This window comes from Candidatus Binatia bacterium, from assembly GCA_029248525.1.
Taxonomy (GTDB): domain Bacteria; phylum Desulfobacterota; class Binatia; order UBA12015; family UBA12015; genus UBA12015.
Window position 1 is genome coordinate 690862 of the sequence record JAQWJE010000049.1, and the last position, 57671, is coordinate 748532.

A 57671-nucleotide genomic window follows, 5' to 3' on the forward strand; every position below is an offset into this window, starting at 1 on the left:
GTCGTAAACGGCGCGCGGAGCATCCCGATCGGGTGGCCGGTGCGGATCGGCCCATTGCCGGCCAAATCGTGGGTCACGATGCTGGAGAGATGGCCGCGGCCGCCGGGATTATCGTCGAGATGGGATTCGACGTCGTGGATGTCAATCTGGCGTGTCCCTCGAAGCTGGCCAAACGACGGCCGCGCGGCGGAAATCTGCTGGCCGATCCGGAGACGGCGATCGAGATCCTGAGTGCGGTCCGGCGCGCGGTGCCGACGAAAACGCCTTGCACCGTGAAGCTGCGGCGCGCATGGGACGATACTCCGGAAATGGCGCTGGCCTTCGATCGGATTTTTGGTGCTGCTTACGAACTTGGTTTTGCCTGGGCGACCGTACATTCCCGGACGGTGGAGCAACGCTATATTGGTCGTGGGCGTTGGAATGCTCTGGCCGATTTGGTGCGGCGCTACCCTGACCGTTTGATCTTCGGCTCAGGGGACGTGGATACCGCCGAAGATATTTTCTCGATGATGGAACTCTGCGGTGTCCAGGCGGTTGCCGTGGCGCGCGGAGCGATTGCCAACCCGTGGATCTTTCGGCAAGCGCGCGAACTGCTCGCGGGATGCGAGAAGACGGGCCCTTCGCTCGCGGAGCAGGGGGGGGTGCTGCAAGAGCAATTCGACCAACGCGCCATTCTGCTCGGAGAACGCAAGGCCTCCATCCTGATGCGCAAGCAGTCGATTCATATCGCGGAGAGTCATCCCGCAGGGGAAGATGTTCGTGCGGCCTTTGTGGACGCAAAGACCGCCACGGAATGGCGAGCCGTCATTGACCGCTGGTACCCACGGGGCTGAAATCGCTTACATATGAAGGGCGCGACCGTCGACTGCCAGAGCAGCTTCCTTGACGGCTTCGGGCAGGGTCGGGTGGGCGTGGACGCTACGGGCGAGGTCCTCGGAACTCGCTCCCATTTCCATCGCAACTGCAGCTTCTGCGATCAAGGCGGAAGCCTCCGGCCCGACGATATGAACGCCGAGAATACGATCGGTGCTCGCGTCGGCTATGATTTTTACGGCGCCCTCGGTTTCGCCCATGGTTTTCGCGCGACCGTTGGCCGCAAAGGGAGACAGGCCGATGTTGGTGGCAATCCCCTGTGCGGCTGCGGCTTCACTGGTCAATCCGACAGAGGCAAATTCGGGATGGGTATAGACGACCGCGGGGATGGTCTCGTAGCTCACGTGGCCGGCTTTTCCCGCGAGAAGTTCGACGCAGGCGACACCCTCTTCCTCGGCCTTGTGGGCGAGCATGGGGCCGGCAATCACATCACCGATCGCAAAGACCCCGGGGACGTTGGTCTGGAAGTTGGCGTCCACCGGTATGCGTCCTCGATCGTCGATCTCGACGCCTGCATTGGCAAGGCCGAGGCTGTCGGCATAAGCGCGACGCCCCACGGCGACAAGCACGACGTCGGCTTCGAGCGATTCCGTAGAGCCGTCTTTTTTTCCGAGAGTTGCGGTGATGCCGCTCTCAGTTGGCTCAGCCGATTGGACGGAGGTCTCTAGAAGGAACTTCAGGCCCTGCTTTTTCAAGGATTTCTGGAGAACTTTGCTCATCTCTGCGTCCATGCCGCTGGCAATGCCGTCGGTCATCTCGACTACCGTGACAGCAGATCCGAGTCGGGCCCAAACCGATCCCATCTCGAGTCCGATCGCGCCGGCACCGACGACCAGAAGCCTTTCGGGCACGGACTCGAGTTCCAACGCTGCAGTGGAATCGACAATACGCACGCCGTCAAAGGGCAAACTCGGGAGCTCGATCGGAACACTCCCGGAGGCAATCAGAATCGTCTTCGCTGACAAGGTGCGAGAACCATCGGCGCCGGAGACCAGACATTTTCCTGAACCGAGAAGCGACGCACTCCCTTGAACAGCTTCGACTCCTGCTTTTTTCAGCAGGCCGGCGACCCCTCGGGTCAGAGTGGTGACTACCCGATCCTTGCGCTTCATCATCGCGCCGAGGTCGAGACTGAGTTCGCCGACACCGATCCCGTGCGTTTTGAAGTCCTTGCCTGCCTGCGCGAAAAGAGCACTCGACTGCAGCAATGCCTTGCTGGGGATACAGCCCACGTTGAGACAAGTTCCGCCCAGCGTCAGATCTTTTTCCACACATGCGGTCCGGAGGCCGAGTTGGGCTGCGCGAAGCGCGGCGACATAGCCTCCCGGGCCGGCCCCAATCACCACAAGGTCAAAATTATCGGTCTCGGACATGACTCAGATCTCCAGAAGCAGTTTGGCGGGTGCTTCCAATGCCTCTTTGACTCGCACCAGGAAGGTAACCGCACCTTCTCCGTCGACGATCCGGTGGTCGTAGGAAAGCGCAAGATACATCATCGGGCGAATCACGATGGCATCGTCTACGACCATCGGCCTTTTCTCGATCTTATGCATTCCGAGAATACCGCTCTGCGGCGGGTTGAGAATCGGAGTCGAAAGTAGCGAGCCGTAAACCCCGCCATTGGAGATGGTAAAGGTAGCTCCGGAGAGATCGCTGACGCCGAGTTTTCCTTCACGTCCCTTGGCAGCCAGTCGTGCGATTTCTCGCTCGATCCCGGCAAAGGAAAGAAGATCGCAATCCCGAACGACCGGCACGACAAGCCCCTTGGGAGTGCCGACAGCGATCCCCATATTCACAGCTTCGCGATAGACGATTTCGTCTTCCTGGATTTCTGCATTCAACTCGGGGACGGTTCGGGCGGCCGCACAGCATGCCTTGGCAAAAAACGACATGAAGCCCAAGCCGACATCGTGCTTCTCTCGGAAGGCTTCCTTATGCTCGGAACGCAGTGTCATCACGGCGCTGAGGTCAACTTCGTTAAAGGTGGTGAGGATCGCTGCGGTTCGTTGCGATTCGACCATCCGTCTGGCGATCACCTGACGCATACGGCTCATGCGCACCCGTGTCTCGCCACGCGGTTCTCCCGGAACGCTCGAAGCAGGACTTGCGACCGGGGGTTTGCCGGTCGGTTCCGGGCTTGTCGGCACGGCTTCGGCGGCTTGCAGCGCGTCTGCCTTGGTGATGCGGTTGCCGGGACCGGTTGCGGGGATGGTTGCCGGATCGAGGTTTTCTTCCTTTACGATCCGACGGACGGCCGGGCTGAGGAAGGGTTCGGCTTCCGACGAATCGTTCGAACTCGCCTGCGGTTGACTCGCGGCCGGGGCCGCAGGTTGAGCTGGCGCCTCGCTCGCCGCCTTGTCCCCGCTTGCCTGCGATGGCGGAGGGGTATCCGGCTTGGCGGATGCCGCAGCGGGATCGATCTCGGCGACCACGTCGCCCTCGGAAACGGTATCGCCTTCCTGCTTCAGGATATGCAGCTGCCCTGCGACTTCGGCGGCGATTTCCATATTGGCCTTGTCGCTCTCCAATTCGAAGATGACTTCATCGACGGCGACGGTCTGGCCTTCCTGCGCCAGCCAGGAGCCGAGAACCGCTTCGGTTACGGATTCGCCCAGGGAAGGGATTTTCACTTGCACGGCCATCGAAACCTCTCGTTCTGCAGCAACTCAGGTGCGCTTGCTGTTTGCGGTGCTTGCGGGGATTTCCCCCGACGTCGCCACTGTGGGCGCTCGATCGAATACCTCTGTCATGATTTCCTTCTGCTCGCGACCATGCAGGGTATAGGATCCCACCGCAGGGGTGGCGGCGGCGGCACGACTGGCGCTGCGCAGGCTTTGCTTCTCGCCCAGCACGGAGGGAAGGTGTTGCGCCATATACCACCAGGCGCCCATATTGGCGGGCTCTTCCTGGGCCCATACGATGTCATGGGCGTTCGGGTAGCGAGACAGGACCTCCTGAATTTCGGACCCCGGGAATGGCGCGATTTCCTCGATTCGGATCAGCGCAACTTCGTCGGCAGAGCGTTCTTCGCGGGCTTTGGCGAGATCGAAGAATAATTTGCCCGTGCAGAGTACAGCCGTCGTGATCTTCTCGGCCGCAGCGGGGACGGGATCGTCCATCACGGGACGGAAGGTGCCTTGCGTCAAGTCTTCAATATGGGAAGCCGCCGGCTTGTAGCGCAGCAAGCTCTTTGGCGTCATCACGACCAGTGGCTTTCGGAAGGGCCGGTGAATCTGGCGACGCAGCAGGTGGAACATCTGTGCTGGTGTCGTGGGCTGGACCACCTGCAGGTTGTCGTCGCCGCAGAGTTGCAGCCATCGTTCGAGGCGTGCGCTCGAATGCTCGGCACCTTGGCCTTCGTAACCATGCGGCAGGAAGAGCACCAAGCCGTTCGATCGCTGCCAACGGGATTCCCCTGCTGCGATGAAGCAATCGATGATGATCTGGGCACCGTTGGAGAAGTCGCCGAACTGCGCCTCCCAGATGCAGAGTGTTTGCGGCGCAGCAGACGAGAACCCGTACTCGAAACCGAGGACCGCTGCTTCGGAAAGCGGGCTGTCGAGGACCTCGAAATGTGCCTGCGAATCCCCGTCCCGTGCCAGGTGGTTCAGGGGAATATACTGATCTGCCTTCTGCTGATCGTGGAGGACGGAGTGTCGGTGGCTGAAAGTACCGCGACCAGAGTCCTGACCGGAGAGTCGCACGGGTGTGCCCTCGAGGAGCAGGGAGCCCATGGCCAACATTTCGGCACAGCCGAAGTCGATGCCTTTTCCGGCGGTCACCATCTCGACTCGTTGCTCGTAGACCTTGCGAACTTTCGCATGGGGTTCGAAGGTCTCGGGAATCTGTCCTGCGACCGTGGCGATTTCTTCGAGAACCTCTGCGGGCAGAGCTGTATCGGCGAGCCGATTTTCGGTGGCCGGCCCCAATCCGTTCCACGCATCACCAAAGCTGAAGACCTCCTGCCTCGGTCGGAAGTCGCGGGCGAAGGTCAGTGCTGCATTCAGCTCATCCTGAACTTCCGCCTTCTCCTTTTCGAGTTCTTCCTCGGTAAACACGCCGTCCTGCAGAAGCTTCTGCTCGTAGACGGTTCGCGTGCCCGGATGTTTGGCGATCTCCTCGTACATTCGCGGCTGGGTGAAGCTCGGTTCGTCCAGCTCGTTATGGCCATGCTTTCGGAAACAGACCAGTTCGATGAGGACGTCCTGGCCAAATCTTTGACGAAACCCTGCGGCCAGCTTGGCTGCGTGGACGGCCATCTCGGGGTCGTCGCCGTTGACGTGGAACACGGGAGATTCGATGATCTTGGCGATATCCGTGGCGTAGCGGGTGGGGCGGGAGGATTCGGGAGGCGTGGTGAAGCCCACCTGATTGTTGATCACGACATGAATGGTGCCGCCGGTATCGTACCCTTTGAGGTGGGTCATCAGGAGAGTTTCGGAAACGACGCCCTGGCCCATGAAAGCCGCGTCGCCGTGCATCAGAAGGGGGACGACCCGGGTGCGATCGGTATCCCCCAATTCGTTCTGCTTGGCTCGAACTTTGCCCTCCACCACCGGATTTACCGCTTCCAGGTGGCTGGGGTTGGGGGTCAAGGAAATATGGACATTCCGGCCGTTGGTCCCCTCGTGATCCCGTGAGTAGCCGGCATGATATTTCACATCGCCGTCGCCTTCGACCCAATCGGGGAGGGTGGAGCCTTCGAATTCGGCAAGAACCATCTCGAGTGGCTTGTGGACGATATTGGCGAGCACATTGAGGCGCCCTCGGTGGGCCATGCCCACAACCAACTCATCGACATCCTGCTCGGTGCAACACTCGACCAAGCTTTCGAGCATGGGGATCAGCGTTTCGCCGCCCTCGAGCGAAAAGCGTTTCTGACCGCGGAACTTCACGTGCAGGAAGCGCTCGAGGGATTCGGCCTCCACGAGTTTCCGATAAATCCGTCCCCGCTCCCGGGTGCTCAAGTCAGGCTGGTTGCGGGCGGGCTCCATGCGCTCCTGAAGCCACCTGCGTTGCTCGGGGTCCCGGATTCCGGTGAATTCAACACCGAGCTTTCCGCAATAGGTTTGTTGCAGGGCATCGACGAGCTCGCGGAGGGAGCCCGGTAGGGGCCCGAGAAATCCGCCCGGTGCGCACGGCGAGTCCAGATCCCCCGGCGTGAAGGCGAAATGGCCGATGTCGAGCAGGGGGTGCCAAGCCGGGGGTTTGCTGAGGGGGTCGAGGTCGGCCAGCAGGTGCCCCAGTTCCCGGTAGTTGCTGACGAGGCCGAAGGTGCGTGGTCGCGCACCCGGTACGGGGGCGGTGTCGCTGGTCGGTGCCTCGAGGCGGCCCACTTCCATGCCGGCAAAAAAGGCCTGCCAATCCAGACTGACGGATTGAGGATCACGGGCGTAGCGAGCGGCCATATCCTCCAGCCAGGCAGGGTCCACGCCGCCGAGGAAAGCGGGGGCCAGCGGCGCCTCTTCAGGTTCTTCAAGCTCTTGGGTTGGACTTTTACCGTGAATCGCCACTGTAGGTCTCAATGTAACCTAGCGGGTGGTGGAAACAATGCATAAGGGGTCTGCGGCGATGCGAAAATCGTGGAAATTTCCATTTGTTTCCAAACGTATTTATCAAAAAAATGAGCGTGCCAGAGATTCGATGCCAAGTAGCCGCAGCCAAATGCGATCCCCGGTCCTTGTTGACGCGGGGGCGTGTTCATGGCTTGTTCGGATCAGCGATGCACCAAGTCCTTTGCAAAGCCCTGATTGGCGCCCTTTGGATACTCGTCCTGGTGCCTTTGGCCGCAGTGGCCGAGGGCCCCATGCCTCATCAATACTCGAATATTTTTGACCCTGTCTCGGTAACGGGTCATCAGATCAAGGATATTTCGTGGTTCGTGATCGGGATCTGCGCGCTGATCTTCCTGATCACCCAGGGGATCCTGCTGTGGTGCATCCTCAAATTCCGCGCCCGGCCGGGTGATGACGGCCGCGATCCTCCTCAGATTTACGGCTCGACACCCGTCGAAGTGGCCTGGACGATCGTGCCGATGATCATCGTCGTTGTGCTCTTTCTCGCTACGGCCCGAACGATTGCCGAGATTCAGATCGAAGAGCCCCCCGAGGAGGCTCTGGTTGTCGATGTGGTCGGCCACCGATGGTGGTGGGAGTTCAAGTATCCGGAATACGGCATCACGACGGCCAACGAATTGCACATCCCCACCAGTACCCCGGAAAATTGGCGTCCGACTTTTTTACGCCTTCTCTCGCAGGACGTGATCCATAGTTTCTGGGTTCCTCGCCTCGGCGGCAAATCCGACGTGGTGCCGAACAAGGAGAATTGGCTTTGGTACGACACACCGACCGCCGGGATGTACCTCGGGCAATGTGCCGAATACTGCGGAACGCAGCATGCTCATATGCTCCTGCGGGTCTACGTTCACACGCCCGACGAGTTTGCGGTCTGGGTTGCCGATCAGCAGAAAGCCGACGTTGAGGACCCCAAAGTCGCTGCAGGGCGGGAGCTTTTCCAGAAAACGGCCTGCATCAATTGCCATACGCTGGGCGGAACCGTCGCCAACGGAACCTACGGCCCGGATCTTTCCCATTTCATGAGCCGCAAGACGCTCGGCGCAGGCGTGGCCCTGAATACTCCGGAAAATCTCCGCGCCTGGATCGAGGACCCGCAAGCGCTCAAGCCGGGTTGTCGGATGCCGAATATGAAACTTACGGAGCTGGAGGTGGATCATATCGTCGATTACCTCCTGACATTGCAATGATCGGGGAGGCCGCATGACGGTGATGGACGGACCGATCGGCACCGCATCGGAGACGGCTCCCGTTTCGCGCTGGGTGACCGTTCACGATTGGGCAACAACCACCGATCATAAAAAATTAGGCGTCATGTACATCGGAGCGGCGCTGTTTTTCTTCGGTTTCGGGGGGCTCGAGGCTTCGTTGATGCGGATCCAGTTGGCGTTTCCGGACCTGCAATTTCTTGCCCCGGAGACCTTCAACCGCATGATGACCATGCACGGCACAACGATGGTTTTTCTCGTTGGAATGCCGATGCTCTTTGGATCCGCCAACTACCTGATTCCACTACAGATTGGTTGCCGAGATCTGGCCTTTCCACGGCTGAATTCTATGGGTTTCTGGCTATTTTTCCTGGGTGGCTGCCTGCTCTATTTCAGCTTTTTGGGGGGCGATGGCCTCTACGGTGCGGGAACGGCACCCGATGTGGGCTGGTTTGCCTACGCTCCGTTGACGGGCAAGGCTTTTTCGCGCGGCAACAGCACGGATTACTGGATTCTCGGAATTATGGTGTCGGGGCTTGGTTCGACCATGACCGCCCTCAATCTGGTCACGACCATCCTGTGTTCGCGCTGCCGTGGCATGACCTTTTCCAAGCTGCCGGTCTTCACCTGGATCATGCTGGTGGATTTTGTGCTCGTGCTGGTCGCGCTTACCCCGCTGACCGCCGCGCAGTTCATGCTGCTCTTCGATCGCTTCCTCGGATCGCATTTTTTTGACACGCAGGCCGGAGGGTCGGCCGTATTGTGGCAGCATTTCTTCTGGATTTTCGGCCACCCGGAAGTCTATATCCTGATTCTACCGGCCTTCGCTTGGGCCTCTGAAATCATTCCGGTGTTCTCCCGCAAGGTGATTTTCGGCTACTCGATGATGGTCTACGCAACTCTTTCGATCGGCTTCATCAGCCTCGGGGTCTGGGCGCACCATATGTTCACGGTGGGCCTCTCTCCTTCCGCCAACACATTTTTTGCCGCCTCGACGATGCTGATTGCCGTCCCGACCGGCCTGAAAATCTTCAACTGGCTGGCGACCATGTGGGGCGGGAAGATTCGCTTTGAATTGCCGATGCTCTTTTCCACGGCGTTCTTGTGCCAGTTCGTGATCGCCGGTTTGACGGGCATCATGTTGTCGGTGGTGCCTTTCGACTGGCAATTGAGCGATTCATACTTCGTCGTGGCGCATTTTCACTATGTGCTCATCGGCGGCCTGCTCTTCATGTTCTTTGCCGCCGTCTACTATTGGTATCCGAAGGTGACCGGCCGGATGCTCAGCCGGAAGATCGGCCACCTGCATTTCTGGATTTTCCTCGTCGGGTTCAATCTCACCTTCGGGCCGATGCACGGCTCGGGGATTCTCGGGATGCCACGGCGAATCTACACGTACGATGCTGGCCGGGGTTGGGATATCTTCAACCTGATGGCGTCCATTGGCGTCGCTGTTCAGGCAATCGGGATTCTCTTTTTCGTCTGGAACCTCTACTGGTCAGCCCGCAACGGCGAAGAAGCCGGGGATGATCCCTGGGATGCATGGACTTTGGAATGGACAACAACTTCGCCACCGCCGGCCTATAATTTCGAAGAATTGCCCGTGGTGCACAGTCGTCGGCCGCTTTGGGATCGCAAGCATCCCGAGGATCCTGATTGGAAGTACGAATGAGTACTTCCACCCAGCCAACGGCCGCAATGGATGTGCCGCCCGAGCACGAGGAATGGATCCTGCCCTCCAAGGGCAAGGTGGGCATGGCTTGTCTGATCCTGACCGAATCGACCTTCTTTGCGATCTTTGTCGTCGCGCACCTTTTCTACCTCGGAAAGAGTCTGACCGGACCCTTTGCCGATGTCCTGAATACGCCCATCATCGCCTCGATTTGTCTGCTCTCGTCCAGCCTCACGGTGGTGATGGCCACGCGCGCGCTGGCGCGAGGGAAATTGATCCCCTTCGAACTCTGGATGTTGGCTACGATCGCTCTCGGGGGCGTTTTTCTCGGGGCCACCGGTATCGAATGGTGGGGATTGATCTATCATGAAGGCCTGACGATCTACTCGAACCTGCTCGGGACAACTTTCTACTCGCTGGTCGGTTTCCATGCGCTGCATGTGACGATCGGTCTCTCGATGCTCGCCTTCGTGCTGATTCTTTGTCTGCTTGGCCACGTCCGGGAAGAACATGCCGAGCGCGTCGAAATTCTCTCCTGGTACTGGCATTTCGTAGACGCCGTATGGATCGTGGTTTTCACGGTCGTTTATGTGATCCGATGAGGGAAAGTTTGCCACAAGAGGAAGGTATCGAATTGCCGGCCAACACCGGCTGGCCGCTGCTGGCGGCCGTCGGGTTGACCCTCGGCTTTGCCGGTCTGGTCACGCATGCCGCCGTCACGGTGACCGGCGTGGTCCTGTTTGCGATCTCGGCGACCGGATGGTTTCGCCTCGTTTTGCCGCACGCGGACGAAAGTCTGGTGCCCCGGGTTCCGGTGTCGGAACGCCCCTCGGTGGTTGCGACCGCGGGTGAGGCCGAGCGATTGTCGGTCGGCGAGGATATGCACCGGATGCGCCTGCCTCTGGCCCGACATCCCTACAGTGCGGGGATCAAGGGCGGGTTGGTCGGAGGCATCGCCATGGCCCTCACGGCCGAGATTTACGGTATCTTTGTGCTCGGAAGTCCCTGGTATGTGGTGAACCTGCTGGCGGCCTCGGCGGTTTCGTCATTGGCGGCGCTGACGCCTGATGAGCTGATGCAATTCAGCGCGATCGGCTTGGGTGTGGGTTTGATCATCCACGTGCTCTTGTCGCTTTTCATGGGGCTTCTCTACGGGACGCTCTTGCCGATGTTCCCGCGCCAACCGATTTTATGGGGCGGTTTCGTAGCCCCTCTCTTATGGACGAGCTTGGTCTATACGGGCGTCGGGGTGGTCGATCCCAAGCTGGAAGCCTTGATACAGTGGCCCTTTTTCGTGGCATCGCAGATTGCCTTTGGTGTGGTCGCCGGTGTGGTTGTGGATCGCACCGAGAAGATCGAGACGCTGCAGAGCCTTTCGATCTATGAACGTGCCGGTGTCGAGGCGCCTGGCATCATCGGCGAAAAGGAGCGACCCGAATGAGTTGGTTGCTTCGCTCCGCCTGTGCGGCAGGATTGCTGGTCTTCGCCCTGGGCTGTGACAGTTTGCCGGGAAAGCCGCTCGAGTCTGCACGTCCGATCAACCCGATTGATGTTACCGACTTCAACACACTCTGGTCGACTCATTGCGCCGGTTGCCATGGTGCAGAGGGCAAGCTGGCTGCGGCCCGTCCAATGAATGACCCGGTTTATCTCGGCGTCGTCACGGATGATGAGATGCGGGGCGTAATTGCCCACGGCGTCAAGGGAAGTGCGATGCCCGGATTTTTGGCCACCGACGGTCTGGGGCTGAGCGCCAAACAAATTAATCTGGTTCTGGCCGGCATGCGCGAGCGCTGGGCGGATCCCAAAGTGCTGGCAGGGCGGCGACCCCCGTCCTACCGCGTCGTCGGTTCCGGAAGCGTGGCTGCCGGACAGAGAACGTTCCAGCGTGCCTGCGCCTCCTGTCATGGCCCGACTGGCGACGGTCAGGGCGGCTCGGTTCACGGTTCGGTCGTGGACCCGGCATTCCTTGCCCTGGTCAGTGACCAGTCCCTGCGATCTACGGTCATCTTTGGTCGTGTCGATCTGGGTATGCCGGATTGGTTCGGCTACCGATCGGGAGCGCTGAGCGAACAGGACGTAACCGATCTGGTGGCCTGGCTTGCCTCGCACCGTGTCGAATTCCCCGGGCGACCTTACCCCGGGAAGGACAAACAAGCGGCCATGGTCGCTCGGGAGAAATCTGATGGCTGAGGAGCAAAAGGCGCCCACGATGAATCCTCCGTCGCCCCCTTCGGTGTCGCGACGATTTTTTCTCCTCAAACTCGGAGTTTTTCTGAACGTGATCGCTGCTGGTCTGATCGGGATTCCTCTGATTGGCTACATCGCAGGTGCCATGCGACGGAAGGCCTATAACGCCTGGATTCCTCTGGGCGATATCAAAAGCTTTCCCAGTGGGGAGACGCGGCTGGCCAGCTATACGAATCCTTTTCGGGTTCCCTGGGATGGCATGACGGCCGAGATCCCCTGCTGGGTGCGCCACGTCGACGGTGAGAAATTTCAAATATTCGCCATCAACTGTGCTCATCTCGGTTGTCCGGTGCGTTGGTTCCGCGAGTCCCAGCTATTCATGTGCCCCTGTCATGGTGGCGTTTATTACGCCGACGGCGCCCGTGCGTCGGGTCCACCGCCGCGCGGTCTCTACGAATACGAATATGAACTCCGAGGCGATGACCTCTGGGTCCGTGGCGGGCAAATTCCGTCGCTTTCGGCGGGGGTCTGATGGCGGCAACGGGTTCCGGGCCAAAAAACCGTCTCGCGCGTATCGGTACGTGGTTTGACGACAGGCTCCATTTTACCGAATCGATCCTGCCACCGATCGTGCACGCCGTGCCGTCCAACGCGGCGAGCTGGGCGTATGTTTTTGGATCGGCCACGCTTCTTTGTCTGGTGATGCAGATCATCACAGGTATCTGCCTTGCCCTGGTGTACGCGCCGGCGGCCGATGAAGCCTGGAAGAGTCTGCTCTATCTGAACTACGTCCAGCCCCTGGGTTGGTTCCTGCGCGCGATGCACGCCTGGGGCTCTCATTTCATGATTGCCCTGATGACGATCCACCTGGTGCAGGTGTTCATGTTCGGGGCTTATAAATACCCGCGAGAGCTGACCTGGGTGGTGGGCTGCCTGCTCTTTATTCTGACGCTAGCCATGGGTTTTTCCGGACAAATCATGCGCTTTGATCAAGATGCCTACTGGGGGCTCGGCATTGTTGTCTCGATTATCGGCCGCGTGCCTCTGATCGGCGGCGAATTGATCCATCTGGTTCTCGGTGGTCCGATCATCGGCGCCGAGACGCTGTCCCGCTGGTTTGCCCTGCATGTTTTTGTCCTGCCCGGATTGCTTCTTGGCCTGATCGCTCTGCACCTGTGGCTGGTGGTCAAGATCGGGATCAATGAATGGCCGATGCCCGGGCGTCTGGTGACGCGGGAGCGATATCTCGAGGAGTACCATCAGTTGGTGGCAGACGAAGGCGAGCCCTTCGTGCCTGATGGCGTCCAGAAGGATGTGGTCTTTGCCGGGATTGTGCTTCTGGCACTGGTCACATGTGCGGCCGTTTTTGGTCCCGCGGGCCCGAATGGCGAGCCCAATCCGACCTTGATCAATACCCTTCCCCGGCCAGATTTCTGGTTCCTGCCCCTCTTCGCCATCTTCGCCTTGCTTCCGCCTTATATGGAGTCCTTCCTGATGCTGGCGGGGCCGCCGGTGTTGATCCTGTTGGCCGTCGCCTTGCCCTTCTATTCCAATCTTGGAGAAAAGAGCTTCAAGCGCAGGCCCGGTGCCTGGGTGCTGGTGATCATGGTCTTCCTGATCCTCGGGGTCCTGGCCTGGTTGGGGACCTTCTCCCCCTGGTCGCCTCATATGTCGGCCTGGAGCGGTGTCCCCACGCCGGTCCAATATGTGCAGGGGCGCACGCCTCTGGAATTACAGGGCGCTTTGGTGATTCAGAACAAGCAATGCCGTAACTGTCATTCGCTCGGGGGTGAGGGCGGCCTGCGTGGTCCTCCTCTGGACGATGTGGCGGGTCGTTTGAGCCATGACGAGTTGATTCGTCAGGTGTTGCAAGGGGGCGGTAATATGCCGGCCTACGGCAAGCACCTGAGTCCGGAACAGGTCACGGCGCTGGTAGCCTTCCTGGAAACGATGGTTCGGGGCGGGCAACCTCCCGAGCGTAACTCGACAGAGCCTCGCTGATCGACGGGTTCACATAGATCATGGTGTTGGCCGACGCAGTGCTTGGGTCGTGGCGGCTGGATCCGGTCGAGATCTTGTTGCTGGCGGGCAGCCTTTTGCTCTATTTGCGGGGCTTCGGTCGCGTCCGGGTGCAGATGCCGGATCGCTTTCCTCCATGGCGCGCCTGGTGCTTTGGTCTTGGATTGCTGGTCGTGTGGGTGGCGATCGCCTCACCGCTCGACACTTTTGCGGGGTTTCTTTTCTGGACCCATATGGTGCAGCACCTTCTCCTGATGTTTGTGGCCCCGCCACTTTTATTGCTCGGGTCACCCGCCTTGCCGTTCTTGCGCGGTCTTCCCGAGAGCGTTGCCAAAGAGGGTGCGGGGCGTGTGCTGCGCCAGCGTCGATGGCAGAATTTCTTCCATCGCCTCACGCATCCAGTCGTTTGCTGGAGCGTTTTTGTTCTGGTCACGTGGGTTTGGCACGCCCCGGCTCTCTACGATCTGGCCTTGCGCAACACGTTCTGGCACGGTGCCGAACACCTTTCTTTTCTCGCCGCTTCGCTGCTTTTCTGGTGGCCGGTGGTGCAGCCGTGGCCGAGCAAGCCGCATTGGCCGAGGCTTGCCATGGTGCCGTATCTACTGCTCGCAGATGTACAGGCCTCCGTTCTTTCGGCAATTTTTTCCTTCAGTTCGACTCCGATCTATCCCACCTACGCCGCGGCACCCCGAATCGGCTCATTGTCGCCGCTGGAAGACCAGGCCTTGGCTGGCGCCCTGATGTGGGTGCCGGGAACGGTCGTTCTCCTCACGGCGTTGCTCGCCGTTGTGGTCGACGCGCTCTCGCCGAATCTGGTGCGTCGGCCCGGCTCCCGGCCGGAACCGCGCGAGGGCTTGTTCGAGCGGTTGGGGGGAACACGCGCGGGGGCGCGCCGCTTTGATCTTCTTCGAGTCGCCGGGTTGGGGGGGCTGCTGCGCTCCTTGCGCGTGCGTCGTATGGTGCAGTTCTCGCTATTTTTACTCGCCCTGCTGGTGGTTGCCGATGGTTGGTGGGGTGATCCCGAAAGTGGGCGGAACCTCGCGGGCGTTCTTCCCTGGACGTACTGGCGAGCGTTTGTCGTGGTGGGGTTGCTGGTTGCAGGGAATATTTTCTGTTTCGCATGTCCTTTCCTCCTGCCGAGAGAGTTGGCGCGAAAGTTCTTGCCGGAAGGGCGGCGCTGGCCGCGTGCCCTGCGCTCGAAGTGGCTCGCACTAGCCTTGCTCGCCGCTTATCTGGTGGCGTACGAAGTCCTGGGGATTTGGGATAGTCCCTTCTGGACCGCATGGATCATCGTTGGATATTTCGCGGTCGCACTTCTGGTTGACGGGTTTTTCAGGGGCGCCCCTTTTTGTAAATGGGTCTGTCCGATCGGGCAGTTTCACTTTATCCAATCCATGGTTTCGCCGCTTTCGGTGGAGGTGCGCGACCCCGCAACGTGTGGCGACTGCCGAACTCGGGACTGCTTGGTCGGGAATGAGGTTTCTCGTGGCTGTGAGTTGGACCTCTATCTTCCGCGGAAGGTTGGTAGTCTGGACTGCACCTTCTGCCTCGATTGTGTGCGCGCTTGTCCGGAAGACAATATCGGTATTCTTGCGACAAGCCTGGCTCGGGAAACTATTGAGGAAGGCCCCCGAGCCTCCATCGGGCGGTTGGCCCAGCGCCCGGATCTGGCGGCACTTGCCGCGCTGCTGATCAGTGCGGCCTTTGTTTCTGCAGTTGCGATGACGGCGCCTTTTGTCGCGTGGGAAGAGCAACTGGTTGCGGGGTTCCCGCAGCTGTCGCCGGAGGCCGCGAGTGCTGGCTTGCTTCTTTTGCTGCTGATCGGGTTGCCATTATTGTTGATTGTCGTCGCGACGATTCTCAGTCGCCGTTTGGGCCATATGGATATGGCGAGTCGAGCGGTCGCCTGCAGCTTTGTATTCCCTCTGATTCCTTTGGGGCTTTCCATGTGGTGCGCGCACTTTCTATTTCATTTCGCGAGCGGTTGGAATTCTGTATGGCCCGTCGCCATTCGGGGTATGCGGGATCTTGGTTGGGACTTCGAGCAGCCCTTGTTCATTTTGGGTCATGCGTCTCACGGCATGCAGGCATTGGGGCTCTTGCTTCTCGATATCGGCTTGCTGCTTTCCCTCTGGCGCATTTGGCAGTGTGCTGGCCGGTTGGGAGCCGATCCGAGACGTGCGGAGTGGGCGGCTCTGCCCTGGAGCGTGGTCGCTGTTCTCCTGTTTCTCTGCGGCGTCTGGATCACCTTCCAGCCTATGGAGATGCGCGGACTTCTATTGTTGGCCGGTGGAGGCAACTGATGCGCCTCGGGTGGCGATGGCTCGCTTTGATCCTCTTGGCGATGCCGGTCGCCGTGGACGCCGACCCCGGCGTTGAGGTCGCTCGAGGCAATGCTGAGGGAGTTACCTGGTATCTCTATGCCGAGAGCCCGGGGCTGGTTCTGGGAGAGGGATCTCTCGGTGTGCTGCTCGAAGACCCGGAGGCGGGGGTCCTTCTCGAGCCGAAGTTGCAGATGACAATTGCTGCTCCCGACGGGAGCAAGCAGACCCGAATCGCTCAGCCAGGTTTTGCCGACAACCTCTTGATTCAGGGGGCGCCGGTCTTTTTTCATGAGACCGGAACATGGACGTTGGAGACTCGTTCGCCAGCGTTTGGTGGTGGAGAAATGTTCAGAATTTCTTTTGAGGTCCACGACGGGCCCGGGCTCTGGCGTCGCGCCTGGCCTTGGCTGCTTTTCCCTCTTGTGGTCCTGCTGGTCGCCCGCGCGACACGTTCCCGAGGGGGACGCTCACACGGTTCTAGTCGACGTAGCCCAGCACCTTGAGTTTTCTCTGCATATCGCTGTCGAGCGTTGTTGTTGCCGGGGGAAGGTTGCCCGCGGCGTCGCGACTCAGAGTCTCCTCATTCCAGGTGCGGTAGGGCGCCAGAGCCTGTCGGCCCAGTTCCATCAGTTCCGGATCGCCGACGAGGTTCTCCTGTTCGCCGGGGTCGGCCTCGAGGTCGTAAATCTCGAGGGGCTCGGTCGCGAACTCCCGCGAAATAAATTTATATTTCTCGTTTCGCGCACCAAAGACACGACCTGTCGGTTTCCCGCCCTTCGGAGCTTCGGCATAGATATAGCTTTCTGCTGAAGCACCGATCTCTCCGCGGATCTGCGGAGCCAGACTGTTGCCGGCCATGCTCGCCGGTTGCGCCAGATCGACCAGATCAAAGATGGTCGGGGCCACATCGACCAGGGAAACCTGACCGGGAACGCGCTTGCCGGCCGGCAGGAAGCCTGGCGCCCAGAAGATCAATGGGACGTGGAGGAACTCGTCATAAACCTTCCAGGAATGTCCGACATGGCCATGCTCGCCAAAAGCCTCTCCATGATCGGAGGTGATGATCACGATGGTTTCCTTGCTCAGGTCGAGTTCCTCCAGTGTCTCGAAAAGTTTCTGCATCGTGCGGTCGGTGTGCCGGGTTTCGCCCTGATAGTTCCGCAACTTTTTCTCCGCGACCGAAGCTGTGGCTGGAAGCGGCGGCAGGGCGACGTCCGCGGGGGGCTTGTAGGGAGAGTGGACTTCGTAGGTATGCAGAAAGAGGAAAAATATTTCATCGGAATGATTTTTGAGCCAGGTGATGCCGTCGTTGAATGTTGCCTCGGCTTCGCCAGCTGATTCCCATCGTCCAATACCCTTGTTCTCCTTGTAGCTCTGGAAGCCACGGGCAAATCCCGAATGCGCCGCGAGCATGGCATTCTCGGTTACAGCGCCGGTCGTGTAGCCATTCTGCGCAAAGACCTCGGTGACGGTTGTCAGCCATCGGGGCGCGAGTTGGTTGGCGAAAGTGACTCGGTGTACGACAGGGTAGACACTCGTGAACAAAGACATATGACCGGCGCTGGTCGAGGGGTAAGCGGAAAAGGCCTTCTCGAAAAGAACGCCCCCCTCGGCCACTTTGGCAAGCGATGGCATCAGGGCGATGCCATCTTGCACCTTCTCGACATGATCACCGCGCAACGTATCCAGCGAGATCAGAATCACATTACGCTGTTTGCCGCGAGGTTTTCGAACCTGCACCTGCGGTGAGCCGAACAAAGGAAAGGAAACTCCGTCCTCGACACGCTCGGACTCGAATACGAACCGGACTTTCTCTCCGGAAAACTCGGAGATATCCCATGTCTTCTGCTCCCAGTCTGCCGGGGGTGGAGCAATGGTTCCCTCGCCCAGAGTTTGATCGATTTGATCACCCACCACGCGGATGCGGAAATTCGTCTGGGGATGCTCGATCTCGAGGATGGGCTTTTGTTGGCCGATGCCGGTGGTCAAGTTGGCATTTTCGGGAAGTGTCATCTCCTGCGTGACCCAGGATTGTTTGGCTTCCGCCACGGCGATTCCGTTGACCAGAATACGGAGTTCGCGAGCCTTGTCGGTAATCATTCCCTCCATCGGGATTTCCAGTTCCAGCACCGGAGGTGTTTTCGCCAGGTAAAATTCTTGGCGTGGCTCCCAGCTATGTCCCCGGCGGCCTACCAGCTTGGTTTCGAAGATCATCGGTTTTCCAATGAGTTCCCGGGGGATCGCGACGCGCGCAGCGACCGCGTCTACTTCGTCGGGGAAGGCTCGGACATCATGGAGAAGTTGGTGGATTTGCGGGCAGCCAAGAGCCGGACGAATTTCATCGTTAATGGCACAATCCCAGCCGAACGAGCCTTCCGGGCCGATCGCGATTTGTTGCCGTAGCTCTGCCGTGGAGCGATAGGGGTCGTTCGACGGCGCTTCGCAGGCACCCAACGTGACCGCTATCGCCGCCAGGGCCAGAATGCTCGCACGGCGGAACCCTGAATCGAATGTCGTCATTGTTGAAATCCTCATGGCAAACACACCTCACCCTATGCGCTAGCAGGGAAGCGGATCTGAAGTCGAATTCAGATAGGTGATGATCGCAGAATCAAGGTTGGGGTGTGACGCGAATGGTTACTGGCGGGGAAGTGAGCCCGGTTCCGATATCCGTTGCCCACAGAAGGACTTCGCCAGGCCTCTGCGCCTGCATTTGTCCGTAGCTCCCGCGCTGCTCCTTGACCTCGATAATCGAGGGGTCGGTGCTGATCACGTGAGCATAGCGAGTCAGGTAGCGGCGCTTCCCGTTCTCGTAGGTCCCAATGACGCGGAACCGGCCCCTCTCTCCGCTCTGAAGCTCGCTGTGGCGCGCGGTCAGCTCGAGCGATTGGAGGGCTTCACGCACTCGAATCGTGGCGGTTGCTTCAACTCCGGTGGGTGTCGTGGCGGTAATGGTTGCGGTGCCTGTCGTACCGCCGGTCAGAATGCGCCCGGGTTCCGCGTCGGTCGGAGCAAGGCGGACGATGCTTTCATCGCTGGATTTCAGCTCCGCGTATCGGGTCATCGTGATTTCGCGCCCATCGCTCAGCGTGCCGGTGAGCCGCAATCGCCTTCCCGTGCCCCCGCGGATGGTGACTTTCCTGGGCGTGAATTTCATCGTTTCAACGCCTCCGGAAACGATGAGTTCCACAATGGCGAAGAAGCCGTTCTCGTATGACGCGACCAGATACGTCGTGCCGGATCCGAGAAAGTTGACCTTCCCGGGTTCCTGCGGGTCGAACTCGGCAACCTCCTCGTTGGTCAGCACCCAGACAGCTTCACGTGTGACATCGACAAGTTGGTCGTTCGCGTATTCCGCGTAGGCGCGGAAGCGGTAGCTCCGGTAGGCGGAGAACCGTGTGCGATTGTTGCCAAAGCGAAGTCCGGTGCTCCCGCCCAGAACGACGACCTCGAGCGAGGCGGTAAGACCGCTGCAATTGGCGCGAATAGTTGTTGTCCGTCCCGCTTGGTGGCCGCTGACGATTCCTTTCTCCGGGGGCTCGTTGGTTACACTCGCAATGGCTGCAGCGTCGGTAGACCACTCGCATTTATCACTGATGTTCTGGGTCTCGGCATCTTCGAAGGTCGCACGGACCTTGAACGTCGATTGGGTTCCGAACCCGACGAGTCCTCGATCCGGGGCTTCCATCGCGATACTGACGATGCTCCCCTGAATTTTCAGATTCCGACGGCCTGAGGTGACCCATCCGTTCACCGGATCACGCGCCTCCAGGGTCGTCCAGCCAGCGCTGAGCCCCTCGACTTCACCCGGATCAAGATCAGGGTTTTCCGCGGATCCCACTCGTGCGATCGTCGGGTCCTCAACCCGCCACTCCAAAGCTGGCCGCAGATCGTCAGTTTCGCTTCCATCCGAGAGTCTCGCGCGAACCTTTGCCTTGCGCTGATTGCCGATATCGACGCGCATGGGAGTGATTTCAAGGCCTTCGACCGTCCCGCCGACCGTGATGCGCGCGGGACTGCCCGACGCAGTCAGTCCTGTCGCCGGGTGGAAGGCTTGCACGGTACTTTCGCCGACAGCCTGTGCCTGCACCCATCCATCTCCATCGATCGAGATTGCTGATTCGTTGGTCGAGGACCAGACCACCGTGCTGGTGATATTGCTGCGACTTCCGTCCGCGCGCTTGCCGTAGGCGCGCAATGGATAGCGAAGGCCGACGCCGAGGTGCAGGGAGTCTGGTTCGATTTCGATCGATTCAATCGCGCCGCGAACTTCGAGATTGTTGCTCTGCAGCGAGGCTATTCCGGTGCTGTTCTCTGTCGCGACCAGGGTTGTCGTTCCCGCGCTTACGCCTGTGACTGCGCCCGGGCTCCCGACTGCGTTGCTGACGGTAGCAATCGAAGAGTTGTCGGTGGCCCAGCTGACAACGCGGCGCAGATCGCTGGTAACGCCGCCGGTGCTCAAAAGGCCGTGGACGCGCGCATTGCGAGATTCGCCCGTGGTTATCGCGAGGGGCTGCACCAGAACTTCCCGCAGCACTCCTTCCACGCGGATTGTCGTCGATCCGAGACTGTCGCTGGCACGCAGCCCGCGTTCGGGATCAAACGCGTCAACGGTCACGGTTCCCGCTCGAAGACCGGTGATCTGACCAGCATCATTGCCACCTTCGACGATACTCACGACACCTGCGCCTTGAATCCCGAATACCACATCGTCGGTGATCTGAGAGCGGGTTCCGTCGGTACGATAAGCATAGACACGGAGGGGAAGATTCATATCTCTGCCGAGAACGTACTGCAGTGCCTCAAAATCGATATGTGTGACGCCCGCGCGAACCACGGTGTCCCCATCGGTGCTCGAAAGCGCTGTCTCGGGATCGTAGGCGGTGATCACACAGGTCCCGATTTGATGGGCGGACACCCATCCCGCGTTTGGCCCCGAACTGATGACGGATGCGATCTGGGGATCCGAACTGCTCCAGCGGACGCGATCGCTGATGTCCGTATCACTGCCGGACGCATAGACGCCGCGAGCGGTGAAGAGTTCTTCCTGACCGATCTCCAGAGATTTGGTGGTCGGTTTTGTGCGGAGCCGGATGATGGGTTGGGGGGGCTCCGTGGGGGGACGAACCTCGAGGTTGTTCAAGCCTGGCGACGATATCCCCGTGACAGGATCGATGGCGACGATGGTGGTTGTTCCCGCGCTGTGTCCGGTAATTTCGCCGGGACTGCCGCCCGAATTCTTGATCGTGGCAATCGATGTATTCATGGACTGCCAGGTCACGACGCGACGCAAATCAGTCGTAAGCTCCCCGGTCGACAGTTGGCCGTAGGCATGCGCGTTACGGGAATCTCCGATGCGCACCGACAGGGGGTCGACCAGAATTCTCTGCAGAGTCCCCGAGACGCGGATCGTGGTCTTCCCCAGACTCGAACTGGCATAGAGGCCGCGCTCCGGGTCGAATGCATCTACCTGCACGCTTCCCTGGCGCAGGGGGCGAATACCGCCGGGGTTTTCATTCCCCGAGGTAACCACCGCGATCCCGGCCCTGCTGAGCAGGTAATCGACATCCTCGGTAATCTGCGTTCGGGTTCCGTCATCACGGTATGCATAGACGCGCAGCGGTAACTCCATATTGAGGCCGAGCAGGTATTCGGACTCCTCGAAGTCGATATGCGTCACGCGCGCACGGACGCGGGTGAATCCGTCGGTGTTGCGGAAGCCACTTTCGGGATCGTAAGCGGAAATATTGGTAGTACCGACCCGGTTTGCGGTGACCCTTGCATCTTGCTCGTCGTTGATGGTCACCGACGCGATCGTCGGGTCCGAGCTGCTCCACTGTACGCGACTGGTGATATCGACGTCGTAGCCGCTCTGGTACATGAGTCGTGCCGTAAAAGTCTCGGCAAGACCGACCTCGAGAGATTTTGTGGTGGGCTTGGTGCGGAGTCCGGTGATGGGACCGGCATCAACCCGAAGGTCGGCACTGCCCCTGTTGCTGTCATCGAAGTAGTAGAACTTCGCCTGAATTTTGACCTCGCCGGGGCCTCGGGCGATGACGGTGCCGGCACTCCCCGGTTCGTTGCTCATGCGTGCAACAGAAGATCTCGAAGTGGTCCACGTGGCGAACGAAGTGATTTCGACAGAGGTATTGTCCGAATATTCTGCGAAGGCCCGATAGGCGTATTCCTGATCCGGTTCGAGGACAATATTATTCGGCTCGACGCGGATGCCGACAAGGTAGGCCGCGGAAGAGGGTGTCGAGATCGAGCCGACCCACAAGCAAACCAATGCGACGAACCAGAGGCACTCAGTCGCGCGGAGATTTCGAATCGAGGACATGGGAGATATGAGAACGCCGACTCGCCGGCTCAAGATTCCCTCGAGCGGAAAATGCGTCGAACAACAAGACTTAAGTGTGTCATTTCAGGGTTTGGGAGGGAAGTTTAAAAATCGCTACATAGCCCCGATTTTGCACGGGCGGACGTGCTTCTGCGGAGCTGCCACAACTTTTCTCAGCGCAAAAGGCCCAGCGAATGCGGGGTATGCAATTTCGCAAGATCCGCGATAGAAGCCGAAGGCGATGGAGATGCGTTTTTCGGAGGCTGCAGAGGCATTTCGGGGTGAATTGCGGTCCTGGCTTCGGGATAATATCCCGGCCGGGTTTGGTACCGACAGTTGGCCTGAACCGGTTTCTCTGGCCGAGGAATTTTCCTTCCTGCGGGAATGGCAGGGGCGTCTGGCGCGCGAGCGATGGGTGGGCGTCCACTGGCCCGAGTCGCATGGCGGTCGCGGGGCGACCGCCGAGGAGAACTATATTTTCCAGGAGGAGATGGCCGCGGCGCGCGCGCCGGAAGTGATCAACCGCATCGGGGTCAATCTGGTCGGCCCTTCCTTGATGGCCCACGGAACCGATCGGCAACGAGAGCAGTACCTCCGCCGAATCCTTACCGCTGAAGATATCTGGTGCCAATTATTCTCGGAGCCGGGCGCGGGGTCGGATCTGACGGGACTGACGACTCGCATCGAAGAAGACGGGGATGCATTCGTGGTGAGCGGTCAGAAAGTCTGGACCAGTTGGGCCCAATACGCGGATTACGGCATCTTGCTCGGGCGCTCGGACCCTGCCGCATCGAAGTCTCGCGGAATCTCGTACCTGATCGTACCGATGCGGAGTCCGGGGATCGAAGTGCGACCGCTGCGCCAAATGACCGGATCGACCGAGTTCAACGAAGTCTTCCTCGATCAAGTGCGTGTGCCCCGCGAGAACCTTGTGGGGATGCCGGGTGAAGGCTGGCGCATTGCACAGACCACGCTGGCTCATGAGCGGGGAACGTCCCCGCGACAGTTGGTGATTCATCGCATGTTGCTGGATGATTTATTGCGTCTTGCCGCGGAGCGGGGCGTGGACGCGCAGATGCGACAGAAGTTGGCGCAGGCGAAAATCGAGGTCGAGATCGCTAAATTCAACAACTGGCGGACCCTCACGCGGCTGACGCGAGGCGAGGAGTTGGGGCCCGAGTCTTCCTTTATCAAGTTGTATTGGAGCGAGATGAGTCAACGCATGCACGAGACCATGATGGAATTATTGGGTCCCGCAGGCCTGCTGGACGGGGGGCCGCACGCGGTGGCGCAGGGCCGTTTATTGAGGTCCTGGATGTACTATCGCGCGGCCTCGATCTTTGCTGGTACCAGCGAGATCCAGCGGAATATCATCGCCCAGCGGGCGTTGGGCATGCCCCGATGAGCAAGGGCACAGGCCCACTGGCCGGGCTCCGTGTCCTCGATATCGGAACCCGTATCGCAGCCCCGTTTGCGGCCGGCCTTCTGGCAGATTTCGGGGCCGAGGTCGTCAAGATTGAAAATCCTCGTGGTGGAGATTTCATGCGCGCGATCGGCCCGTTTTCCGAGGATTACTCGCTCTGGTGGGCAGTCGAGGGCCGTGGGCGCAAGTCGATCACGCTGGACCTGCGTCAGGCGGAAGGCCAGGAACTTTTTCGTCGCCTGGTCCCTCATTTTGATGTGGTTGTCGAGAATTTCCGCCCCGGCACCTTGGAGAAGTGGAATATCGGTCCGGACGTGCTGGATAAAATTCATCCAGGTCTGATTCTTTCGCGGGTCAGCGTATACGGGCAAACCGGTCCCTATCGCGATCGGCCAGGCCTGGATCGGAACGGGATTGCGATGGGTGGTCTTTTGCATTTGACGGGTGAGGCCGACCGGCCGCCAGTTCGTCCCGGGATCGTACTTTCGGATTATCTCACCGGCGTTTTCAACGCCTTCTCGATTCTGGTTGCCCTGTTCGAGCGAGACCGGGCCAGCGGCAAGGGACAGACAATTGATCTATCGCTCTACGGATCGGTGTTGCGGATTCTCGAGCATACAATTGCCGCGCATGATCGATTGGGTGTGGTTCGTGGACGCCACGGGAATCGGGTGCCCAATTCGGCCCCGCTGGATAATTGGCAGACGCTCGACGGGGTCTACATCAGTCTGGTTGCGGCAGGCGATGGTCTTTTCCCCCGACTCGCGAAGTTGATCGACCGCGAGGACCTTCTGACCGACTCGCGTTTTGCCACCGCTCGCGCACGAGTAGAGAACACGGATGCGATCAACAGGGTTGTCGCGGAATGGTGTCGTACCCATACCGCGGCCGAGATCGAATCGTTGGCAGTTGCTGGCGACGTTCCTTTTGCGCGGGCCTTTACAGCAGAGGATATTGCGCAGGATCCGCATATCGCCGCGCGCGGTGATCTGGCGGAAGTCGAAGACCCGGTAGCCGGCCGCATTCGGATGCAGGGTGTTTATCCACGGATGAGCCGTACGCCCGGCAAGGTTGCCGGCCCGGCGCCGGAGTTGGGTCAACACAATGCCGAGGTCTATGGCGACCTTCTCGGTTTGGGCGAGGAAGAAATTTCTGCCCTGAAAGATTCAGGCATTCTCTAGCGGTCGTTGCCCGCCTGGCAGGAGCTAACGGTAGTCCTGCAGGATCTCCGCGCCGCGCATTTCATGTGCTTCAATGAAAGGCCGCAAAGCCTTGAGTGCCTGCGGCTGGCTCCAATGTGGAATGCGCGGGTAGAGGTGGTGAATTGCATGGTGCGTCATGGACTGCACGGCGAAGCGCGGGACCATCGGGAGCCGCCAGAAGCGAGCCAGCTGATAGCGCTCCTGTTGGTCTGCCGGGTGATGCGGCATCCAGGCGAAAAAGACCGTCGTGTAGCTCAGTGCAATTCTGGACGGCAGCCACCACAGAAAAAATGTTGGCAGTGGCCAGGCCACCGCGCAGATCAGCATGAGCAGTGAGAATAATTTCTTGACCGGAAGGGAGGCGGCGAGGTCCTGAGCAAACACAGGATCCTCGTTCATATGGAGCTCGAGGATCTCTTGCGGCGGGTCGCGATGGACCCCGCGTGCGGCATGCCACCAATGCGGACCGGAGTAGTGATAGTCCGTGTCGCGATCGGGATCATTGGTGAAGGCATGATGCCGCATATGAGTGGCCTGCGCGAAGCGGTAGGGATAGCACAGGTTGCTCAGACTGACGTGTCCCACCAATTCATTCAGCCATTTCAGCCTTTCGTTCTTGCCCGCGATGTTTCCATGCTGGGCCTCGTGCGAAGGCAGGTAGGCAAAGCAGCAGCAGACCAGAGCGATCGGGAATCCGGCCCAGAGAGGTAGTGCACCTTGAATTCCGGCGACGAAGACCGCCAGCCATAAGGTGAACTGCCCCAGTCCGATCAGAACCATCTCCCACTGGAAGCGGCCGATGAATTGTCGCGCGATGCGCCTCTCGGCCGCGATGGTGACGTCGAGATCCGACGAGTTCATAGCCACCCCTTTCGATGCCGCGCGATCAATCCGGCGGCAAGACCAAGCGAGCCTCCGATGGCCTGCGCGGTCATCGGTTTCAGGTCGGGAAAGGCCTCCTGAAGGAAAGCACCGCCGACGCTGCCCCAAAACACGAGACCGAAGACGGGCTTTCCCCAACTGTTTACGAGTGCAAACGCACGCTTTGGCCACTCATCCATGTTGCGAACCCTTCCCACCAGCCTGTGGCCGATTCTTGCGATTAGCGAAGCTGTTTTCAAGCAGAATTCTTCGCGGTCGGCGGATGGAAATCGAGGCGCGGACGGGTACTGTGCTGGCGTGTCCACCACTCGGCAAATTCGGCTGGCGCCATGGGCCGTCTGGGTCCTGCTGGCTCTGGCTTTTGCGCTCGGTTACTGGGTCCACCTGCAAGCCTCGTTCGACCTTTCCCTGGATGGCTTGCGGGTGTGGATTCAGAGCTGGGGCCGCTGGGCTCCCCTGCTATTCGTAACGGTCCTGACCTTCCGACAATTTCTGCTGCTTCCGTCGCTGGTATTGCTCACCGTGGGGGGGCTTGGTTTTGGCGTCTTTTGGGGCACAATCCTCGGTGCCGTGGGATTGTTTTTCTCCGGAATTGTCACCTTCGCGCTGGGTCGTGGTTTGGGCGGAGAGCGTATGCGCCGAAAAATAAAGGAACGCTACCCCGAGATGGAGGCCCGCGTTGAGGCTCTGGGTCCCTTTCTGGTTCTGGTCGTCATGGCTTATCCCGGGGGCCCGATGACGGCGGTTTTTTGGGCTTCGGGACTGACGACGATGGGCTTTTTGCCATTTGCCGCGGCGGTTCTGGCGGGCGGCGTCGTGCGCTCCTTCCTTTATTCCTTGTTCGGATCCACCCTGATCGAGGGTTTCTCCGCACAGTTTTTATGGATTTCTCTGGTGATGGCCGCCGTTTTTCTGCTGCCACTCTGCTTTGCCCGTGTCCGACAACTTCTTGGCTTAAGTCGGTTGCGGGACTAAAAATGAGAAGATTCCTATCGTTTTCGGCAATCTAGCCGATGAAACGAGTGGCGAGTTCGATTTTGGTGATTTCGCATGCTCCGGATCTCCGCTAGATACGCGGTCGGCGACGGCGTACATTTTTCATGAGGAGGTTCAGATGAGGATCCTGGTATTTGGTGCACACCCTGACGACATGGAAGTCGGCATGGGCGGCACGATCGCCAAGCACGCCAACTTTGGCGATTCCGTAGCCATGGTTGTCGGCACGGTGCCCTCGATGAACGACGTCCGGCGTGAGGAAGCGCGGGCCGGGGCCGATGTGCTTGGCGGGGAACTGCGTTTCCTGGATATCGAGTCCGAGGAGTTCGAGTACAATCGGGCTCTTGTCGGTCAGATTGATGCCATTTTGAAAGATGTTCGTCCCGACATGATCTACACCCAATGGGATCAGGACTCCCATCAGGACCACAACAATCTGTCCCGGGGTGTCATATCGGCCTGCCGGAAGAATCAATGCTCGCTCTATATGTACGAGCAGACGATCCCGGGCGGCATCGTGCCGGGAGGCTTCAATCCCCAGTCCTATGTCGATATCTCCGATACGATCGATCAGAAGTCCGACAGCGTATTGGCGCATGCGTCGCAGGTGAAAGTGCATGGGGATCTCTGGGTGGAAGGGGTGAAGGGTCGCTGTGCTTATCGCGGCTATCAGATTCACGTGGCCTACGCCGAGGCCTTCCAGGTGGTCAAGGAAATCAACGGCTGCTTTTCGGATCGTGCGCGCTGAGACCGGCCTGTTTGTCGTAAAAGTCGTTGGCTGCCGTCACTCGAAGAGCGTAGACTTTTCCTGTGGGGCGTTGTCAGGATAAAAACCCGACCGGCAGGATATCTTTCGGGAGCCTTGTTTTCTGGTTGGCCCTCATGGTGCTGGCTTCCGGATGCGGCTTTCCCCTGATCTTCGGCTCGGGTCGATCGGCTGAACCCGTTGGTGTTGCTCGAACTCATGCCTTGCTTCTGAACGGAGGCGGGAGCAAATCCATCAACTACGCCTCTCATCTCCAACATCTCAAAGGGGTGTTGGCGGTGCTGGAGACCTCGGGAGTGCCTCCAGGGGACATCACAATTTTTTCCAGCGATGGCGAAGATCCAAGCCGGGATCTGGCGACGCGAGGTCCGAGTTTGGTGGTCGGCCCAACCCACGGCCTCTTTCGCCGCAATCCGATTCGCTACCGGAATACGAAAATTCCCGGGTATGTCCTTCGCCCGGCAACCAAAGCCGGACTGGCATCCTATTTCAGAGAAGATGCCAGTCGCTTCCCTCCGGGCTCCACGCTTTTCCTCTACGTCACCGACCACGGAACCGACGGGGACGATGGTCCACGTTCCAACCGGATCTCGTTATGGGGCGAGAGCCTTTCCGTCACCGACCTCGAGTCGATGCTGGCGGAGCTTCCGCCAGATATCCGGGTGGTTATGGTGATGTCGCAATGTTTTTCGGGCGGCTTTGCCTTTATCGATATCTCTCGTGGCCCGGGCTCGGAAACTTGCGGCTACTTTTCGACGACGGCCGACCGTCTTGCATACGGATGCTACCCCGAGCATCGCGGCGATGCGGGTGTCGGCCATTCGATGCGCTTTCTCGAAGGTTTGCGCGCGGGATTGCGATTCCCCCAAACTCACGATCTGGTTCTCGAAACCGACCGTACCCCGGATGTTCCCTTGCGGACCTCGGATGTGCGCTACGGAACCCTGCTGCAAGAAGCGGCGATGGCGCGAGGCCAGGACGAAATCGTTTTGGTCGATGAGCTTCTGGCGCAGGCATGGCAAAATCCGGTGGCTTACGAGCCCTTGATTCGTGAGTTGGACCGAGTCGGCGTATCCTTCGGGGTGGCGAGTCCCCGATCGCTGGCGGAGCTTCGCGAGCGTATGGAGGTTCTGCCCGTTGTCAGTGGGCGCTTGAGCAAGCATTCCGAGGCATGGGACGAGGCACGCGAGGACGCGGAACGAGCCCTCCTGCAACGGTTCGGTCTGGAGCACCCGGACATCTACGCCCGTCTGGAATCCGGAAAGTCTCTCAAGCGAGCCGGCCGCCGAGCGCTCCGGGCGGATTTCAATGCCGTATTCCCCGGCTGGTTAAAAACAGCAGGGTCCAATCGACGTATGAGCTCGCTGGCGTCGCGGTCGCGAATTGCGCGAAATATTGCCAGCCGGATGGCCGTCCGGGAGGCCGTGTTACTGCGGTTCGAAGCCCTTCTCGTTCGGGTGGCCGCGCAAGAGTACCTGGCTCGCTACGGCACGAAAGCCGAGAAGGCCGAGTTTGCCTCTTTGCTTGCCTGTGAAGATTTCGCCCTGCCGATTCCTGTTGGAGACCTGCGAGCGATACCCGAGCGCAAGGCTTACCCCTCCTACGAGGGGGATATCGAGAGGGCACGCAGAGTCCTCCCAGCGTGGATGGGGATTCAATTCCGACCGGCCGAGAAAGCCACAAAAGAGCGGTTCGATTTGCCGGCCGGGACCGTGCAGGTTCGGCACGTCTATCCCGAATCGCCCGCGGGTGCGGCGGGCCTGGTGGTCGGAGATCTGATCCTCGGTCCGCCCGGGAAGCCTTTTGAGGAGCCGCGCCAGATTCGCGAGTGGACGATGTTTCAGATGGCTGGCGTGGAGCGGCGATTGTCCGTCCTTCGCGACGGCGAACCAATCGAAATTCTTCTCGTACCGGGCGAGCATCCCGGCGCCTTTCCCTCCCTCCCGCAACCGCCTGTCGTCGGGGGGGCGGCTCCGTCGTTTTCGCTGGAGCCCTACCGGGGCGATTTGCCGGAAGTCTGGTCCGGCGCGGGCAAGCACCTCCTGTTTTTCTGGGCCACCTGGTGTGCCCCCTGCAAGGCGGCGTTGCCGGAGTTGATGGCCTGGTCGGAGCGCACCGGGATCCCCATTGTGGCGATTACGGATGAGTCTGCCGAACGTCTCGATTCCTTTTTTACCGAGGTTGACGGAGGCTACCCCGCGATTATCGCCAGAGACCCCCTGCGCCAGGCAACGCTCGCTTTCGGCATCAGTGGCACGCCGACATTCGTTTTGCTCGATGATGCAGGGCGTGTCGAGGCTTTCGCGACTGGATACGCGGCCAATCGGCCGTGGCCGCTGCCGGAGTAATCGATCTGTCAGCTGGTGCTCCGGCCGCGACGGGCAACCGCCCATAGTCCCTCACCGGAGCGCGAAGCCCTCGCGGTCCAGTCTCCGGGCAGCGCGGCCACGAAATCTTCGGGGCTGAGGTGGATGGGGGTGTTCTCGGCGCGCGAGTTGACCCAGACCACCGTGCCCTCCGGCTTGAGGACGCGCGCGACCTCGGCGGGAAAGAGCAACATATTGAGCAGGACGATCGAGTCGACCGAATCCGGCGGGAAGGGCAGGCAGCAAGCATCAGCGCGTACCCGCGCAGCACTCGGGGTGTTCAGGCGTCGCAGCATCTCGAAGGAGAGGTCGACCGCGACGACCCGCGTGAAGGATTCTTCCAGAATCGGGGTCGCGGGCCCGGTGCCGCAGCCCAGTTCCAGACAGTTTCCGGGATGGATATCGCCGCGCTCCAGCGCGTCGCGGAGCGGCAAGAGGCGATCATCTGCGTGTTTCAGGTGCCACTCGGGGGCCAGTTCATCGAATAGTTTTTCGACTTTCCGACGCCTTTCGGGCGTCCAGGTGGGGGCATCAAAGGCGACGTCACGGGTGATCTGACGCATCGGGTGGTTTTGCGGGCGAGGCGTGGCAGCCGTGACCTCGCTGGAGGGCAGATATTCGACCATATTTGTTTGTCGGTGTTGGAATCTTGACGGTCAAGGGCAAGGGGCTCCCTTTACGCGTGAGCGGCCGTTGGATACGGATGCACTATGCTCTTGGACCTTGGAGGAGAAAAAATGCGTCTTTTACCCGGATTCGTGATGGTTATTGTTCTGATGATGACTTCTGCCGCTGGTGCCGCGACGTTCAACGTCGACTCCCAGGTAGATTCTCCCGATGCGACTCTCGGCGATGGCATTTGCGCCTCCAAGGCCGGCGGTTGCACCTTGCGTGCGGCTGTCGAAGAAGCGAATGCTTCTTCGAGGTCCTCCACCATCAACCTGCCGGAGGGCACCTATACGCTGACGAGTGCCGATGAAGGAGCGAATTTCGGTCAGAGCGGGGTGCTCCTGCTGGGCGGTGTGACTACCGTTGCCGGAGCCGGTTTGCGGACGACTGTGGTGAACGGCGATGGAAAGCATCGACTTTTCGAGGTCGGCAACAAGGCAACGGTGACGATCTCGGGTCTCACTCTGCGGGAAGCTCAAGTGCAGGGAGGCGATGGTGCGGCGCTTCTCAATCGTGGCAACTTGACCGTCTCCAACGTGCTCTTCCTGCAGAATCGAGCGGTGGGTGATCCGCTTGTTCCCAAGAGCGGGCGTGGGGCGGCTCTGTTCAACACCAATGGTGGCACCGCATCGCTCAACTCGGTCGTCGCGCTGAAAAACTCCTCGGACGGCAAGGGCGGAGCCTTCTTCAATGACGAGGCCAGCACTTTGAAGATCATGAATGGCGAAATTTTGGGCAACCAATCCCTCGCGGATTCCGGTGGCGGAATCTCCAACAGCGGCACCCTCGAGGTTACCATCTCGACGATTCGAGGGAACCAGGCAATGCAGGCTGCCGGTGGGCTGGATAATATCGAGAGCAGCGCAAAGTTGCTTGACGTGGAAATTACCGAAAATACGGCGGGGTCGGAAGGCGGCGGGCTGCGCAGCTCCGGAGAGCTGTCCGGGCATAATCTGACAGTGTCGGAGAACAAGGCATCGAGCGCCGGCGGGATTTTGGCCCGCGCTCCGGGCAAGGTCTCCCTGAACAACGTGACGGTCGGCGACAATCAGGGTGGCGGGCTGGCTGCGGAAAAAGGAGCGACGCTGGCGATCGCGAACACCTTGGTCGCGCGCAACGAGACCGAGAGCAAGCCCACGGATTGTTCGGGGCAAATCCAGTCGGGTGGTTTCAATCTGATCGAGAATCCCGCAGGCTGCCAGATCCGCGGCAATACGACAGGAAACCTGAGTGCGGTCTCTGCGGAATTGGGCAAATTGGCTCTGAACGACGGCCAGAATCGCACTCAGGCTTTGGGTGCGGGCAGCGCAGCAATCGATGCCGGTAGCCCCGCGAAGCCGGGTGGCCCCGAGGGTTCTTGCCTGATCGCTGACCAAAGAGGTGTGCGCCGGCCGCAGGCCGTGCGAGGCGATGTGCCCCGCTGTGATATCGGCGCCTTTGAGAATAAGGGCTCCTGAAGTCGATTCGTTTGCATTGGTAGGGGTGTCAGTGGGACGTTTGCGCCATGGCACCCCTCCCGTCGCTGGATGGAATTGTCTCGGTAGCCGATTGTATTCGCCGCAACGCTGTCGACCCGGAGATTGCAGACAAGCCGTTTCTCCGCCTGGATGATTTCGCTCTCTCCCACGCCGAGTTTGCTGAAGCATCGGCGCGGCTGGCTGCTCTGCTGCAGGAGCGTCGTGATCCCACCCGCCCGTTCCATCTGGGTATTCTACTGGAAAATGTCCCGGAATATCTGATTGCTTTTGGGGCCTGCGCTCTGGCTGGCGCGACAGCGGTGGGGATCAACCCGATCCAGCGCGGGGCTTCTCTGCTCCGCGATATTCTGCATACGGATTGCCAATTCCTGCTAACGGCACCGGCGCACCATGATCTTCTGCGGCCGATCTGGAGCGAACTGGATCTGTCTCGGGAGCGCACCTGGATCACCCGTGCGCATGCATTGGGGGATGTCTCGCCGGGGGCGGAGTTCGGAGAGGACTTCAGCGAGGCACTCACGTCGGTGACCGGCGTGGATCTGAGCGGACCTTCGGTCGATCCCGACGCCCCCTATATTCTGGTTTTCACGAGCGGCACGACTGGCGCGCCCAAGGGTGTGCAGATCAGCCAGAGCCGGATGCTTTCCACGGGAGAGAAGATCGGGGCCTTGATGGAGGTCGATCGGGAGGGATGCGGCTATCTGGCGATGCCACTCTTTCACGCCAATTCTCAGCAATGTGGATTCATGCCCGCGTTGTTGCAGGGGGCCTCTCTCGGGTTGATTCGTCGGTTCAGTCGTTCCCGATGGCTGAGCGATATCCGCCGCTACGGAGTCACCTATTTTAACTATACCGGCAAACCACTCAGCTTTATCCTGACGACGCGCAGGTCCTCCGACGATCGGGAGAATCCCTTGCGGATTGCGTATGGAAACGAGGGATCGTCCCGCATTCTTGACGAGTTCAGCGAACGATTCGGCTGTCGGATTATCGATGGCTTCGGGGCGACCGAAGGTGGATTCGGGTTTGCGCGCGCGCCGACAGACCCCGCCAACAGCGTGGGCCGACCGCCACCGGAGGTCCATATTCTCTCGCCCGAGGGTGCCCGCAGGCCCCCGGGAATTCTCGATTCGCATGGCCGGGTGCAGAACCCCGACGAGGCGATTGGCGAAATTGTGAATACCGCCGGGTTCGGGAAATTCGAAGGATATTATCGAAACCCCGAGGCCACCGCGGAGAGGACCCGCGGCGGCATGTATTGGTCCGGGGACTTCGGGTTTCAGGACGCTGACGGATTTCTATATTTTACCGGTCGCGATATCTCCTGGATTCGCGTGGACGGCGAGAATTTTCTCGCTCGCCCGATTGAAGATATCCTGCAGCGGCATCCGGATATCTACCTTTGCGCCGTTTATGCCGTGCCCGATCGGGACGCAGGTGATCGGGTCATGGCAACGGTAGTGCTGGCAGAAGAGGCGACCTTCGACGGTCAGGTATTTGCCGATTTTCTCGAGTCTGAGGAGGATTGTTCGCCCAAATGGTGGCCAACCTTCGTGCGCATTGCGACTCGGATTCCACAAACGGCGACTCATAAAATTCTCAAACGAGAACTGCGGACGCAGGGCTTTTCACCGCAGAGGGTGGCTGATCCGATCTTCCATAAAGTCCGCGGAGAATCTTTCTATCGGGTGTTTGACGACGCAGCCTATCGCGACCTCAGAGATGCGTTTCTGGCAAGGGGGCGCGGCCACCTTCTTTAGCGCAACATCGGGTCCCCGAGCCGCACGACCAGGGAGTCGTGCGCTGTCGGTTCGGGGATTTCATCCACTCGGGCCTGCACTTCGGGGCCGAGGTGGGTGAGCAGGATTTCGCCGCACGAAAAAGATTTACGATTGTTCTCGATATCGGCGTAGCGAATATGTCGTCCGCTGGATTCGTGGAGGTCTGTGCACTCGCACAGGAAAAGGTCTGCGTTTTCGCTTTCCCGCAGCAGACGATCGGTCCAGGGGGTGTCCCCCGAGAAGACCAGCTGCTGGCCGTCGGCACGGAGACGGTAGCCCAGAGAGATCTCCGTTTCCTGGTGCGGGACCTCGAAACCCGAGAGGTGAAACCCGCCAATCTCGGTTTGGCTTCCATCCACCATTTCGATGAATTGCAGCGGGAAGGAGAAAGTGCGGCCCCGACTCTCCCAGTAGAGGGTATCGAGAAGCCGCCGCACGCGACTCTCGGTACCCGGCGGCCCGATGACGACAAAGGGACGATCTCGTTTAGTTTGATGTTCGTACTCAAGCAGCAGAAAGGGGAGGCCTGCGAAATGGTCTCCGTGCAGGTGGCTGAGAGCGACACCGTCGAGGGCGGCCATTTCCTGCTGTCGAGATTTGAGTTGCGTCAGAATGCTGGGGCCAGCTTCGAGCAGGATCTGGGTTTCTTTGGTTCGGACGCGGTAGCCGGCACAATGCCGTCCCCCGGAGCCCAGTGCATCTGCCGTACCGAGGCAGGCCAGTTCGATCGCCATGATGGCGGGATACGCCAGTGTGGTGGCAAATGCCAAACACGGGGTTGGGGGTGGGGCCTTACGCTCGCCGAGACGTATCGGCAATATTTTGACGATGTGCGTTATTGTCCCGTTGTAGAAATAGCGAATTTACCGCCCGATTTTATATAAAACCAAGTTAAATCAATATTTTACGATATGGCATCCGCTTTGCAATGACCTTCTGCCCAGGGAGGGAAAATTGAGGATGTATTTCTTACGGATAGTTCTGGCCTTTGTGGCATTAGTGGTGGGTGGCGTGAGGCCGGCGGAGGCGACGACGTGGATCGTTCCCGAGCCTGAGGAGCTTTTGATCGAGGCCGATGCCATCGTTCTGGCGCGAGTCGACTCGATTCGGAGTGTCGCTTCTTTCGATGGATCTTCGATCGATACGGAAATCGAGTTGCTGGTCATCGAAGGTTACAAGGGTGCGGTTGCGGGCGAGCGAATTCTGGTTCGCGAAGTGGGCGGACAGGTTGGCGAAGACCAGCAGTGGGTCTTCGGTGCTGCCGAATATCGCGTCGACGAGATCGTGCTGACCCATTTGGCGCAGACCGAAGACGGCCAGGTGCGAACCCTTCATATGGGTTTGGGAAAATCGAGTGCCACCATCGCTGATGATGGCGAGATCAGCTTTTCACGTTCACGCTCGGGGGGGCGTCGCGAGAAAGTCCGGATTCGCAAATTCCGAGGTGAAATGGATCGTGCGGGCGTTCAGAAGGGCCATCGACGACTGGGGGGTCGTTCGATCGCTGCGATGAGCACGGATGCACCGGCCGCGTTCGGGCAGGTGCAGGAGAATCGCCAGTTCAACCTTCTTGCCGACCCCGGCTCCCGCTGGTTTGGCGGTCCGGTTCAGGTGTGGGGTGCGCTCACGGGCGATGCCCGGCTGGGCAAGGCAGTCTCCAATAAAATGGTGCAGGCCGCGGCTAGTGCCTGGGATAACCGCGACGGATCTTCTCTGGATCTGGTATACGCCGGCGAGCGCAAGGGAGACGGCTGGAGCTGCAACGACGGTTTCATCAACGTTTCGTTCAATGATCCGAAAAACCAGATCGCCAACCCGCGGAACTGCGGTGGGGGTACGCTGGCGATCGGCGGTTTTTGCATGAAGGCAAAGCCCTATCAGGACTCGCGCTATCATGAGGTAGTTTCGGGTTCGATTGTCCTCGCCGACGGCTGGGGTAATTGCTCCTTTTGGAACGAAAGCAACGTGGCCGAAGTTCTGACCCATGAACTCGGGCATACCATCGGGTTCGGCCACTCCTGGGAGAGCAGCCTTGGTGCAGAAGGCGACTCATTCATTCGTGATGCCACAATGTACTGGGCCGCTCATTTTGATGGCCGCGGGGCGTCTCTCGAGGATTACGACCTCGGGGCGCTGGCCTGGCTCTATGACGATTCGGGATCGCAAGACCCGCAAGATCCCGAAGACCCGGAAGACCCGGAAGACCCGGAAGATCCGGAAGATCCGGAAGATCCCGAAGAAGACCCCGATACCGATGGCGATGGATGGGACGATGCGAACGATAATTGCCCCACGGTTGCGAACCCCGAGCAGGTCGATACCGATGATGACGGCAAGGGTGACCTCTGTGATGTCTGTCCGGAACAAAGCGGCATGAATGAGGATGGCACCTGCGGTGATTTCACCGGATCCGTCCGGATCTCGCGTCGCAAGAATGGCGTCACGACATTGACTCTTCGCGCGCAGCTTCCTCTGCTGGCGGATGCTCGCAAGTTAGGTGCGGTTTCTGTCCAGATCGAGGGAAATTCAGAGGTCTATGAATTGGCTTTGGATCCTGGTGCGATGGCCACGAACAGCCGGGGCACAAGGGCGCATTATCGTCGCTCGAAGACCCGTGTGTCGGTTCGCCAATGGCGCAAGTCCTCAAGTATTTTGAGTGTGCGTCTGAATTCGCGGGATCTGCAGTACCTGATGGATGATGAGTTGACCGTCGGGCTTCAGATTGGCGGCGAAACCTTGGTGGCCAATATGAATTGTCGCACTCGTTATCCGGAAGGCCGCACCGTGACACGTTGCGACGCCGATTGAGGCCGTTGAGAGGTTCGTCCGTGCGAACTTCCGAAACTTCAGGAGAAGCCGGCCGGGGATTCCCCCGGCCGGCTTTTTCGTTCGGGGGAAAAGGCCCTTAATTGAGAGCTGTACCGGCCGCGGGACTTGCTGTCGGAACAGCGCTCGGTGCGGGACCGGGGCTCGCGCTCGGTGGCGTGGGCAAGGTTGGAAGAGTTTTCTCAGGCGGCGGTGGTGTCGTCCCGGTGGGGACGATCTTCGGTGCCGGCACGCCGCTTAAAGCTTCGAAGCGGGCGGAGAGGCTGAGGAAGCGCGACTCCAGCCGGCTACCCATCTGGGTGGCTTCGCCAAGCCGTCCCCTTAGCCATTGACGTTCCTGATCGGCTTCACGCAAGGAGGCTTCGAGCTCTCGTACCCGAGGGCTGGCCCCGACAAAATAGTCTCCGCCGCCGGCGGTGATCAAAAAGGCAGAGGCTCCCCCGATTCCGAGAATCAGGCCCAGAAGCAGTCCGATCAGAAATTTGGTCATTCGGTTTCGTCCTTTCGCAGCGAGGTCACCCAATGGGTTCCCCCCGGTTGGAATCCTGTTGCGGCAATCGCGCTGGAGAGTGCCGGGTCGTCGGTGGCGCAGTCGATGGCAACACAGCCGCGTCGACGGGCGCGGTCGAGCGCCAGAGCGAGGAGCTTCGCACGCACCTCATCGGCCAGACTTCCCGTTTCCGTTGTATTCAAGCTGTCAATCGTGGCTGTGAGCCCACCGTGTTGCAGGCTGCGACGATAGAGAATGGCGACGCATCCATTGATCTCGCCGTCGGCATTATGAATATACACATCAGCGACCAAGGTCTTGAGCAGTCGCCTCAGGGCGCGTACGCGTCCCGCGATCGGCCCGGAAGTGAGCTGAATCAGGGCATGAATGTCCTCCCGGCGAGCCCGGCGCAAACCAGCTTTCTTCCGCGATGCATGCACGACCGGGTCCACCCGGGTAGATGTATCATAAGGATTCCCTGACAGTTAGCGCTGCCGAGGTCGGTTGACTTGGCAATGGGTGCATCACTATCGTGCAATCGAGGCCGGAGACTTGCGCATGGCAAAAAAAGATAAAGATTCGGCCAAGCCGAAAATCACGATTCTCCCGGGGCGGGGCGTTTCCCAGACAATCAATTATCTTCTCGAGGACCGAGATGATCTGGAATGGTTGGTGGCTGTAGGCCGGAACAAAAACGGAGAGATCTTCTTCTACGACACCGGCGGCGATATCGTCGAGGATCTCGGCACACTTGATTACTTAAAGCAGCGAATCCTGCGCGCACATTTCGGGGACGAGCCCGAGTAGTTCAGGCCTCTTCGTCGAGGGAGGGCCATTGGGCAAAAACCTTTCCGGCGTGGTTGATCAGGGGCACTCGAAACAGGGCTTTCCCATAAGCCGGTCCGCCGACACAGGCACCGGTGTCGGGCTGGAAGAGGGCCCCGTGCGTCGGACAGAGAATGAACTCGCCGTCCTCTGTGAGGAATTGGTTCTCCACCCAGTCCATGGTCATGGGGATATGGCGACACCGATTGACGAAGGCTTGCAAATCGCCTCGCCACCGGACGACGAAGCACGGGAGTCGCTCCTCGCCGTCCACCAAGGCGAACGTTTTGGATTCACCATCCGCAAGTTCGTCGCTGTTGAGAATGAAGAGTCCCTTTTTTGGGAAGGTGGCCATCCGAAGAGTCTAGGGATGCTTCGGGGGTTTCGCGAGGGTGAGCAGCCAGGCCGTGATGTTGGCGCGGTCACTGGCGCTGAGGCTGATGCCGCCATTGGGTGGCATCCCGCCGGGGTATTGGTTCGTGCCGCGATGCCCGTTTTCGATAAATTTATCGATCGCCTCGGCCTTGCCGGCCCTGATCAGCGGAGCCGATCGGAGGTCCATTCCCATCCCGGCCATCCCCTGAGCCTCGAGTCCATGGCATTGGACGCAGATTGATTTTTGGAATTTGGTCTTTCCGGCCGCTGCATCCGGGGCTCCGGCAGCCGGGTTGGGTTGCAGCAAGGAAAGCGAAAGGAATCCGAGCCATCCAAGAAATTTGATCAACTGCAAATCACACCTCCCATGTTTCTTGTTCTCTTTTCACGGCGGGCGAGGAAACTCTAGCGACAACCGGGCGCCTCCTATAAACAGACCCCATGGCCCGATATTGGTACGAACGCCTGACCGCGTTGGATTCATCTTTTTTGATGTTGGAAAAGCCGCATGCCCCCTTGCATGTGGCCTCTACCCTTTTGTTCGAGTCGGAAGCTCTGCGTCGGCCTGATGGTGGGATTGATGCGGATCTGATTCGGAACCACGTCGCTGCCGAAATTCATCGGATTCCGCGCTACCGGCAGAAACTCCAATGGGTTCCGATGTCGATGCGCCCGGTCTGGGTCGACGATGATCGATTTCGTCTCGATTATCATGTCCGACATACGGCACTGCCAAAACCGGGGACCGAGGAGCAGCTGCGACTCCTTTCCGCACGGATCATGGAGCAACCACTCGACCTGTCCCGGCCGCTCTGGGAGACCTGGATCGTCGAAGGATTGGAGGGCGATCGGTTTGCGCTGATTTCCAAGGTTCATCACTGCATGATCGATGGCGTGTCGGGCGCCGAGTTGCTCAAAATTCTTCTCAGCATCACGCCGGAAGTCCCCGAGCCCAAACCGGCTCGGTTCTTTCCCCGTCGGGCGCCGTCCCCGTTCCAGCTCTGGCGGGACGAGGGGGCACGCCGGCTTTCCCTCCCGATCGATCTGGTGCGGGATGTGGGAGCTTTTTTTCGCGAAGCCGAAGACCGTCGTCGAGAAGTGCTCTCCCATTTTCGGGCTGCTGCTGATTTCGTCGGTTCAAGCATGCACCGAGCCTCCCCGACGCCGCTGAACGCACCCGTGAGCCCGCACCGGCGATTCGATTGGTTGACGATGGACTTCAAGGAGTTGCGCGATATTCGCCGGACGCTGGGAGGCAGCGCCAATGATCTTGTACTGACGATCGTGACAGGTGCTGTTCAGCGCTTTATGGAGCATCGGCAGGTAAGTCCGAGCGCGATCGATTTTCGCGTGATGGCACCCGTCAGCGTCCGACGCCGGGAAGACCAGGAAGCTCTCGGAAATCAGGTGTCGGCCTGGTTGATCGATCTCCCGATCGCCGAGGAGGACCCTCGCGAGCAGATCCGTCAGATCAAGCGCAAGACCAATGAACTCAAGCGCAGCAAGCAGGCAGTCGGTGCGACGGTCCTTTCGGATGCGGCCGAGTGGGGGTCTTCTACCTTGCTGGCTCTCGGTGCGCGGAATATCTCGCGGGTTTTGCCGTGCAATATTATCGTCACGAATGTTCCGGGCCCGCAGTTCCCTCTTTATATGACCGGCGCGCGGATGCTCGAAGCCTACCCGCTGGTCCCGCTGGTCGACAATCTTGGGCTGGGCATCGCCTTGATGAGCTATAACGGCAATCTCTGCTGGGGATTCAATGCGGACTACGAGCTGGTGCCGGACCTCGAAGTCTTCAAGGAGTTCATCGTGGAAGCCTTCGATGCGCTCAAGGAAGCGGCTGGCGCTGCAGCCAGCGAAGAGAGCTCTGCCGGGGAAGAAGAAGCTCCTCTGCAGATCGTCCCGCAACCCTAGCCTGGCGGGGCGGGTCCGCGAGGGGTCCGCTGGTCAGAGTTGAGGGGCGTGTTCGGAATAGTCCGGGGAGAGTACGAGGCGACGATGCTCGGCGTACCCGAGAGCAATTTCTCCGCCCACCAGCCCGGTTTTCTCGGTCGGTTTCCCCTCGATCTCGCCAATCCAGCTGACGTGGCAGAGAACAAAATACTCTCCGGCAGGAAGCCCTTCGAATTGGAAATTTCCATCGATATCGGTGCGGCCCGTCCAGATCACGACACCCTTTTCATCGAGGTCGGTCAGCGGCATGCGCCCCTCGGCAGTCGCCGCAGCAAATTCCATCCGAGAGAATGTGGTGGCCGGCATCAGCCGCACGCTGAGGTTGCGTGCGACGACCTTCTCCCCCATGTCGTTGACCAGAGATATATTGCCGGAAACGACTGAAGCACCGGGCTGTCGGTAGGGGGCATAAGCTTCGGCGATTCGCTGGGATCGCAAGGCGTCTCGCTGGAAGCCGAAGGTATGCCCGCGCGCCCCGCAGCTCATCACCAACGGCATGACCACGAGAGTGACTCCAAAGAGGAAGCTCGCTCGAAACCCGCGAAGACCTATTCCGATTCTTTGCACCATCTATCTCGCGAGAATGTGTCAGGGAGCGCTTCCCGTCAAGGTATAGCGACAAGCTTGGCAAAGATTACCGGGGTTTTTCCCCGATTCCCTATCGATCGGCCCCCGCGCGCGAGACCGCTTAGAGGGGGTGCGGGGGTCGCGCGCGAGGGATCGATTCTCGCTGTTTTTGGTGGCGCCAGAGAGGGAGGAGGGGTTTAGCCGGGGGGTGATCCGGCCAGAAGTAGCGTCCACGGTAGAACAGCAAGAAAAATATAAGCCAGGGCGATGGAACCAAGACTGGGAATCACCAGCGGGTGATCGCCCCGACGATAGATCAGGTAAAGGAAGCTGATTGCCATCAGCTTCATGAACAAGATGCCGCCCATGGGCCCGATCGAGGTCATGGCGGCGGCCACCAGCGGGTTTCCCTCGGCAAAACCGCGGGAGGTTCCAAGGATCGTGACAAACCCGTCGGCAAACTGGAGGAGAACGTTGGCTCCGACGAGAACTCGGAGCCTTGTGAGATTGCTTTTGTCCATCGCACTCCGCATCCATTGCAAGCAGCGAACCAATGAAACCCAGCAAATCCGGCACTTTTTTTCTGCGCTTATCTTGCCGAGTTGCAAGGAATGAGGAACTGCTGAGGCAGATGCATGGAAACCTGCGGGAAGCGATAGATTTTGAGTTAGAGGAGAGGCTGGCTGAATTTCGCGTCTGCGATTGCTTTGCGTGTTGACAGAAGGGAATTTGGAGACGAATGCGCATCGCGATTCTTGGGACACGCGGGGTCCCCGCCAATTACGGGGGTTTCGAGACCTTTGCCGAGGAATTATCGACTCGTTTGGCGTGTCGGGGGCACGAGGTCACGGTCTTTGGGCGCTCGACGCATATTCCCGAGGAACTGAACGGGACTCTCTGGCGAGGGGTGCGGATCGAAATTTTGCCGGCACCGGCGCGGAAGCATTTCGAGACCGTGGTGCATACCCTCCGGTCGACAGCCCATGTTCGCGGTCGATTTGATGCCGCACTGCTCTGCAATGGGGCCAATTTTCTTTCGCTGCCGCTTCTGCGGGCTGCGGGGCTCCCGACGGCGGTAGCCGTCGATGGCGTGGAGAGCGCACGGCGGAAATGGGGCCTGGCCGGGCGCACCTTTCATGGCATCGCGCAGGCGCTGGTGCCGCGAATGGCAGATGTGATCGTCGCGGATTGCGAGGTGATCGAGTCTTTCTATCGCCGGCAAGGGGCACAGCGAGTGGTGCGGATCGCCTACGGTGCGGAACCACCATCCGATCAGGGCACCGATGTGCTGGACTCGATGGGGCTTCGCTCCAGAGGGTATGTTCTCTACGTCAGCCGTTTCGAGCCGGAGAATAACGCGGACGTAGTGATTCGCGGTTATCAGGCGTCGGGCATCCCCGAGGATCTCGTGGTCGTCGGTGACGCACCCTATGCGGATGCCTACAAGGCAGAACTGCATCGACTGGCTGCGGGCAACCCGCGTATTCATTTTCCCGGATACGTTTTTGGTGCGGGCTATGATCAACTCCGCAGCCATGCAGCTGCATGGGTGCAGGCCACGGAAGTTGGCGGGACGCACCCGGCGCTTTTGGAAGCGATGGCGGCGGGCCTGCCCATTGCTGCGAATGATATCCCCGAGCACCGGGAGGTCCTGGGGGATGCCGGTGTCTATTACGCATGGAATGACGCGGAGTCGCTGGGCCACCGTTTGCAGGATTTGCTCGCCCCGCCTCGCAAGGAGGAGAGTCTGCATGTCTACGGGGGGGCGGCTCGTGCACGCGTGCACGAACTTTACTCCTGGGATGTGATTGTGGAGGCCTACGAGAATCTTTTCGAGCATCTCGCCGAAACACCACGCGATCAATGGCTTGCCGGAGGGGAAGCGCTTGGCTAATCCGCATCGATGGTTGCGCCTGTTCGCCGACGTCAGACTCCGATTGCCGGAGCTCGCAAGGCGGCCGATGTGAACCAGACCTTTCGATCGTCGCCGCCGCTGTCGCGAGGTGCCGCCCGACAATACGCGCCGTCGCGTGCCGGGCCTGCGGCGCAATACCGACATCTGGCACAAATCGCGGATGGCTTGCTGCTTTTGGTGGCCTTCCCGATCGCCTATTTCATCAAGACCAGAATCCTCCCAGCGGATTTGACCAGCCTGTACGACCCTTCTGTCTACATCGGACCGGCGGCAATTTTCGGCCTGGCGGCTTTGGTGTCGATGGAGCGCCGAGGAGCCTATGCGCCACTTGCGTTCCTTCATTTGCGCGAAATGGTGCTGCCGGTCCTGCTGTCGTTCGGTCAGGCCCTTCTGGTCGGCTCCACAGTCCTTTTTGTTTTCAAGCTGGGCTACGTCTCGCGTTTGTTTATCGCCCTCTACGCACTGACTGGACTTGGATTGGTTTTGTTGGTGCGGGCCGGCCTGCGCGTACTGGCGGCTCGTCTCCGCGCCGGCGGAGCGGGGGCTGCGCGTATTTTGCTTGTTGCCGAGGAAGCCGACGGGATTCGGTTGACGGCAGAATTGATTCGAGAAGCCGCCTTTGGTGTGACGATCGTGGGACGCGTCGATCCTGCCGAACTGCGCTCCACCGTTCAGGAAGGCCGCACGCTGGACGAACGTCTATCGAGCGCATTTTCGCAGGACGCCGTCGATGAAGTGTTTTTTGTCGCCCCGAACTATTCGACCGATGAGGTCAGCGTTCTGATCGAGGCCTGTTCTCGCGAGGGGATCGTGTTGCATTTGGTGAGCGGAATCATCGGGCACGGGATGGAGCGAGTGGTCGTCGATCAGGTGGGAGATATTCGGTTACTTTCGCTGCACGCGCAAAAGGATGCACCGATGGCCCGCGCAATGAAGCGTGTTTTTGACCTCGTTGCTGCGATCCTTCTATTGGTTCTGACGGCCCCGGCCTGGCCGTTGATCGCTCTGGCAATTCGTTTGGACTCTCGCGGCCCGGTATTTTTCCGCCAGGAGCGACTTGGTTTGAATAAGCGACGCTTCGGCATGCTCAAATTTCGCAGCATGGTGGTGGGGGCGGATGGCCAGATGCCGGAGATGGAGCCCCTCAACGAAGCGGACGGTCCCATTTTCAAATTGCGTGAAGATCCCCGAGTGACCCGTACGGGCCGGTATTTGCGACGGTTTGATGTGGATGAACTGCCGCAATTACTGAATGTGATTGCGGGTCATATGAGTTTGATCGGCCCGCGGCCCATGCTGGAGCATGAAATCCGCGGCTTTGCCGCATGGCAGCGCAAGCGTTTCTCCGTATTGCCGGGCATCACCGGATTGTGGCAAGTGAGCAACCGTTTGGGAGACCCTTTTATCGCGGGTCTCGAGGCTGACCTTGATTATATTGACGATTGGTCGTGGCGGCTCGATCTCGAGATCCTCTTGCGCACGATCCCCGCGGTTCTTCGGGATCGAATTTCGCCTTGAGCCTTCCTGCACCGAGCCGGATTCGTGCTAAAATAAGAACGCTATGAGTGCTGCGGAACCGATTCGGTTGTTGGATATTGGGGCTTCCTGGGCGGAGGTTGCTGCGGAAGCGGAGCCCGCCGTGTTGGAGGTCCTGCGCAGCGGACAATGGGCGCTTGGCCCCCGCGTGCAGGCCTTCGAGGAAGAGATGGCAGCCTACGTCGGAGCGCGTCATGGTATCGGCGTCGCCTCGGGCACCGACGCTTTGCTTCTGGCACTGATGGCGCTGGATGTTGGCCCCGGCGATGAAGTTGTGACAACGCCATTCACGTTTTTCTCGACGGCGTCGGTGATCGTTCGTGCCGGTGCGACGCCCGTCTTTGCCGATATTGGCGAAGCCGATTGCCTGCTGGACCCGGCGGCTGCAGCCGCTGCGCTGTCGCCTCGAACGCGCGCCCTGATCCCGGTGCACCTCTACGGACAATGTGTGGATGGCGCTGCCTTCGATGCCATGGCCCGTCGGCAACAGATCGCTATCGTGGAAGACGCTTGCCAGGCGATTGGTGCCACCCGGGGAATTGCCCGGGCCGGTTCCTTCGGGGACCTTGCCGCCTTCAGCTTTTATCCGACCAAAAACCTTTCGGCGGCTGGCGATGCGGGCATCGTCACGACGAATGACGATGCCCTCGCTGCGCGTGTGCGACGCTTGCGGGTCCATGGTTCGGAGAAACGTTACGAGCACATCGAACTCGGTCTCAACAGCCGTCTCGATGCCCTCCAAGCGGTGATTTTATCGATTCGCCTGCAACGCCTGGCGGCCTGGAATGAGGCCCGAGGCATATTGGCCGATCGCTATGACGAACTCCTCGCGGCGCACGGAATCTCTGATCGGGTGCGTCCGCTGCAGCGCCACGAAGGGACCCACGTCTTTCATCAATATATTGTTCGGGCCGATCGTCGCGATGAGCTCCGCGAATGGCTGGCGGGTCGCGGGATCGGCAGCGAAGTCTACTACCCTATCCCCTTGCATTTGCAGGAATGTTTTACCGATCTCGGCTATCGTGAGGGCGACTTTCCGGTCGCCGAGCGTGCCGCACGGGAGGTTCTCGCCCTGCCGATCTACCCGGGGCTTACCGAAGCCGAGCAGGTCCGGGTCATCGAAGCCATCCGAGATTTTCTGGATTCTTGAGCGGCTGCTCCGTGCAGCCACGGGAAGGCAAGGCGCTGTCTCCCGGCCGAGTCCCTAGTCGCGGGGGCTGCAGATAAAAATCGGAATGTCTCGTGTGGTCCGGGTCCGGTATTCGGCGAAAGGTGCATAATGCCGGTCGCAGATCGGCCAGAGGGCATCTTTTTCCTCAGGTTTCGCCAGACGCGCCCGGAACGCACCCGTGCGGTTTCCGTGGCGGATGGTGATGTCAGGGTGGGCCACCAGATTCCCGAACCAGACCGGGTTTTTCGGGGCCCCACCCTGAGAGGCGACCAACAGCACCTGGTCTTCGTGGGGGACGTACATGAGGGGAATTGTCCGGGCCCGCCCGGTCTTCCGCCCTACCGTGCCCACGAAACAAACATCATCTCCGCCCAAAGTGTTCCACAGGCGCCCGCCGCTGAGTTCGCTGACCAGAACATGAAGTCGCGTAAACAGCTTCATGATCCACCGAGGAGGTGGGGCCCCGGTCTTTTTTGTTGCTTCTTCCACAAGAACCTCCGGATCGTTCTTCTCGGCGTATCAGGTCCCTCTCTCGCACCACAACTGCGGCGGGTGCCGCTCCGGGGCGATCGAGCGACTTGGGGAGACGTCCGGCGCCGGTGCGCGGGCCGAGACTCCTGATTCTCGAGGCCGATGGTTGCGCATGGCGGTGAAAAAAAATGACCGGGCGACCAAAAAAGAGCAGGTTCGTTGGTTACAGCGTATGTGGGCGGAAGAAGAAGGGTGCTCGGGTGCGTGAGCCAGATTTGAAGTTCCGATAGATCGCCCGGTCGAGTCTAACAATAAGCAACCATGGTGCCAAAAAAAAGCCCATGTTTACTCGTTTATGCTCTGGCAAACCTGCAAGGGATCGAAACAGCTGCAAATGCAGGTGAGTCTCCGGAGCTCCGCAGCCCCTATGGTCCAGGCCTGTTTGTACTCGAAATCCTTTATGAAGTTGGTCAAAGGTGAGGAATCCTACCTAACCCTATGCCCTAAAAACGATATTCCGGAGCTTTTGAGAGGCCCTCTCGATATGAGGGTGCGTTGTCGACAAAATGGCCAAACGTGCCCAGATGCACGATTCGTTCTGTCCGGGCCGGTTCGATGGCGAACCGGGGTGTGGACCTCTCGCGGCTTGCGCGGTAGGACAGCGGCGAGTGGCGGCAAGAATTGATGAGGGGGTCCTGTGGTTGGCTCGTGGGTTGGGGTTGGGTCTGGTGCCTCGGGCGCCAGGCACCGCGGGTTCTCTGCTCGGAATTCCCCTTTTCTTTTTGGTTCATCGTCAGGGCTGGCCTGTCGCCGTTGAGTGCGCGATTGTCGCGGCCTTTGTGCTTCTGGCCTGCGCGATCGCGGGTCGAGCGGAGAAAATTCTTGGAACGCACGACTCCGGACAGATTGTTATCGACGAAATTGCCGGGATGTGGGTGGCTCTGCTCGGGCATCCGGTCGGTTGGGAATCGATTTTGGTCGTATTCGTGATCTTCCGTATTCTGGATATCTGGAAGCCGGGACCGATTCGATGGCTGGACCGGCGCGTCCCCGGCGGAGCCGGGGTGGTCGTCGATGATGTGGCAAGTGGCGCGATTGCGAGTATTCTCGCATGGGGGATTGGATTTTGAAGAATGAAATGAAGCGGGTCGTCTTGTTGTCGACCGGAGATGAACTGACCAGCGGCAAGATCGCCGATACCAACGCCCAATGGCTCTCGGACCGATTTTATACGCTCGGACTGGAAGTGGTGGCTGTGCTGACGGTCGGGGATTTTCGCGAACGTCTGGTTTGGGCCTGGGAGCAGGCATTGGAGCTTGGGGACCTTGTGGTCTCCACCGGAGGAATCGGCCCCACCGCCGATGATCTGACGACCGAGACCGTCTCGGGGCTGCTCGGAGAAGATCTCCGCTTCGATGAACCGACAGCCGACCGGATGCGTCGCATGTTTGAGGGAATGCGCCGGCCGATGCCGGAAAATAACCTGAAACAGGCCTACTTTCCCAAGAGCGCGGTGATCGTCCCCAATCCGCTGGGGACGGCGCCCGGCTACCGGGTGTCAACCGAGAGGACCGTTGGCGAGAAAACCGTGCAGCGTCATCTCGTGGTTTTGCCCGGTGTTCCGCGGGAAATGAAGCCGATGTTTGATGAAACGGTAGTTCCCTGGGTTACGGCGCAGCAGGGAGATGCCGCTCCTCCGATGGCCCGGACCTTTCAGACTTTCGGCATGAGCGAATCGGCTCTGGATGAAGCCGTGGCCGAGGTGATCCCGGAGGATGCGGCTCGGGTGAGCTTTCGGGCCAGCTTCCCGAAGATCGGGATTACCTTGCTGATTCGGGGCGAGGGCGCGGAGGCTCGTCTCGAGGCGCTTTCGGCGAAGTTGCATGAACGCCTCGGCGGCGTGATCTACGCCGAGGGCGAAACTCTGATGGAGGAAGCCGCCGGTCAGGCGCTCCGGGAACGCGGTGCGACCGTGGCGCTCGCCGAGTCCTGTTCCGGTGGTTTGATCGGGAGCCGCTTGACCGATGTGCCCGGGAGTTCGTCCTACTTTCTGGCCGATTTCGTGACCTATTCCAATCAGGCCAAACAGGAGGTTCTGGGCGTTCCGGCGGCAACGCTCGAGCAGTTTGGGGCCGTTAGCGAGGAGACCGTTCGTGCGATGGCCGAGGGGGCTCGTGAGCGCGCGGGATCGGATATCGCCATCGCGACCTCCGGGATCGCCGGTCCCGGGGGTGGGACCGAAGAGCGCCCCGTGGGAACGGTATGTTTCGCCATGGCGAGTGCTGAGGGAGTCGTGTCTCGTCGACACCAGCTCTGGGGTTCCCGCGACTGGATCAAGTTGCTGACATCGCAGATTGCCCTGGACTGGATCCGCCGTTGGGCAAAAAACCTCGATGTGGTGGAATCGGGCTTCCGAAGGTGATACGAAGAAAAGGCGAAGATCGATCGAGTCTTCGCCAAGTTGGTCCGCGGACAATGACAGTCGGACTTTTCCGGCGTAGTCATCATCCGAAAACATAACGCTGCAATTGACAAAACCCGCGATCGGACACCCAGAGGGGACCACCAGTCGCGCGGAGACAGAAGGAGAAAAAGATGGACGAGAACCGAGAACGGGCAATGGAACTGGCGATTGGCCAGATTGAAAAACAATTTGGCAAGGGTTCCATCATGAAGCTCGGTTCGGATGCGGTAGCGCCGGATATTTCCGCCGTTTCCACGGGTTCTCTTTCTCTCGATATCGCTCTGGGTGTCGGTGGCGTCCCGCGGGGGCGAGTCATCGAGATCTACGGGCCTGAGTCTTCGGGCAAGACCACGCTCTCGCTGCAGATTGTCGCCGAGGCGCAAAAGCTGGGCGGGACGTGTGCGTTCGTGGATGCCGAGCACGCGCTGGACACCGTCTATGCGGATAAATTGGGAGTTCAGCTCGAGGAGCTGCTGATCGCTCAGCCCGATAATGGTGAACAGGCGTTGGAGATTGCCGAAACTCTGGTGCGCTCTGGTGCGCTCGACGTGCTGGTCGTGGATTCGGTGGCCGCTCTGGTGCCCCGTGCCGAACTGGAAGGTGATATGGGCGACCCCCAGATGGGCCTGCAGGCGCGTCTGATGTCCCAGGCCTTGCGGAAACTTACCGGCACGATCTCCCGCTCCAATACGATCGTCATCTTCATCAACCAGATCCGAATGAAAATTGGTGTGATGTTCGGAAACCCCGAGACCACAACGGGCGGCAATGCCCTGAAGTTCTATTCATCGGTCCGGATGGATATTCGCCGGATTGGCGCGATCAAGCAGGGCGATGAGGTCGTCGGCAGCCGTACCAAGGTGAAAATCGTCAAAAACAAGGTCGCCCCGCCTTTCCGGGAAGCCGAGTTCGATATCCTCTACGGAAAAGGGATCTCTCGCCAAGGGGAGATCCTGGATCTCGGCGTGGAAGCCGGTGTCGTCGAGAAGTCCGGTTCCTGGTACTCCTACGATGGGGATCGAATCGGCCAAGGTCGCGAGAATGCAAAAGAATTCCTTCGGGAAAATCATGAAATCGCCGCCAAGATCGAGGCCGTGATTCGAGAACAGAAAGGCATTCCAGCCCCCGGAAGTGCCGCGATGTCGGCAGCCGCCGGTGCCGAAGGCTCCGATGTCCAGCCGGATCCCAAACCAGTCAAAGCCTCGGGCGGGCGTCGTAAATAGACTCTCCCTCAGCTTTTCTGAAATCTCCGAGGACGGGAAATCTGGGCGGCGCTCCATGCGCCGCCCTTTTTTTGTCGATTTAAGGGTCCGCCCGGAACTGCCGAAGGCAATGAGTAGGGGGAGCGGAGCCATGCGGCAGGTGGATGAAATTCTACGATGGGCGTTTGTGCGGGATGCGTCGGACGTTCATTTGAAAATCGGTTCATCGCCGATCTTTCGCCGTTACGGTTCGTTGACGGTCGAGGATAAATTCCCACCCTTGCGATCTGAGGATCTGGATCGCTTTGTCGAACATCTGGTTGATGCCACGCAACGGGAGCGGTTGATTGCCGATCGACAGATCGATTTGGGGTACGGGAACGAAGATCTGGGTCGCTTTCGGGTCAATATCTATTATCAGCGCGGTGAGCTGAGGATTGCCCTTCGCGCGATCCCGAATCAGATCCGCACGTTGCAGGATCTCCGAATGCCCGAGGCGGTCCAGAGTCTCGCCACGGAGGCGCGCGGACTGATTCTGGTGACAGGGACGACTGGCTCCGGCAAATCAACTTCGCTGGCGTCGATGATCGACCAGATGAATGGTTCCGAGCAGCGCCATATCATGACTGTCGAGGATCCGATCGAATATTTGCACAAGGATCGCCAGTCGATGGTGAGCCAAAGAGAGGTGGGCGTGGATGTCACGAGTTTCACCTCGGGTCTCAAGGGCGCCTTGCGACAGGATCCCGATGTCATTCTGATTGGAGAGATGCGCGATCTCGATACCATCGAGACGGCGGTGATGGCCGCCGAAACGGGCCATCTGGTGATGAGCACACTGCACACTCTGGATGCACCCGAGACCGTGACCCGGATCATTCAGGCTTTTCCGGACCATCAGCGTGATCAAATCCGTGTGGTTTTATCCTCGGTGCTCAAGGGCATCGTGAGTCAGCGGCTGGTGCCTAGAGCCGATGGCAAGGGCATGGTTCCTGCGGTCGAGATCCTTCTCAACACGGCTCTGGTCCGGGATATTATCAAGGATCCCTCCCGGAGCCCTCGAGAACTCACCGACGCGATGGCCAAAGGTCACGCCACTTATGGCACGCAGACCTTCGATCAGTCTCTGATGAGCCTCTATCGAGAGGATCTGATCACTTACGAGGAAGCAATCGCGCAGGCCACCAACCCCGACGACCTGGCGCTTCAAGTCCGCGGGATTCACGCCACATCCAATGCGCGCTGGGAGGATTTCGATTCGGAACAAAATTCGCCATCCAATCCGGGCGAAGGAGAAAACACGCCGGTCGCGGCGGCGGCAAAACCTCGACTCGTCCGGCGCTTCTGAAAAAAAAACGCCATGGCCGCAAGGCCATGGCGTTCTTCACAAAACTACGGAAGATTCAGAAGGTCAGTCGGCCGCCAAAGTTCACGGCAATCGCGTTGAAGTCCGATTGGCTTGAAGTCGGCATCAAATAGGCTGCTTCGGCAAAGAGTCCGAAGGTATCGTTGATGGCGAAGTCCACACCGGCGGCAACGCGTCCCATGAACACGACGGGATCATCGCTCTGAGAGAGCTTCGAACGCCCCTCGCCCGGGATTTCGAGTTCTTCGATTTTCAACTCATTCATGTAGAGAAAGCCGATACCGCCCGAAACATAAGGTTCGAAGCGCCCGAGAGGGAGAATGGCTTTTGCATTGAGTGCGAAGTCGATCGACCATCGTGAATCGTCGATCGTCTCGGAATCCACACCGAGTCCGGCAGGTGGGAGAGAAACCTTAGAGCTATAACCGTCAGCGTATTCCATGACGCCTTCCGCGGCGAGGTAGTCGTTGAAGCGATATCCACCGCGCAGGTTAAAGCCCCAGCTATCATCGAAGTCGGTCCTGTAGTCGCGACCCAGGTTGTCCTGCCCGATCTTCGGAAACTCCTCGATGAAATAGGAGATGCCGAGTCCCAGGAAGGGACCGCTGCGGTCCTTCTCCGGTTGCACAGCAGCGACGGCCGGTGCCGGTTCGACCTGCGTCCCGACGATTACCTCTTCGGCAGCAATTTCATCCGCAGACGCTGGCAGGCAGAGTCCGAAAATTATTCCGGTCGCGAGCATCGCTCGCAGGATTCCCCTTCGCATTGATTCTTCCTCCTGTTTGTTCGGCGCGAGCAGAAGCACCCGCGAGTAGCACGAACAGTCAGGAGAGATTATCAGAAAAAGCTGCACGGAAGTAAAGCCGAAGCGATAATTCGTAAAGTTGGTCCGATTGGAAAGTGGTCTCCACAACTGTAGCGACAGGGCGTTGGGCTTTGACTGGCATGTGGGTGGTGAAAAAGTAGAGTAGGGCCAGGAACTTGTTGAGAAGGCCAGGGATTAAAAGATGTTTGAACAACTCCAGGATGCACCCGCGGATCCGATTCTCGGATTGATGGAGGCCTACGCCTCCGACCCACGCGAGGACAAGGTCAATCTGACCGTCGGTGTTTATCAGGATGAGTCCGGAAAAACGCCCGTATTATCTAGTGTTCGACAGGCCGGCGTCGATTTGTTGGCGCAGGAAAAAACCAAGTCCTACTTGCCGATTTCGGGACCTCCCGAGCTCGGGGCTGCGGTGCGGGGCTTGCTCTTCGGCTCGGAAAGTTCACTGGTGGACGGTGGCCGTGCCATCACGGCGCAAACCCCCGGGGGAACCGGTGGATTGCGAATCTCCGGCGATTTCCTGAAAAAGCATCACCCTGAAGCAAAAATCTGGCTGTCGGATCCGACCTGGCCCAATCACCCGGCAATTTTTCAGGCTGCAGGCCTGTCGATCGCGAAGTACCCATATTTGGATCCGGCCACCGGATGTCTGGATGTCGACGGGATGCTCGAGGCGCTGCGTGCTGTGCCAGCCGGGGATATCGTCGTTTTGCATGGCTGTTGCCATAACCCGACGGGTGTCGACCCCGACGCGGCGATCTGGCGGGAAATTGCCGCGATTGCGGTTGAAAAAGGTTGGCTCCCGCTCGTGGATCTTGCCTATCAGGGGTTTGGTCTGGGTTTGGAAGAAGATGTGCAGGGGCTGCGGGCGATCGCCGCGCAGGTGCCCGAATTTATGGTGTGCAGTTCCTTCTCGAAGATTTTCGGCCTCTATCGGGAGCGGATCGGCGCGATGACGCTTGTGGCGGCGACGCCCGACCATGCGCGGGCCGCACTGAGTCAGCTCAAGATCACGATTCGGACCAGCTACTCCAACCCGCCGGCGCACGGTGGCCAATTGGTCTCGATGATTTTGCGGGATCCCGAGCGCGCGAGCCAATGGCGTGCCGAGCTTTCGGTGATGCGCGAGCGCATTCAGGCGATGCGTTCAGGCCTCGCGGATGCCCTCCGGGCTGCGGGCGCCAGGACGGATTTTGATTTTCTCCGCGAGCAGAAAGGGATGTTCTCGTTGCTGGGGGTGAGCCGCGAGCAGGTCGAGACCTTGCGTTCCGATCACGCCGTTTATCTGGTGGGCAGCGGCCGTATCAACGTGGCCGGTCTTTCCTCCGCAAATCTGGATCAGGTCGCAAAAGCCATCGCTGCAGTCGGCGGCTGAGAGATTAAGCGCGGAAGGGAACCGGGCTCGAGAACACCATCGCTGCTCCGGTCCCGGGATGTGTCAGCGCGAGTTCGCGCGCGTGCAGCAGCATGCGGTGATGCGGCGTCCCGCCATAAAGAGTATCGCCTACGATCGGGCATGCGAGGCCTTGAGGGTCGCCAAGGTGGACCCGAAGTTGATGGGTCTTTCCGGTTTCGGGCTGCAGGGTCAGTTCCGTCCAAGCGCCGCTGCGGCCCACCAATTCCCAATGCGTCCGGGCAGGGCTGCCGTTGACGAGGTCGACGATCTGTCGTGGCCGGTCGAAAGGGTCGCCGTCAAGGGGCAACTCAATCCACCCCTCGTTGCCGGCGGGTATATTGCTGACCATCGCCGTATACTTTTTCTGGATGCTTCGGGCAGCGAAGTCCGCTTGCAGCCGGCGCAGGGCTCCTGCGTGCAGGGCGAGCACGAGAACCCCAGATGTGGCAGCGTCGAGGCGATGAGCGGCGCGCAGGAAATTTCTTTCCGGCCGCAGCAGTTGCATCCGCGTCTCGATACAATCAATGCCCTCCAGCGTGCGTCCGGGTGTCGAGCGCAGTCCAGCGGGTTTGTCCACCACGAGAATGTCCTCGTCTTCATGAAGGACCTGAATCGCAGGCCGCGGTTTTTCTTGCCCGCAAAGCATATGACCGAGAATCGGAGCACATTTTTCCGCACACGGAGGATAGGAGTCGCCCGCGATGCGTGGGGTGGCGTCAGGGCTGGGGCCCCACCAGAATTCGGTCAGGCCCGTTGGACGAATTCCGCGGAGAGCAGCTTCCTGCAGCAGTTTGGGCGCGCAGCATTCGCCCGTCCCGGTGGGGACTGCGCCCGCGGGAAAAAAATCTCGGACAGGAAGAAATTCGCCGCGGAAGTTCACCAGGCCGTGCGTCGCGTGCATGGCAGCCTGCAGTTTCCTCGAACGCTCGCGGCGCTCCTGGCGCAGGGCGGTACGTTTCTCCAGAAGGCCGCGCCGACGTTCTTCGAGTGAGCGAATCGCCTCGCGTCGATCGCGCCTCGCGGTTTTCAGAGCCGCGCGAATCTGACCGCTCTCGAGATCGAGCGTGGCCAAACGCTTGATCGTGGCAGCGTCCTGTGGCGCCCCGGCGAGCGCGCGCCGTTCCTGCTGGCGAGCGAGTTTACGTTCCTTTCTTTTGCGCTTCCACCGAGCGATTTCCAGATCGAGGTCAGGCGTTCGTGCCGCGATTTCTGCATCGAGATCCGCGGGGTCCAGCGCCTCGATTTCGTGGCTGAGTTTCTGCAGTGCCGCGAGGGTGGCGAGTTCTTCTTCCCGGGTGAGCCCACCACTGCGGGTCGGGCCCACGAAACCCGGAGCAAAAGTCTCCCCGTGCAGCATGCCGGAGAAGGCTCGTAATGTGGTGGATTTGCCCTCGGCCGTGGTCCCGACAAGAACGCCGAGCATTTTCCCCTCGTCGCCGAATAATAAGGTTTCGCGAAGCTCGTCGCGCAATCGGGAAGCGGCTTCTTGGGCCTCCCTTGTGGCCTCGAGGCGGTGGGTGGTCCCGCATCGTGAGCATGCCGCACTTGTATCGGGGGCCAAAGTCACGCCGCATTTTATCACGAGGGGCATCATTATGCTGTTGGCTCACGCCCGAGGAACCGTGCTAGGAGAAAGTCCAAATGAGAGCTTATCGAATCGTAGCGGCCATTCTGGGTGTATTGTTCCTTGTCCAGGGATTGAACTGGATCATCGATCCGCAGAGTGCGGCCGAGGGCCTGGCGATGCCCTTGCTTGAGGGTGCGGCCCGGAGCACACAGGTGGGCGATTTTGCTTCGTTCTTTGTGGCCCTCGGCTTGATGGTCCTCAACGGGACGCGCCCCGGGCACGCGGGATCGCTTTATGGTGGCGTTCTGCTCCTCGGCGGGGCAGCCATTTTTCGCACTCTCGCCTGGCTGCTGCATGACGCGGCCTTCGCCGCACCTACGATCGCGATCGAGGTGGTTTGCGCGGTATTCCTCATCGTGGCTGCTCGGCAGTTGTCGACGGAGGGCCGCGCCCAAGGCTGAAGCTCGGCCAATCAAGGGTGGAAGGGAGTTGGGGCGTTGGAGGCGACGGATTTTACCGATACCTGCCGAATCGATGCGGAGACGCGTGCGAGTTTTCTCGCGCGAGGCCATGCGACCATCCGTGGATTGGCGACGCCCGAGGAGGTCGGGGCTTTTCGGCCGGCACTTCGGGAAGCCGCAGAGAGTGGCCGATTTGAAAGGCGCCCTCTCGCCGAACGAGACACCTACGGCCGCGCCTTTCTGCAGATGTGCAATCTATGGCAGCGTCACCAGGACGCACGCACATTCGTGTTCGCGCATCGCTTCGCGCAGGTTGCCGCAGATCTGCTCGGGGTCGAGGCGGTCCGACTCTACCATGACCAGGCACTTTTCAAGGAGCCGGGCGGCGGCTTTACGCCATGGCATCAGGATCAATTCTACTGGCCTCTGGATACCGACCAGACGATCACTCTCTGGATGCCATTAGTCCCGGTATCCGAGGATATGGGGCCAATGATTTTTGCGGAAGGTTCCCACCGGGGGGGGCACCTGGGGGAATTTCCGATCGGTGACGAGTCGCATCGCATTTTCGAGGAGCGGATCGAAGCCGAGGGCTTCCCTCGCGGCGGTGATCGAAGTTTCGCTCCTGGCGATGCGAGCTTTCATGCGGGCTGGACACTCCATTCGGCGCTGGGCAATCAGAGTGGCAAGATGCGCGAAGTTCTGACGATGATCTACTTTGCCGACGGTGCTCGAGTCTCCGCGCTCGATCATCCAAATCGACAATTCGATCGCGACCTCTGGCTTCCGGGTTGTGATCCCGGATCGCTTGCCGCGAGTCCGCTCAACCCTCTTCTTTGAGCGCCGGAACCCAGATCGCTGATGTGATCGCCCGCTCCTGAATCGAAGAGGGCTGCGGGGCCTCCACGTTCCAGGCTGCCGCGTCGTAGGTCGACCACCGTGGTGTCGGGATTTCGATCACGCGGGCGTAGTAGAAAGCCTCTTCGTCGGGGCGATAGGTCGGGTCCACCCACAAGGCTTGGAGCGACGGCGTGCCGATTGTATTCTCATAGGTCGCGGTTTCGACGTTGACGGTATTGCCAACCGGCGCGAGGGGAGGCGCATCACCCGCCTGCATTCGTCCACCAGACCCGGCCACATCGAAAATGGCCTCCCGGCTTTTTCCGGTGGCGTCGACCCACCCCTTGATGATCTGGATCCTGTCCAGATTGGCCCCCTCGGGATCCTTGAGAGCCGTCACCAGAAAACGTGGCGACCCGGAGCCGTTTTCGATCATGCCGCCCATGGGGACGCCGTCGGCATAAGCTTTCCGGATGCGTGCAGGATCCTCGAGCAGCTCGGGGGTATATTGGCGACTGCCGAAGAAACGCACGGTGATGCGAGGACCGGAGGTGGCATAGGTCTCCTTGCGCAGCATCGCCTCGTAGAGAGCGTCACGGGTATTCTCCGTCGCCCAGACACCGGCGAGCCCAGCGGCACCCCAGCGCAGGGCGCGGTTTTGTGCGGACGGCAGGAGCAAGGTCTCGCCAATGCGGAGTCCCGACGTCCCGTCGATCATGGGCAGTTTGCCGTGGTAATTATCCTCTTCAACCGAGGAACTGGCGTTGTGCGAGTCGCTGCTGCCGATGAAGCCGAATTGGTAGGGATTGAACCCATGCGCTGCGGACATTTCGAGCCCGCGACGCAGGGCATCGCGCACGTAGCTGCCTCGTGGTTCGCTCTGGCGCAGAGAGGCCCCGAGTAGTTGGTCAAAGATTTCGAAGTTCGCGAATTCGTCTTCGGGCGAAATCGCGGGGTGAGTCTCGGAGGCCCCTTTGACCTGAAAGACTTCGCTCAGAGGCTCGTTGCGCATCCGGAGTGCGGCATAGGCGGGGTCGAGCTTTGTTCCATCAAACCCGACCTCATCATACATGCGGCCGTTGCTGACGTTGCCGTTGTGGGGAATCGAGATCATCTCCATGCCCACTCGGCGTTGCAGGTCGAGAGCGCGCCATAGATCTTCCGGGTTATCGGAGTCCAGCGAGCTGAAGGGCAGATCGGGGACCTCTTCATTGCGGTAAATGATGTTGCGGTGCAGATTCTCGTCGTCGGGCATCGAGGTCCACTCGTAGGCGACAAAAGTGGTGAAGCGGCCGGGCTGGTTATGCCGGCGCGCAGCTCCGACCGTGTCTTCCCACGCACTGCGAGCGGCGCTGTCATCGTCGCTGGAGAAAGTTTCGGTGCGGACTTCGGTGTTGCGCATCTTCGTCATGGTGGTGAGCAGGTAGTTCCATGTGATGCGAAGCGGGCTGCCCGTGTTCATGACCGCCGGAAGGTCCGAGTTCTCCTCGGGGTTGGCTGTGCCGTTGAGCCGCGCGGATCCGAGAAATTCGGCATGGTCGGTTACGGCCGCGAAATCGAGAGGACGAGAGGAACGAATCGGATAGCCGAGGGCGTGCTGGATGGTTTCGCCCTTGGCAAAGGCGTAGGCGTCATCGGGGAGAGCACGCACGCCCAGA

General features: G+C 59.8%; 49 protein-coding genes (2 of these 49 only partly in view). 30 read left to right on the top strand and 19 right to left on the bottom strand.

Annotated features, from left to right (window positions below; translation table 11 throughout):
• Positions 1-833, top strand: partial view of a tRNA-dihydrouridine synthase family protein gene (locus P8K07_15580; GenBank protein ID MDG1959945.1) — the 3' portion only. Its footprint begins 238 nt before the window's first position; the window shows 833 of its 1071 coding nt (coding positions 239-1071); its start codon lies beyond the left edge, outside the window; its stop codon occupies positions 831-833.
• A gap of 6 nt (positions 834-839) precedes the next feature.
• Here the strand turns inward: P8K07_15580 and lpdA are convergent, their stop codons facing one another.
• The 3 genes from lpdA to P8K07_15595 are packed head-to-tail and all read right to left on the bottom strand — an operon-like array spanning position 840 to position 6386.
• Positions 840-2246: a dihydrolipoyl dehydrogenase gene (lpdA, locus tag P8K07_15585; GenBank protein MDG1959946.1), complete on the bottom strand. Its 1407-nt coding sequence runs from the start codon at positions 2244-2246 to the stop codon at positions 840-842.
• Between the two features lie 3 nt (positions 2247-2249).
• Positions 2250-3515, bottom strand: a complete 1266-nt coding sequence (gene odhB / locus P8K07_15590; protein ID MDG1959947.1) for a 2-oxoglutarate dehydrogenase complex dihydrolipoyllysine-residue succinyltransferase — start codon at positions 3513-3515, stop codon at positions 2250-2252.
• A gap of 24 nt (positions 3516-3539) precedes the next feature.
• Complete coding sequence (locus tag P8K07_15595) at positions 3540-6386, bottom strand: 2-oxoglutarate dehydrogenase E1 component (GenBank protein MDG1959948.1); 2847 nt, start codon at positions 6384-6386, stop codon at positions 3540-3542.
• Positions 6387-6649: 263 nt separating this feature from the next.
• Here P8K07_15595 and coxB point away from each other — a divergent pair, with 263 nt between their 5' ends.
• Genes coxB through P8K07_15640 form a run of 9 tightly spaced genes read left to right on the top strand, consistent with a single transcriptional unit; the run spans position 6650 to position 16362 of the window.
• Positions 6650-7636 (top strand): cytochrome c oxidase subunit II, encoded by a 987-nt coding sequence (gene coxB / locus P8K07_15600; GenBank protein ID MDG1959949.1) that lies wholly within the window; start codon positions 6650-6652, stop codon positions 7634-7636.
• A gap of 22 nt (positions 7637-7658) precedes the next feature.
• Complete coding sequence (gene ctaD, locus P8K07_15605; GenBank protein MDG1959950.1) at positions 7659-9326, top strand: cytochrome c oxidase subunit I; 1668 nt, start codon at positions 7659-7661, stop codon at positions 9324-9326.
• Complete coding sequence (locus P8K07_15610; GenBank protein MDG1959951.1) at positions 9323-9928, top strand: cytochrome c oxidase subunit 3; 606 nt, start codon at positions 9323-9325, stop codon at positions 9926-9928. The genes ctaD and P8K07_15610 overlap by 4 nt, the downstream gene beginning before the upstream one ends.
• Positions 9925-10767, top strand: a complete 843-nt coding sequence (locus tag P8K07_15615; protein MDG1959952.1) for a hypothetical protein — start codon at positions 9925-9927, stop codon at positions 10765-10767. Before P8K07_15610 ends, P8K07_15615 begins: the two co-directional genes overlap by 4 nt.
• Complete coding sequence (locus P8K07_15620; protein MDG1959953.1) at positions 10764-11519, top strand: c-type cytochrome; 756 nt, start codon at positions 10764-10766, stop codon at positions 11517-11519. Before P8K07_15615 ends, P8K07_15620 begins: the two co-directional genes overlap by 4 nt.
• Positions 11512-12048 (top strand): Rieske 2Fe-2S domain-containing protein, encoded by a 537-nt coding sequence (locus P8K07_15625; GenBank protein MDG1959954.1) that lies wholly within the window; start codon positions 11512-11514, stop codon positions 12046-12048. Before P8K07_15620 ends, P8K07_15625 begins: the two co-directional genes overlap by 8 nt.
• Positions 12048-13517: a cytochrome b N-terminal domain-containing protein gene (locus P8K07_15630; protein ID MDG1959955.1), complete on the top strand. Its 1470-nt coding sequence runs from the start codon at positions 12048-12050 to the stop codon at positions 13515-13517. Before P8K07_15625 ends, P8K07_15630 begins: the two co-directional genes overlap by 1 nt.
• A 20-nt stretch (positions 13518-13537) precedes the next feature.
• Complete coding sequence (locus P8K07_15635; GenBank protein MDG1959956.1) at positions 13538-15838, top strand: cytochrome c oxidase assembly protein; 2301 nt, start codon at positions 13538-13540, stop codon at positions 15836-15838.
• Positions 15838-16362 (top strand): hypothetical protein, encoded by a 525-nt coding sequence (locus tag P8K07_15640; protein MDG1959957.1) that lies wholly within the window; start codon positions 15838-15840, stop codon positions 16360-16362. The genes P8K07_15635 and P8K07_15640 overlap by 1 nt, the downstream gene beginning before the upstream one ends.
• On the opposite strand, the gene P8K07_15645 is transcribed toward P8K07_15640, so the two are convergent.
• Both P8K07_15645 and P8K07_15650 read right to left on the bottom strand, forming a co-directional pair.
• Positions 16337-18379: a sulfatase gene (locus P8K07_15645; GenBank protein ID MDG1959958.1), complete on the bottom strand. Its 2043-nt coding sequence runs from the start codon at positions 18377-18379 to the stop codon at positions 16337-16339. The two genes, P8K07_15640 and P8K07_15645, sit on opposite strands and share 26 nt — an antisense overlap.
• A 91-nt stretch (positions 18380-18470) precedes the next feature.
• Positions 18471-22199 (bottom strand): Ig-like domain-containing protein, encoded by a 3729-nt coding sequence (locus P8K07_15650; protein MDG1959959.1) that lies wholly within the window; start codon positions 22197-22199, stop codon positions 18471-18473.
• Positions 22200-22440: 241 nt separating this feature from the next.
• On the opposite strand from P8K07_15650, the gene P8K07_15655 reads away from it, so the two are divergent.
• Complete coding sequence (locus P8K07_15655; GenBank protein MDG1959960.1) at positions 22441-23604, top strand: acyl-CoA dehydrogenase family protein; 1164 nt, start codon at positions 22441-22443, stop codon at positions 23602-23604.
• The gene (locus P8K07_15660) at positions 23601-24803 is read left to right on the top strand and encodes a CoA transferase (protein MDG1959961.1); all 1203 of its coding nucleotides are present in this window, start codon (positions 23601-23603) and stop codon (positions 24801-24803) included. Before P8K07_15655 ends, P8K07_15660 begins: the two co-directional genes overlap by 4 nt.
• A 24-nt stretch (positions 24804-24827) precedes the next feature.
• On the opposite strand, the gene P8K07_15665 is transcribed toward P8K07_15660, so the two are convergent.
• Both P8K07_15665 and P8K07_15670 read right to left on the bottom strand, forming a co-directional pair.
• On the bottom strand, positions 24828-25685 hold the full coding sequence (locus tag P8K07_15665) for a fatty acid desaturase (GenBank protein ID MDG1959962.1): 858 nt from the start codon (positions 25683-25685) through the stop codon (positions 24828-24830).
• Positions 25682-25885, bottom strand: coding sequence for a hypothetical protein (locus P8K07_15670; GenBank protein MDG1959963.1), 204 nt, complete (start codon positions 25883-25885; stop codon positions 25682-25684). Before P8K07_15670 ends, P8K07_15665 begins: the two co-directional genes overlap by 4 nt.
• 118 nt (positions 25886-26003) lie before the next feature.
• Between P8K07_15670 and P8K07_15675 the strand changes: the two genes are divergently transcribed.
• The 3 genes from P8K07_15675 to P8K07_15685 all read left to right on the top strand — a co-directional run bounded on the left by P8K07_15675 (position 26004) and on the right by P8K07_15685 (position 29816).
• Positions 26004-26681, top strand: coding sequence for a VTT domain-containing protein (locus P8K07_15675; protein ID MDG1959964.1), 678 nt, complete (start codon positions 26004-26006; stop codon positions 26679-26681).
• A gap of 139 nt (positions 26682-26820) precedes the next feature.
• Positions 26821-27450: a PIG-L family deacetylase gene (locus P8K07_15680; protein MDG1959965.1), complete on the top strand. Its 630-nt coding sequence runs from the start codon at positions 26821-26823 to the stop codon at positions 27448-27450.
• A 62-nt stretch (positions 27451-27512) separates the two neighbouring features.
• The gene (locus P8K07_15685) at positions 27513-29816 is read left to right on the top strand and encodes a thioredoxin-like domain-containing protein (protein ID MDG1959966.1); all 2304 of its coding nucleotides are present in this window, start codon (positions 27513-27515) and stop codon (positions 29814-29816) included.
• An 8-nt stretch (positions 29817-29824) separates the two neighbouring features.
• Here P8K07_15685 and P8K07_15690 read toward each other — a convergent pair whose 3' ends face one another.
• Positions 29825-30460 (bottom strand): class I SAM-dependent methyltransferase, encoded by a 636-nt coding sequence (locus tag P8K07_15690; GenBank protein ID MDG1959967.1) that lies wholly within the window; start codon positions 30458-30460, stop codon positions 29825-29827.
• A gap of 111 nt (positions 30461-30571) precedes the next feature.
• On the opposite strand from P8K07_15690, the gene P8K07_15695 reads away from it, so the two are divergent.
• Together P8K07_15695 and P8K07_15700 are read left to right on the top strand one after the other, a co-directional pair.
• Positions 30572-31960: a choice-of-anchor Q domain-containing protein gene (locus P8K07_15695; protein MDG1959968.1), complete on the top strand. Its 1389-nt coding sequence runs from the start codon at positions 30572-30574 to the stop codon at positions 31958-31960.
• A gap of 47 nt (positions 31961-32007) precedes the next feature.
• A complete protein-coding gene (locus tag P8K07_15700; GenBank protein ID MDG1959969.1) occupies positions 32008-33741 on the top strand; it encodes an AMP-binding protein in 1734 nt (577 codons plus the stop codon).
• Here the strand turns inward: P8K07_15700 and P8K07_15705 are convergent.
• Entirely contained in the window at positions 33738-34496 is a 759-nt protein-coding gene (locus tag P8K07_15705; GenBank protein MDG1959970.1) for an MBL fold metallo-hydrolase, read from the bottom strand. The two genes, P8K07_15700 and P8K07_15705, sit on opposite strands and share 4 nt — an antisense overlap.
• 226 nt (positions 34497-34722) lie before the next feature.
• Here P8K07_15705 and P8K07_15710 point away from each other — a divergent pair, with 226 nt between their 5' ends.
• Positions 34723-36570 (top strand): thrombospondin type 3 repeat-containing protein, encoded by a 1848-nt coding sequence (locus P8K07_15710; GenBank protein MDG1959971.1) that lies wholly within the window; start codon positions 34723-34725, stop codon positions 36568-36570.
• Positions 36571-36667: 97 nt separating this feature from the next.
• Here P8K07_15710 and P8K07_15715 read toward each other — a convergent pair whose 3' ends face one another.
• Positions 36668-37078 (bottom strand): hypothetical protein, encoded by a 411-nt coding sequence (locus P8K07_15715; GenBank protein MDG1959972.1) that lies wholly within the window; start codon positions 37076-37078, stop codon positions 36668-36670.
• Positions 37075-37530, bottom strand: coding sequence for a hypothetical protein (locus P8K07_15720; protein MDG1959973.1), 456 nt, complete (start codon positions 37528-37530; stop codon positions 37075-37077). The genes P8K07_15715 and P8K07_15720 overlap by 4 nt, the downstream gene beginning before the upstream one ends.
• 106 nt (positions 37531-37636) lie before the next feature.
• Between P8K07_15720 and P8K07_15725 the strand changes: the two genes are divergently transcribed.
• The gene (locus P8K07_15725; GenBank protein MDG1959974.1) at positions 37637-37885 is read left to right on the top strand and encodes a hypothetical protein; all 249 of its coding nucleotides are present in this window, start codon (positions 37637-37639) and stop codon (positions 37883-37885) included.
• Between the two features lies 1 nt (position 37886).
• On the opposite strand, the gene P8K07_15730 is transcribed toward P8K07_15725, so the two are convergent.
• Together P8K07_15730 and P8K07_15735 are read right to left on the bottom strand one after the other, a co-directional pair.
• Positions 37887-38258, bottom strand: a complete 372-nt coding sequence (locus tag P8K07_15730) for a Rieske 2Fe-2S domain-containing protein (protein ID MDG1959975.1) — start codon at positions 38256-38258, stop codon at positions 37887-37889.
• Between the two features lie 9 nt (positions 38259-38267).
• Positions 38268-38633, bottom strand: coding sequence for a cytochrome c (locus P8K07_15735; protein MDG1959976.1), 366 nt, complete (start codon positions 38631-38633; stop codon positions 38268-38270).
• Positions 38634-38719: 86 nt separating this feature from the next.
• Between P8K07_15735 and P8K07_15740 the strand changes: the two genes are divergently transcribed.
• Complete coding sequence (locus tag P8K07_15740) at positions 38720-40192, top strand: wax ester/triacylglycerol synthase family O-acyltransferase (protein ID MDG1959977.1); 1473 nt, start codon at positions 38720-38722, stop codon at positions 40190-40192.
• Between the two features lie 33 nt (positions 40193-40225).
• Here the strand turns inward: P8K07_15740 and P8K07_15745 are convergent, their stop codons facing one another.
• Positions 40226-40801 carry a hypothetical protein gene (locus tag P8K07_15745; protein ID MDG1959978.1) on the bottom strand — a complete coding sequence of 192 codons (576 nt, stop codon included), beginning with the start codon at positions 40799-40801 and terminating at the stop codon, positions 40226-40228.
• A gap of 194 nt (positions 40802-40995) precedes the next feature.
• Positions 40996-41319 (bottom strand): DUF5658 family protein, encoded by a 324-nt coding sequence (locus P8K07_15750; protein ID MDG1959979.1) that lies wholly within the window; start codon positions 41317-41319, stop codon positions 40996-40998.
• Between the two features lie 218 nt (positions 41320-41537).
• On the opposite strand from P8K07_15750, the gene P8K07_15755 reads away from it, so the two are divergent.
• The 3 genes from P8K07_15755 to P8K07_15765 are packed head-to-tail and all read left to right on the top strand — an operon-like array spanning position 41538 to position 45399.
• Positions 41538-42692: a glycosyltransferase gene (locus tag P8K07_15755; GenBank protein MDG1959980.1), complete on the top strand. Its 1155-nt coding sequence runs from the start codon at positions 41538-41540 to the stop codon at positions 42690-42692.
• 9 nt (positions 42693-42701) lie between these two features.
• On the top strand, positions 42702-44231 hold the full coding sequence (locus P8K07_15760; protein ID MDG1959981.1) for an exopolysaccharide biosynthesis polyprenyl glycosylphosphotransferase: 1530 nt from the start codon (positions 42702-42704) through the stop codon (positions 44229-44231).
• A 43-nt stretch (positions 44232-44274) separates the two neighbouring features.
• Complete coding sequence (locus P8K07_15765) at positions 44275-45399, top strand: DegT/DnrJ/EryC1/StrS family aminotransferase (GenBank protein ID MDG1959982.1); 1125 nt, start codon at positions 44275-44277, stop codon at positions 45397-45399.
• Positions 45400-45453: 54 nt separating this feature from the next.
• On the opposite strand, the gene P8K07_15770 is transcribed toward P8K07_15765, so the two are convergent.
• On the bottom strand, positions 45454-45861 hold the full coding sequence (locus tag P8K07_15770; protein MDG1959983.1) for a nitroreductase family deazaflavin-dependent oxidoreductase: 408 nt from the start codon (positions 45859-45861) through the stop codon (positions 45454-45456).
• Positions 45862-46475: 614 nt separating this feature from the next.
• Between P8K07_15770 and P8K07_15775 the strand changes: the two genes are divergently transcribed.
• The 4 genes from P8K07_15775 (at position 46476) to P8K07_15790 (ending at position 50905) form a co-directional block, all read left to right on the top strand.
• Positions 46476-47021 (top strand): phosphatidylglycerophosphatase A, encoded by a 546-nt coding sequence (locus P8K07_15775; GenBank protein MDG1959984.1) that lies wholly within the window; start codon positions 46476-46478, stop codon positions 47019-47021.
• Complete coding sequence (locus P8K07_15780) at positions 47003-48313, top strand: competence/damage-inducible protein A (protein MDG1959985.1); 1311 nt, start codon at positions 47003-47005, stop codon at positions 48311-48313. The genes P8K07_15775 and P8K07_15780 overlap by 19 nt, the downstream gene beginning before the upstream one ends.
• Before the next feature lie 173 nt (positions 48314-48486).
• Positions 48487-49578, top strand: coding sequence for a recombinase RecA (gene recA, locus P8K07_15785; GenBank protein MDG1959986.1), 1092 nt, complete (start codon positions 48487-48489; stop codon positions 49576-49578).
• Positions 49579-49687: 109 nt separating this feature from the next.
• Positions 49688-50905 (top strand): PilT/PilU family type 4a pilus ATPase, encoded by a 1218-nt coding sequence (locus P8K07_15790; GenBank protein MDG1959987.1) that lies wholly within the window; start codon positions 49688-49690, stop codon positions 50903-50905.
• A gap of 55 nt (positions 50906-50960) precedes the next feature.
• Here P8K07_15790 and P8K07_15795 read toward each other — a convergent pair whose 3' ends face one another.
• Positions 50961-51689, bottom strand: coding sequence for a porin family protein (locus tag P8K07_15795; GenBank protein ID MDG1959988.1), 729 nt, complete (start codon positions 51687-51689; stop codon positions 50961-50963).
• 241 nt (positions 51690-51930) lie between these two features.
• On the opposite strand from P8K07_15795, the gene P8K07_15800 reads away from it, so the two are divergent.
• Positions 51931-53124, top strand: coding sequence for an aspartate/tyrosine/aromatic aminotransferase (locus P8K07_15800; protein MDG1959989.1), 1194 nt, complete (start codon positions 51931-51933; stop codon positions 53122-53124).
• Between the two features lie 4 nt (positions 53125-53128).
• Here P8K07_15800 and P8K07_15805 read toward each other — a convergent pair whose 3' ends face one another.
• On the bottom strand, positions 53129-54712 hold the full coding sequence (locus tag P8K07_15805; protein MDG1959990.1) for a pseudouridine synthase: 1584 nt from the start codon (positions 54710-54712) through the stop codon (positions 53129-53131).
• Between the two features lie 74 nt (positions 54713-54786).
• On the opposite strand from P8K07_15805, the gene P8K07_15810 reads away from it, so the two are divergent.
• Together P8K07_15810 and P8K07_15815 are read left to right on the top strand one after the other, a co-directional pair.
• Positions 54787-55173 (top strand): hypothetical protein, encoded by a 387-nt coding sequence (locus P8K07_15810; GenBank protein MDG1959991.1) that lies wholly within the window; start codon positions 54787-54789, stop codon positions 55171-55173.
• 36 nt (positions 55174-55209) lie between these two features.
• Entirely contained in the window at positions 55210-56013 is an 804-nt protein-coding gene (locus tag P8K07_15815) for a phytanoyl-CoA dioxygenase family protein (GenBank protein MDG1959992.1), read from the top strand.
• Here P8K07_15815 and P8K07_15820 read toward each other — a convergent pair.
• On the bottom strand, positions 55997-57671 hold the 3' portion of the coding sequence (locus tag P8K07_15820; GenBank protein MDG1959993.1) for a DUF3604 domain-containing protein. 230 nt of this gene lie beyond the right edge of the window; only the last 1675 of its 1905 coding nucleotides appear in the window; its start codon lies beyond the right edge, outside the window — the gene reads right to left on this strand; it ends in the stop codon at positions 55997-55999. The genes P8K07_15815 and P8K07_15820 overlap by 17 nt on opposite strands.

What these genes read in the sequence shown, in the direction of transcription:
- lpdA (MDG1959946.1), bottom strand. Translation starts at nt 2,246, where the DNA reads ATGTCCGAGACCGATAATTTTGACCTTGTGGTGATTGGGGCCGGCCCG.
- odhB (MDG1959947.1), bottom strand. Translation starts at nt 3,515, where the DNA reads ATGGCCGTGCAAGTGAAAATCCCTTCCCTGGGCGAATCCGTAACCGAA.
- ctaD (MDG1959950.1), top strand. Translation starts at nt 7,659, where the DNA reads ATGGACGGACCGATCGGCACCGCATCGGAGACGGCTCCCGTTTCGCGC.
- P8K07_15610 (MDG1959951.1), top strand. Translation starts at nt 9,323, where the DNA reads ATGAGTACTTCCACCCAGCCAACGGCCGCAATGGATGTGCCGCCCGAG.
- P8K07_15615 (MDG1959952.1), top strand. Translation starts at nt 9,925, where the DNA reads ATGAGGGAAAGTTTGCCACAAGAGGAAGGTATCGAATTGCCGGCCAAC.
- P8K07_15620 (MDG1959953.1), top strand. Translation starts at nt 10,764, where the DNA reads ATGAGTTGGTTGCTTCGCTCCGCCTGTGCGGCAGGATTGCTGGTCTTC.
- P8K07_15625 (MDG1959954.1), top strand. Translation starts at nt 11,512, where the DNA reads ATGGCTGAGGAGCAAAAGGCGCCCACGATGAATCCTCCGTCGCCCCCT.
- P8K07_15630 (MDG1959955.1), top strand. Translation starts at nt 12,048, where the DNA reads ATGGCGGCAACGGGTTCCGGGCCAAAAAACCGTCTCGCGCGTATCGGT.
- P8K07_15635 (MDG1959956.1), top strand. Translation starts at nt 13,538, where the DNA reads ATGGTGTTGGCCGACGCAGTGCTTGGGTCGTGGCGGCTGGATCCGGTC.
- P8K07_15640 (MDG1959957.1), top strand. Translation starts at nt 15,838, where the DNA reads ATGCGCCTCGGGTGGCGATGGCTCGCTTTGATCCTCTTGGCGATGCCG.
- P8K07_15645 (MDG1959958.1), bottom strand. Translation starts at nt 18,379, where the DNA reads ATGACGACATTCGATTCAGGGTTCCGCCGTGCGAGCATTCTGGCCCTG.
- P8K07_15650 (MDG1959959.1), bottom strand. Translation starts at nt 22,199, where the DNA reads ATGTCCTCGATTCGAAATCTCCGCGCGACTGAGTGCCTCTGGTTCGTC.
- P8K07_15655 (MDG1959960.1), top strand. Translation starts at nt 22,441, where the DNA reads ATGGAGATGCGTTTTTCGGAGGCTGCAGAGGCATTTCGGGGTGAATTG.
- P8K07_15660 (MDG1959961.1), top strand. Translation starts at nt 23,601, where the DNA reads ATGAGCAAGGGCACAGGCCCACTGGCCGGGCTCCGTGTCCTCGATATC.
- P8K07_15665 (MDG1959962.1), bottom strand. Translation starts at nt 25,685, where the DNA reads ATGAACTCGTCGGATCTCGACGTCACCATCGCGGCCGAGAGGCGCATC.
- P8K07_15670 (MDG1959963.1), bottom strand. Translation starts at nt 25,885, where the DNA reads ATGGATGAGTGGCCAAAGCGTGCGTTTGCACTCGTAAACAGTTGGGGA.
- P8K07_15680 (MDG1959965.1), top strand. Translation starts at nt 26,821, where the DNA reads ATGAGGATCCTGGTATTTGGTGCACACCCTGACGACATGGAAGTCGGC.
- P8K07_15690 (MDG1959967.1), bottom strand. Translation starts at nt 30,460, where the DNA reads ATGGTCGAATATCTGCCCTCCAGCGAGGTCACGGCTGCCACGCCTCGC.
- P8K07_15695 (MDG1959968.1), top strand. Translation starts at nt 30,572, where the DNA reads ATGCGTCTTTTACCCGGATTCGTGATGGTTATTGTTCTGATGATGACT.
- P8K07_15700 (MDG1959969.1), top strand. Translation starts at nt 32,008, where the DNA reads ATGGCACCCCTCCCGTCGCTGGATGGAATTGTCTCGGTAGCCGATTGT.
- P8K07_15705 (MDG1959970.1), bottom strand. Translation starts at nt 34,496, where the DNA reads ATGGCGATCGAACTGGCCTGCCTCGGTACGGCAGATGCACTGGGCTCC.
- P8K07_15710 (MDG1959971.1), top strand. Translation starts at nt 34,723, where the DNA reads ATGTATTTCTTACGGATAGTTCTGGCCTTTGTGGCATTAGTGGTGGGT.
- P8K07_15715 (MDG1959972.1), bottom strand. Translation starts at nt 37,078, where the DNA reads ATGACCAAATTTCTGATCGGACTGCTTCTGGGCCTGATTCTCGGAATC.
- P8K07_15725 (MDG1959974.1), top strand. Translation starts at nt 37,637, where the DNA reads ATGGCAAAAAAAGATAAAGATTCGGCCAAGCCGAAAATCACGATTCTC.
- P8K07_15730 (MDG1959975.1), bottom strand. Translation starts at nt 38,258, where the DNA reads ATGGCCACCTTCCCAAAAAAGGGACTCTTCATTCTCAACAGCGACGAA.
- P8K07_15740 (MDG1959977.1), top strand. Translation starts at nt 38,720, where the DNA reads ATGGCCCGATATTGGTACGAACGCCTGACCGCGTTGGATTCATCTTTT.
- P8K07_15745 (MDG1959978.1), bottom strand. Translation starts at nt 40,801, where the DNA reads ATGGTGCAAAGAATCGGAATAGGTCTTCGCGGGTTTCGAGCGAGCTTC.
- P8K07_15750 (MDG1959979.1), bottom strand. Translation starts at nt 41,319, where the DNA reads ATGGACAAAAGCAATCTCACAAGGCTCCGAGTTCTCGTCGGAGCCAAC.
- P8K07_15755 (MDG1959980.1), top strand. Translation starts at nt 41,538, where the DNA reads ATGCGCATCGCGATTCTTGGGACACGCGGGGTCCCCGCCAATTACGGG.
- P8K07_15760 (MDG1959981.1), top strand. Translation starts at nt 42,702, where the DNA reads ATGGTTGCGCCTGTTCGCCGACGTCAGACTCCGATTGCCGGAGCTCGC.
- P8K07_15765 (MDG1959982.1), top strand. Translation starts at nt 44,275, where the DNA reads ATGAGTGCTGCGGAACCGATTCGGTTGTTGGATATTGGGGCTTCCTGG.
- P8K07_15770 (MDG1959983.1), bottom strand. Translation starts at nt 45,861, where the DNA reads ATGAAGCTGTTTACGCGACTTCATGTTCTGGTCAGCGAACTCAGCGGC.
- P8K07_15775 (MDG1959984.1), top strand. Translation starts at nt 46,476, where the DNA reads ATGCACGATTCGTTCTGTCCGGGCCGGTTCGATGGCGAACCGGGGTGT.
- P8K07_15780 (MDG1959985.1), top strand. Translation starts at nt 47,003, where the DNA reads ATGGGGGATTGGATTTTGAAGAATGAAATGAAGCGGGTCGTCTTGTTG.
- recA (MDG1959986.1), top strand. Translation starts at nt 48,487, where the DNA reads ATGGACGAGAACCGAGAACGGGCAATGGAACTGGCGATTGGCCAGATT.
- P8K07_15790 (MDG1959987.1), top strand. Translation starts at nt 49,688, where the DNA reads ATGAGTAGGGGGAGCGGAGCCATGCGGCAGGTGGATGAAATTCTACGA.
- P8K07_15795 (MDG1959988.1), bottom strand. Translation starts at nt 51,689, where the DNA reads ATGCGAAGGGGAATCCTGCGAGCGATGCTCGCGACCGGAATAATTTTC.
- P8K07_15800 (MDG1959989.1), top strand. Translation starts at nt 51,931, where the DNA reads ATGTTTGAACAACTCCAGGATGCACCCGCGGATCCGATTCTCGGATTG.
- P8K07_15810 (MDG1959991.1), top strand. Translation starts at nt 54,787, where the DNA reads ATGAGAGCTTATCGAATCGTAGCGGCCATTCTGGGTGTATTGTTCCTT.